The sequence below is a fragment of the Streptomyces sp. NPDC046876 genome (assembly GCF_040645035.1).
In the GTDB taxonomy this organism is placed as follows: Bacteria; Actinomycetota; Actinomycetes; order Streptomycetales; family Streptomycetaceae; genus Streptomyces.
Map to the genome: position 1 here is coordinate 1 of NZ_JBEYXK010000061.1, position 42,976 is coordinate 42,976.

General features: G+C 73.9%; 34 protein-coding genes and 2 pseudogenes. 19 read left to right on the forward strand and 17 right to left on the reverse strand.

Features of this window, described 5'->3' with window-relative positions:
* On the reverse strand, positions 1-1,300 hold a 1,300-nt coding region (locus ABZ924_RS26115; protein ID WP_361914444.1), incomplete at its 3' end, for a helix-turn-helix domain-containing protein.
* Between the two features lie 460 nt (positions 1,301-1,760).
* On the opposite strand from ABZ924_RS26115, the gene ABZ924_RS26120 reads away from it, so the two are divergent.
* The 4 genes from ABZ924_RS26120 to ABZ924_RS26135 all read left to right on the forward strand — a co-directional run bounded on the left by ABZ924_RS26120 (position 1,761) and on the right by ABZ924_RS26135 (position 6,123).
* Positions 1,761-2,909: a hypothetical protein gene (locus tag ABZ924_RS26120; RefSeq protein WP_361914446.1), complete on the forward strand. Its 1,149-nt coding sequence runs from the start codon at positions 1,761-1,763 to the stop codon at positions 2,907-2,909.
* Entirely contained in the window at positions 2,906-4,354 is a 1,449-nt protein-coding gene (locus ABZ924_RS26125) for an NADH-ubiquinone oxidoreductase-F iron-sulfur binding region domain-containing protein (RefSeq protein ID WP_361914449.1), read from the forward strand. The genes ABZ924_RS26120 and ABZ924_RS26125 overlap by 4 nt, the downstream gene beginning before the upstream one ends.
* Before the next feature lie 155 nt (positions 4,355-4,509).
* Complete coding sequence (locus tag ABZ924_RS26130) at positions 4,510-5,568, forward strand: SCO0930 family lipoprotein (protein ID WP_361914537.1); 1,059 nt, start codon at positions 4,510-4,512, stop codon at positions 5,566-5,568.
* Between the two features lie 54 nt (positions 5,569-5,622).
* On the forward strand, positions 5,623-6,123 hold the full coding sequence (locus tag ABZ924_RS26135) for a hypothetical protein (RefSeq protein ID WP_361914452.1): 501 nt from the start codon (positions 5,623-5,625) through the stop codon (positions 6,121-6,123).
* A gap of 218 nt (positions 6,124-6,341) precedes the next feature.
* Here the strand turns inward: ABZ924_RS26135 and ABZ924_RS26140 are convergent, their stop codons facing one another.
* The 4 genes from ABZ924_RS26140 to ABZ924_RS26155 all read right to left on the reverse strand — a co-directional run bounded on the left by ABZ924_RS26140 (position 6,342) and on the right by ABZ924_RS26155 (position 13,114).
* Complete coding sequence (locus ABZ924_RS26140) at positions 6,342-7,487, reverse strand: extracellular solute-binding protein (protein WP_361914455.1); 1,146 nt, start codon at positions 7,485-7,487, stop codon at positions 6,342-6,344.
* Positions 7,488-7,634: 147 nt separating this feature from the next.
* Positions 7,635-10,301, reverse strand: a complete 2,667-nt coding sequence (locus ABZ924_RS26145; RefSeq protein ID WP_361914458.1) for a SpoIIE family protein phosphatase — start codon at positions 10,299-10,301, stop codon at positions 7,635-7,637.
* A gap of 578 nt (positions 10,302-10,879) precedes the next feature.
* Entirely contained in the window at positions 10,880-12,568 is a 1,689-nt protein-coding gene (locus ABZ924_RS26150; protein WP_361914461.1) for an SWIM zinc finger family protein, read from the reverse strand.
* A gap of 267 nt (positions 12,569-12,835) precedes the next feature.
* Complete coding sequence (locus ABZ924_RS26155; RefSeq protein WP_361914465.1) at positions 12,836-13,114, reverse strand: hypothetical protein; 279 nt, start codon at positions 13,112-13,114, stop codon at positions 12,836-12,838.
* 120 nt (positions 13,115-13,234) lie between these two features.
* Here ABZ924_RS26155 and ABZ924_RS26160 point away from each other — a divergent pair.
* Positions 13,235-13,354: pseudogene (locus ABZ924_RS26160) on the forward strand (aldo/keto reductase); the annotation flags it as partial.
* Positions 13,355-13,558: 204 nt separating this feature from the next.
* Here the strand turns inward: ABZ924_RS26160 and ABZ924_RS26165 are convergent.
* Complete coding sequence (locus tag ABZ924_RS26165; protein ID WP_361914468.1) at positions 13,559-14,377, reverse strand: acyl-CoA dehydrogenase; 819 nt, start codon at positions 14,375-14,377, stop codon at positions 13,559-13,561.
* 473 nt (positions 14,378-14,850) lie between these two features.
* Between ABZ924_RS26165 and ABZ924_RS26170 the strand changes: the two genes are divergently transcribed.
* The 3 genes from ABZ924_RS26170 to ABZ924_RS26180 all read left to right on the forward strand — a co-directional run bounded on the left by ABZ924_RS26170 (position 14,851) and on the right by ABZ924_RS26180 (position 19,142).
* Positions 14,851-16,659 (forward strand): CoA transferase, encoded by a 1,809-nt coding sequence (locus ABZ924_RS26170; RefSeq protein WP_361914471.1) that lies wholly within the window; start codon positions 14,851-14,853, stop codon positions 16,657-16,659.
* Positions 16,656-18,350, forward strand: coding sequence for a class I adenylate-forming enzyme family protein (locus tag ABZ924_RS26175; protein ID WP_361914474.1), 1,695 nt, complete (start codon positions 16,656-16,658; stop codon positions 18,348-18,350). The genes ABZ924_RS26170 and ABZ924_RS26175 overlap by 4 nt, the downstream gene beginning before the upstream one ends.
* Before the next feature lie 390 nt (positions 18,351-18,740).
* Positions 18,741-19,142: a DJ-1/PfpI family protein gene (locus ABZ924_RS26180; RefSeq protein WP_361914477.1), complete on the forward strand. Its 402-nt coding sequence runs from the start codon at positions 18,741-18,743 to the stop codon at positions 19,140-19,142.
* Between the two features lie 262 nt (positions 19,143-19,404).
* Here ABZ924_RS26180 and ABZ924_RS26185 read toward each other — a convergent pair whose 3' ends face one another.
* The 6 genes from ABZ924_RS26185 to ABZ924_RS26210 all read right to left on the reverse strand — a co-directional run bounded on the left by ABZ924_RS26185 (position 19,405) and on the right by ABZ924_RS26210 (position 24,986).
* A complete protein-coding gene (locus ABZ924_RS26185; protein WP_361914480.1) occupies positions 19,405-20,244 on the reverse strand; it encodes a zinc ABC transporter substrate-binding protein in 840 nt (279 codons plus the stop codon).
* A complete protein-coding gene (locus tag ABZ924_RS26190) occupies positions 20,202-21,071 on the reverse strand; it encodes a metal ABC transporter permease (protein ID WP_361914483.1) in 870 nt (289 codons plus the stop codon). Before ABZ924_RS26190 ends, ABZ924_RS26185 begins: the two co-directional genes overlap by 43 nt.
* Positions 21,068-21,703, reverse strand: a complete 636-nt coding sequence (locus ABZ924_RS26195; RefSeq protein WP_361914486.1) for an ABC transporter ATP-binding protein — start codon at positions 21,701-21,703, stop codon at positions 21,068-21,070. Before ABZ924_RS26195 ends, ABZ924_RS26190 begins: the two co-directional genes overlap by 4 nt.
* Before the next feature lie 198 nt (positions 21,704-21,901).
* Positions 21,902-22,429 carry a copper chaperone PCu(A)C gene (locus ABZ924_RS26200; protein WP_361914489.1) on the reverse strand — a complete coding sequence of 176 codons (528 nt, stop codon included), beginning with the start codon at positions 22,427-22,429 and terminating at the stop codon, positions 21,902-21,904.
* Positions 22,426-24,735: a heavy metal translocating P-type ATPase gene (locus tag ABZ924_RS26205; RefSeq protein WP_361914492.1), complete on the reverse strand. Its 2,310-nt coding sequence runs from the start codon at positions 24,733-24,735 to the stop codon at positions 22,426-22,428. Before ABZ924_RS26205 ends, ABZ924_RS26200 begins: the two co-directional genes overlap by 4 nt.
* Complete coding sequence (locus ABZ924_RS26210; protein WP_361914495.1) at positions 24,732-24,986, reverse strand: hypothetical protein; 255 nt, start codon at positions 24,984-24,986, stop codon at positions 24,732-24,734. The genes ABZ924_RS26205 and ABZ924_RS26210 overlap by 4 nt, the downstream gene beginning before the upstream one ends.
* A 448-nt stretch (positions 24,987-25,434) precedes the next feature.
* Here ABZ924_RS26210 and panD point away from each other — a divergent pair, with 448 nt between their 5' ends.
* The 3 genes from panD to ABZ924_RS26225 are packed head-to-tail and all read left to right on the forward strand — an operon-like array spanning position 25,435 to position 26,850.
* Positions 25,435-25,857, forward strand: coding sequence for an aspartate 1-decarboxylase (gene panD, locus ABZ924_RS26215; RefSeq protein ID WP_361914498.1), 423 nt, complete (start codon positions 25,435-25,437; stop codon positions 25,855-25,857).
* A gap of 17 nt (positions 25,858-25,874) precedes the next feature.
* Positions 25,875-26,228: a GNAT family N-acetyltransferase gene (locus ABZ924_RS26220; RefSeq protein WP_361914501.1), complete on the forward strand. Its 354-nt coding sequence runs from the start codon at positions 25,875-25,877 to the stop codon at positions 26,226-26,228.
* A 4-nt stretch (positions 26,229-26,232) separates the two neighbouring features.
* On the forward strand, positions 26,233-26,850 hold the full coding sequence (locus tag ABZ924_RS26225) for an aspartate/glutamate racemase family protein (protein WP_361914504.1): 618 nt from the start codon (positions 26,233-26,235) through the stop codon (positions 26,848-26,850).
* 682 nt (positions 26,851-27,532) lie between these two features.
* Here ABZ924_RS26225 and gndA read toward each other — a convergent pair.
* Complete coding sequence (gene gndA / locus ABZ924_RS26230; protein ID WP_361914507.1) at positions 27,533-28,975, reverse strand: NADP-dependent phosphogluconate dehydrogenase; 1,443 nt, start codon at positions 28,973-28,975, stop codon at positions 27,533-27,535.
* A 186-nt stretch (positions 28,976-29,161) separates the two neighbouring features.
* Here gndA and ABZ924_RS26235 point away from each other — a divergent pair, with 186 nt between their 5' ends.
* A complete protein-coding gene (locus ABZ924_RS26235; RefSeq protein WP_361914509.1) occupies positions 29,162-30,475 on the forward strand; it encodes a transglycosylase family protein in 1,314 nt (437 codons plus the stop codon).
* Between the two features lie 90 nt (positions 30,476-30,565).
* Here ABZ924_RS26235 and ABZ924_RS26240 read toward each other — a convergent pair.
* A pseudogene (locus ABZ924_RS26240) lies at positions 30,566-31,393 on the reverse strand (DMT family transporter); the annotation flags it as partial.
* Between the two features lie 259 nt (positions 31,394-31,652).
* Here ABZ924_RS26240 and ABZ924_RS26245 point away from each other — a divergent pair.
* The 3 genes from ABZ924_RS26245 to ABZ924_RS26255 all read left to right on the forward strand — a co-directional run bounded on the left by ABZ924_RS26245 (position 31,653) and on the right by ABZ924_RS26255 (position 34,860).
* A complete protein-coding gene (locus tag ABZ924_RS26245; protein ID WP_361914512.1) occupies positions 31,653-33,134 on the forward strand; it encodes an SDR family NAD(P)-dependent oxidoreductase in 1,482 nt (493 codons plus the stop codon).
* 348 nt (positions 33,135-33,482) lie between these two features.
* The gene (locus ABZ924_RS26250) at positions 33,483-33,659 is read left to right on the forward strand and encodes a hypothetical protein (protein ID WP_361914540.1); all 177 of its coding nucleotides are present in this window, start codon (positions 33,483-33,485) and stop codon (positions 33,657-33,659) included.
* A gap of 214 nt (positions 33,660-33,873) precedes the next feature.
* Positions 33,874-34,860 (forward strand): NAD-dependent epimerase/dehydratase family protein, encoded by a 987-nt coding sequence (locus ABZ924_RS26255; RefSeq protein ID WP_361914515.1) that lies wholly within the window; start codon positions 33,874-33,876, stop codon positions 34,858-34,860.
* Here ABZ924_RS26255 and ABZ924_RS26260 read toward each other — a convergent pair.
* The 3 genes from ABZ924_RS26260 to ABZ924_RS26270 form a co-directional block, all read right to left on the reverse strand.
* On the reverse strand, positions 34,846-36,306 hold the full coding sequence (locus tag ABZ924_RS26260) for a lipase maturation factor family protein (protein WP_361914518.1): 1,461 nt from the start codon (positions 36,304-36,306) through the stop codon (positions 34,846-34,848). The two genes, ABZ924_RS26255 and ABZ924_RS26260, sit on opposite strands and share 15 nt — an antisense overlap.
* A 109-nt stretch (positions 36,307-36,415) precedes the next feature.
* A complete protein-coding gene (locus ABZ924_RS26265) occupies positions 36,416-36,949 on the reverse strand; it encodes a DUF1990 domain-containing protein (RefSeq protein ID WP_361914520.1) in 534 nt (177 codons plus the stop codon).
* Positions 36,946-37,812: a YndJ family protein gene (locus ABZ924_RS26270; protein WP_361914523.1), complete on the reverse strand. Its 867-nt coding sequence runs from the start codon at positions 37,810-37,812 to the stop codon at positions 36,946-36,948. Before ABZ924_RS26270 ends, ABZ924_RS26265 begins: the two co-directional genes overlap by 4 nt.
* Before the next feature lie 221 nt (positions 37,813-38,033).
* Here ABZ924_RS26270 and ABZ924_RS26275 point away from each other — a divergent pair, with 221 nt between their 5' ends.
* From ABZ924_RS26275 to ABZ924_RS26290, 4 genes are all read left to right on the forward strand, one after another.
* On the forward strand, positions 38,034-39,359 hold the full coding sequence (locus ABZ924_RS26275; RefSeq protein WP_361914525.1) for a DUF6777 domain-containing protein: 1,326 nt from the start codon (positions 38,034-38,036) through the stop codon (positions 39,357-39,359).
* Between the two features lie 7 nt (positions 39,360-39,366).
* Positions 39,367-41,430: a SpoIIE family protein phosphatase gene (locus tag ABZ924_RS26280; protein WP_361914528.1), complete on the forward strand. Its 2,064-nt coding sequence runs from the start codon at positions 39,367-39,369 to the stop codon at positions 41,428-41,430.
* Positions 41,431-41,552: 122 nt separating this feature from the next.
* Complete coding sequence (locus ABZ924_RS26285) at positions 41,553-42,413, forward strand: DNA-formamidopyrimidine glycosylase family protein (protein WP_361914531.1); 861 nt, start codon at positions 41,553-41,555, stop codon at positions 42,411-42,413.
* A gap of 18 nt (positions 42,414-42,431) precedes the next feature.
* Entirely contained in the window at positions 42,432-42,836 is a 405-nt protein-coding gene (locus ABZ924_RS26290) for a hypothetical protein (RefSeq protein ID WP_361914534.1), read from the forward strand.
* The last annotated feature ends 140 nt before the right edge of the window (positions 42,837-42,976 follow it).

Sequence of the window (42,976 nt, forward strand, 5' to 3'; positions counted from 1 at the left end):
GGGGGCGGAAGTCGGTCGCGGCGACGCGCGCCTTGCGGCCGACCCGGGCGTACTGGCGCCGGACCTGCGCCATGAGGCGGCGGCTGCGCAGGGCCATTTCGAGCTCGAAGCGCGTGCGGGGGTCGCGCAGGCCGGGGCCGAAGAGCTTCTCGAGCTGCCGCATGCGGTAGCGCACGGTCTGCGGGTGCACGCTGAGCGCCTTGGCGGCCTCGGGGGCGCCGCCGCCCTCCAGCCAGGCCAGCAGGGTCACCTCGAGCCGCTCGCTCTGGCGCGGCGTCAGGTTTGCCAGGGGTCGCAGCCAGCGGGCGGCCAGTGCGTGGGCGAGGGGCTCGTCCTGGAGCAGGAGGAGGGTGGAGAGGTGGTCGTCGACGAAGAGGGGGCGCCCGTCGAGGCCCGGGCGGTTCGGGGTCAGGGCCAGCAGCCGCAGGGCCCAGCGCAGGGAGTGGGCGGTCTCGCCGGGGGCGACGGGGTGGCCCACGGCGGCGAACCGGCCGCGCAGCAGGGCCTCCAGTGAAGTACGGGTGTCCGGGGTGTCCGGGCTCGGGACCAGCAGGCAGGGCTGACCGCCGACCATGCCGGCGAGTCCGTCGTCCAGGACGGCCGCGAGCTGCTGGGTCTCGCCGGGGGTGGCCAGGGCGATGGCGCGCACCTCGGCGGGCAGCGGCCAGCCGGCCGCCCGGGCCAGCTCCGAGAGGGCGATTTCAGCCATGGGCATGTCACATGTCAGGGCGGAGAAGAGCTCCCGCCGGGCCCGCTCGGACGCGCTGCCCGGCCCGTCGGACGGGACCACCGTCAGCGGCGGCGCGGCGCGCCTGCGGTGCGAGGCCTGGCGGGGTATGGGTATGGGGATCCGGCCGGAGCGCGCCACCAGGGCGCTCAACTCCTCGGCCGCGAGCGCGTCGTCGTCCGCGTCCGGATCTCCTTCCCCTCCTTCCCCGTGCCCGTCGTCGCGCTCGTCGCCGCGCCCGTCCTCGTCGGCGTCCGCGGCGAGGTCGATCCCGAGGCCGAGGGCGCCACCCTGCTCGGGGCCGTCGTCCTCGGCGTCGTCGTCACGGCTGCCGGCCCGCCGGTCCTGAAGGCGCGGTGCCGGCTCCCGGTATCCGAGTGCCGTCAGCAGGGCTGCCTCGACCCGCTGTCTGACGACCTCGTCGTCGAGCTCATCGGCCAGGGCGGCGAAGCCGGGGATCCCGTCCCTCAGCTCCTCCACCATCCCTGCGGCCAGCGCGGGCAGTTCCCTGCGCACGACCCGGGTCCATTCGCCGCGGGGGCGGGCCCAGATACGGTTCAGCAGTTCGCACATTGTTACCTCGTTCATGCCGGGGTACGGCCTGCCCCGTGAGGGGAACAGGCCTGTCGAGCCGCCCCCCTTTTTCCCTTTGGCGCCAGTGCCGACGGGGGAGTTGGGCACCTCGTACACCCTCCAGGAGAGTGTCGACCACTTGCGGTCCCGCGGCTTTGCCTCGATTTTGCCGACGGGGAGGTGTGGCGGCGGACAAGGCGTCACCCCCGGTCGCCACCGCACCGTTGGAAGGGAATCTTCCGCGGACGTTCGGTGTGACGATGCCATGCACACGAGAACTTGTCACGATTCGATAAATCCTGTGGAGGCGTTGCGAAGCTCCACGATGCTTCTGCACTCCGGCCCCCGCTCCCGGTCGGCGAGGCACCCATCTCCCGCCCGCCGCGGAGCAGTTCCGTCGACACCCCGGGCGCCGAGAGCGCGGTGGAGTGCCTCGGGCCCGGGCGTATGGGAGAACCCGATGCCCCTGTCCCAGACCCGTGCTTCCCGCTCTCACCGGGCCCGCCGCACCAGACGCCACGCCGGCGTGGCCGCGGCCGCGGCTGCCGGCCGGCGGGCCGTGCGCAGGCCGCCGCTGCTGTCCCCCGCCGGGGGCCTGCACCCGGCGGCCCTGGTTGTCGCCGCCCTCGCCGCCCTGCTCGCCCTCGGGGTCGCGGCCCGGGTGGGCGCCCTGACCCACCTGTGGGACTTCCTCGACTTCGGCGCGGGCGTCCTCTCGCTCGTCTCCCTCACCTCCGCGGTCCTGTGGGGCCTCGCGGCCACCGACCGGGTCCTGCTCACCTCCGGCCACCGGCTCGTCGCCCAGGGCGTGCACCGGGGGCTCGCGGTCGCCGGGCTCGGCTTCCTCGCCCTGCACATCTGGATCAAGATCGCCGAGTCGCACACCGACGTCCTCTCCGTCCTCATCCCCTTCACCGACCGCAACCAGCCCGTACTGATCGGCCTCGGCAGCCTGGCCGGCTACTTCTTCGTCTCCGTCGCGGTGTCGGGCGCGGTCCGCAGCGCGTTCGCCACCAAGGGGCGCTCCCTGTGGTGGCGCGCCCTGCACGTGGGCGCGTACCCGGCCTGGGGGGCGTCCCTGGTGCACGGCCTCAAGTCCGGCCGTTCGGCCAGCGGTTGGGTGACCGTCGCGTACGCCCTGTGCCTGGCCGGGGTCGCGGCCGTCCTCGTCGTCCGCCTGCGGGCCAGGCTGCGCGCCGAGGCCGCCCTCCCCGCCGCGCAGCAGCCGTCCCCGCCGCGGGCGGCCGGGCAGGCCGCGCGGCCGCGGTCGGGGGGCCGGTTCGTCCGGCGGCCCGCGGAGTGGGCCGCCGAGCGGCTGACCGCCCGGCTGGCCCGGCAGACCGGAGCGGCCACCGCGTCCGCCGGCACCGGAAGGCGCCAGGCCGGCCCGCCCGCCGGCCCGGTCGGCGACCCGGTCGGCGCGTCCGCCGCCGCCGGCCGCGCGACCGCGGCGAGCGCGCGGGCGGCGGCTCCGCCGCGGCCGGTGCTGACGCCCGTGCCCGAGCGCCCGCCGTACGGCGCCGGATCCGCCTTCGTCACCAGCCGGCTCGACATGTCCACCGAACGGCCCGGCAGCCGGCCGCTGGGCGGGGCGCGGGGGCGGCAGTGACCGGTGTGACCAACCCGGCCCTCGGCTGCGTGGGCCAGCCCCGGGTGCTGGCCGGGCTCGACGTCCTCCCGCGCCTGGACCGGGTCGACCATCTGACCGTGCACGGGGAGGTGCCCCCGTACCGGCCGGACGACCTGGTCGCCCTCGCCGAGGGCATCGACCTGCGCGGCCGGGGCGGAGCGGGCTTCCCCTTCGCCCGCAAGCTCAAGGCCGTCATGCGGTCCGCCCGCGCGCGCGACGGGCGGACCGCCGTCGTGGTCAACGGCAGCGAGGGCGAGCCCAGTTGCCTGAAGGACACCGCGGTCCTGCTGCACGCCCCGCACCTCGTCCTCGACGGGGCCCTGCTGGCCGCCTCCGCGGTCGGCGCCGAGCAGGTCGTCCTCGGCGTGACCCGGGACGACGTGGAGCAGTCCGTACGCGCCGCCATCGCCGAACGCGGCGCGGACGCCGACCGGGTCCGCGTCGCCCTGCTCCCCGAGCGGTTCGTCACCGGCGAGGGCACCTCCCTCATCAACGGCATCGAGGGCGGGCCCGCGCTCCCCTCCGGCCAGAAGGTGCGCACCAGCGACCGGGGGCTCGGCGGCGTGCCGACCCTGCTGTCCAACACCGAGACCTACGCCCAGCTCGCCATCGCGGCCCGCATGGGCACGGCCGGCTACTGCACGGCCGGCCTCGCGACCGAGCCGGGCACCGTCCTGCTCACGGTCGGCGGCTCGACCGTCGTGGAGGTGCCGACCGGGACCTCACTGGAGTACGTCCTGGAGCTGTGCGGATCCGGCCCCGGCCAGGGCGTCCTCGTGGGCGGCTACCACGGCCGCTGGCTCACCGCGGCCGCGGCGCGCACGGTGACCCTCTCCCGGCAGTCCCTGGCCACCGTCAACGCGGTCCTCGGCGCCGGAGCGGTGCTCCCCCTGCCGGAGGACACCTGCCCGGCCGGCGAAGTGGCCCGGGTGGCCCGCTGGATGGCGGACGAATCCGCCGGCCAGTGCGGCCCCTGCGTCAGGGGGCTGCCCTCGCTGGCCTCCGCCGTGGAGGACCTGGTCGGCGGGGGAGGGCGGGCCGCCTGGGAAGCCGTCGACGCACGCATGCGTGCGGTGCGCGGCCGCGGCGCGTGCAGCCATCCCGACGGCACGTCGTCGTTCGTCGCCTCCGCGCTCGCCGTCTTCCCCGACGAGCTGCGCGACCACGCCCTCGGCAGCGGCTGCGGACGCCGCGTGCTCGGGGCGCTGCCGCTGCCCGAGGACGAGAACCCCGAACGGCTCGTCGTGGACTGGACGCTGTGCAAGGGCCACGGGCTGTGCGTGGACCTGCTCCCGGACGTCGTCCGGCTCGACGCCGACGGCTACCCCGCCCAGGCCGTCATGCCCGTACCCGGACGGCTGCGTCCCAAGGCGCTGCGCGCGATCCGCCGCTGTCCGGCACTCGCGCTGCGCATCCAGGAATGAGCCCGCGGTAATCGCCGGCCGACGACCGGAGTTCAAGGGTTAGCGTCATTTGATAAATCCGCCTCCCTTTCAATTCCGTGACCCCCGCAGGGTTTATGAATAAACCTGCAAGCGAAAACCCCCGGGATCAGCCCGAAGGAGTGACCGTGAACAAGATGCGCCGCGTGACAACTGCCGGATCGGTGGCCGCCGTTCTGCTGCTGGCGGCCGGCTGCAGCGGCGGTGACGACGCCGCCTCCCGCAACGGGAACGCCGTACAGCCGGCGGGCGCCGGAAAGGCCCTCTCGGACGCATACGGGTCGGGTTCGGGATCGGGTTACGGGGCCGGCGGCTACGGGGGCAACCCCGGCGACCTCAGCGGCACCGGCGCCGGCTCCGGCTCGGGCGCCGACCCCTCGGCGGGCTCCGGCAAGGCCGCGGCCGCGGGCCGGCTGGCCGTGCGGGAGATAGCGGGCGTGGGCAGCGTCGTCACCGACAGCGGCGGATCCACCCTCTACCGCTTCGACAAGGACACCGCCCAGCCCCCCAAGTCGAGTTGCGAGGGCGACTGCGCCACCGCCTGGCCGCCGGTGCCCGCCGACGACGCGTCGGCCTCCGCCGGCATCGAGGCGGGCCTCCTCGGCGCGGTCACCCGCTCCGACGGCAGCAAGCAGCTGACGCTGGGCGGCTGGCCCGTGTACCGGTACGCCAAGGACCTCACGGCGGGGGAGGCGAAGGGCGAAGGCGTGGGCGGCACCTGGCACGCCCTCGCCCCGGACGGCAAGAAGGCCGTCGACCAGAAACAGAAGGGGGGCGGCCACGCCGGAATGGGAACGGGAATGGGAATGGGCGGCCAGGACATGAAGGCCGGCGCCGAGCTGTCCGTGGCGTCCGACGAGAAACTCGGAAAAATCCTCGTCGACGGCCAGTGGCGCACCCTCTACCGCTTCGACAAGGACAGCGCATGGCCCATGAAATTGGGCTGCCTCGGCGCCTGCCTGGACACCTGGAAGCCCGCGGCCGCGATCGACAAGACGAAGGTGACGGGAATCAAGCCGGAACTGATCGGCTCGGTGAAGCGGCCCGACGGCAGCGAGCAGCTGACGATCGACTGCTGGCCCGTCTACACCTTCACCGGCGACACCGAGCCCGGCCAGACCAACGGCCACAACAAGCAGGGCCTGTGGTTCGCCGTCACCGACACCGGCAAGAAGGTCCCCCCGACGGCGGGCTGACCCCGGCAGCCGCGCCCCTCGCCATCCGACCCACTTCACCCCTGTGAGGCAGCCGTGCCCGTGCTCCCCACCTCCCGCCACCTCGCCGCCGGTGCCGTACTGCCCGTGCTGCTCCTGGCCGGCGGCTGCGCCGGCCACGGCGCGGCCGCCCCGCACGGCCCCGCCCCGGCTGCGTCCCCGGCCGGGGCGGCGGCCCGCCCCGCCCCGCTCGAGGAGATCGCCGCAGCCCTCGGCTGCACCCCCGAGGTCACCGTCGACGCGGACGAGGTGCGGGAGGGGGCGTGCGGGACGGGCCCGGAGTCGTACCGCATGGCCACCTTCACCACCGAGGCCGGTCGCGCGGCCTGGCTGACGGAGGCCCGGATGTACGGCGGCACCTACCTCGTGGGCCCCACCTGGGTGATCACGGCCGCCACCGCCGAAGCCCTGGCCCCGGCCCACACCCGCCTCGGCGGCACCCTCGAATCCGGCACCGACCACGGCTCCCCGGGCCACACCGGCCACAGCGACCAGACCCCCGCAGCCCAGGACCCCTCCGCGCACCCCGCCCACTGACGCCCGCTTCCCCGGCTGGCCGGAGGAGGTCGCCACCTCCTCGGGCCGGTCGCGCACGGCACACCCGCCACGGCGGTGACGCCGACCTCCGTCGTCGTCCTCGACCACGAGCGGCTCGGCGACCCGGCGGGCCGGACCGGCCGCCGGGCCCGCGACGCCCTGCGCGAACTGCTGCAGCCGTGGGACGCCTGAGGTGTTGCCCCGCCGGTGGTGCGGCCTCAGCCCGGGACGGCCCGGGCCCAGTTCCGGTTGACGGTCTCCCTCGCCTTTTCCAGCTGTGCCTCCGTCGGGAACGTCGGTGTGCCCTCGACCGTGGGCAGGTTCTCCGCGGCCGCCCGGTCGAGGGTGCCGTCCTTCGCCATGGCGTCCATGAGCACGGGGCGTGCGTAGGCACCGAGCCGGATGTTCTGGCCCTCCGGGCTGAAGACGTACTCCTGCCACAGGCGTGCCGCCGCGGGGTGGGGGGCGTTCTTGTTCACCCCGTTGGCGTAGTACTGGGCGAAGCTGCCGTCGAAGGGGATGGCCGTGCGCCAGTCGACGTCCGCGCCCTTCTTGCGGAATTCGTCGGCGTACCCGAGGTTGAGGAAGTCCCAGTCGATGCTGATCGGGGTCCGGCCTTCCTCGATCGTGGAGGGGGTGGATTCGACCGGGATGAAGTTGCCGTTCTTGCGGAGCTCGGCGAAGAAGTCGATGCCGGGCTGGATGTCGTCGAAGGATCCCCCGTTCGCCAGGGCCGCCGCGTACACGCCGGCGAAGGCGGAGCCGGACTTGGTCGGGTCGCCGTTGAGCGCGACCTTGCCCTTGTACTCGGGCTTGCGCAGATCGGCGAAGGTCGCGGGGCAGGTGGTGACGCGCTTGGCGTCACAGCCGATCGAGACGTAGCCGCCGTAGTTGTTGTACCAGCGGGCCCGCGCGTCTTTCTGGTCCTCGGGAATCGAGTCGTACGCCGCGACCTCGTACGGAGCGAGCAGGCCCTGCCGGGCCGCGGCCCGGGCGAACGAGTCCCCCACGTCGATCACGTCGGGGGCGCTGCCTGCGCCCCTGTGCTCCTTCAGGGCGTCGATCTCGTCCTGGCTGGTGCCTTCCGGGGTCTCCACCGTGACCTTGATCCCGTACTTCTTCTCGAAGCCGTCGATCAGTGCGCCGTAATTGGCCCAGTCGCGCGGGAGCGCGATCGTGTTCAGCGATCCTTCCTTCTTCGCCGCTGCGGTCAGGGCTGCCATACCGCCGGCGTCCGCGGCGGAGGTGGCCACCGCCGGTGCTCTGGGCGCGGCGGTCGGCCTGCTCCCGCAGGCGCCGAGGGGGGCCGCCGCGAGGGCCAGGCAGAGGGCCACGACAGCTGTCCGCAGGCGAGGTGCAGGCACGAAGGCTCCATGGCGGGCGGTCGTGTACCGGTCGAGACCAGCGTACGTACGTTCAGCGGCCTCGGCAGGCGTACCGGCCGGTGGCGTACGCAGCCCTGCCCGCAGGTGCAGCAGCTGCCGCAGCGCCGCCGGCGCGTTCTCGGAGTCTCAGAGCGGCTCGTCGTCCCACCCGGCCAAGAGTGCCTCGCCCGGAACCGCCACGGGCGGTGCGGCGCCGTCGTGGAGCGCCTGCTCACTCCAGATGATCTTCCCGCGAGGGGGGTACCGGGTGCCCCAGCGCTGGGCGAACTGCGCGACGAGGAACAGGCCGCGGCCGCCCTCGTCGGTGACCGCCGCCCGGCGCAGGTGCGGGGAGGTGCTGGACCCGTCGGCGACCTCGCAGATCAGGCTGCGGTCGTACAGCAGCCTCACCCGGATGGGCTCGGTCCCGTAGCGGATGGCGTTGGTGATCAGCTCGCTGAGGATGAGCTCCGAGGTGAACGCGATGTCCTCCAGGCCCCAGTCCGCCAGCTTGCGGGCGCAGGCGTTGCGCACGCGCGACACCGCCGCGGGGTCGGGGGGCACGTCCCACTCGGCGATCCGCGCGCGGTCCAGCCGGCGGGTGCGGGCCACCAGCAGCGCGACGTCGTCGCTGGGCCTGGCGGGCAGCAGGGCGTCGATCACCGCGGCGCAGGTTTCCTCGGGGCTGCGGGCGGGCCCGGTCAGGGCGGCGCGCAGCGCTGCCAGACCCGCGTCCGGATCGCGGTCGCGGCCCTCGATCAGCCCGTCGGTGAAGAGCGCCAGCAGGGAGCCCTCGGGCAGGCTCAGCTCCGCGGTCTCCATCGGCAGGCCGGCGCCCAGACCCAGTGGCGGGGAGACCGGCACGGCGGGGAAGGACACGATGCCGTCGGGGTCGACCAGAGCAGGGCCCGGATGACCGGCCGTGGCGGCCGTCACCTGCCCGGAGACGGGGTCGTAGATCGCGCACAGGCAGGTGGCTCCGGTGACCCCCTGCCACGCCTGCTCGTCGGCGTCGATGTGGGCGACCAGCTCGTCCAGGTGGCTCAGCAGCTCGTCCGGAGGCAGGTCGAGGGTGGAGAAGTTGTACACGGCGGTCCGCAGGCGGCCCATGGTGGCGGCGGCGTGCAGACCGTGGCCCACGACGTCGCCGACCACCAGCGCCACCCGGGCGCCGGGCAGCGGGATGACGTCGAACCAGTCACCGCCCACACCGGCCTGGGCGGGCAGATAGCGGTGCGCGACCTCGACGGCGGACTGCTCCGGTACGCCCTGGGGCAGCAGGCTGCGCTGCAGGGCGTCGGCCACGGTGTGCTCGCGGGTGTAGCGGCGGGCATTGTCGACGGCCACCGCCGCCCGAGCGGTCAGCTCCTCGGCGAAGGACGCGTCCTCCTGGTCGAACGGCGGGGAGTCCTGCACGCGCCAGTAGCCGGCCATCCCCAGCACGACCCCCCGGGCCCGCAGGGGCACGGCGATCATGGAGTGGATGCCCCGGTCCAGGATCCGCAGGGCGTTGGCCGGGTCCTGGCTCCGCCAGCCTTGGGTGGCGCGCAGGTCCGCCTCCAGGACCGCATGGCCGCCGACCAGGCCGGCGGCCATGGGGCTGGCGGGAACGAACCGGATGAGTTTGCCGACGGGGTAGAGCGGGTGGTCGCCCTGAAGGCCGACGGCGGCGGCGCGGCGCATCTCGGTGTTCATTTCGGGCGGCTCCTCGCCGCGCAGCACCGGGTCCAGCAGGTCGACCGTGACGACGTCGGCGAACCGCGGGACCGCCACCTCCGCCAGTTCCTCCGCAGTACGCGCCACGTCCAGCGTCGTACCCACCCGCACCCCCGCGTCGTAGAGCAACTGCAGCCGCTCGCGGGCCACCTCGGCCCTGCCGGACAGCGCCCGCAGCTCGGTGGTGTCCCGCAGGGTGACGACGGTCCCGTCCGGTCCGTAAGGGGCGGTGGGCCGGATGTTCACCGCCAGGAGCCGGTCGGCTGCCATGTGCACCTCGTCGGTCGCCGAACGGCCCGATGCGATCCGCGCGGCGATCCCCTCCTCGAGACCGAGGTCCGTGACGGGGAGCCCCTCCGCGGACGCCGGCAGGTCCAGCAGCCGACGCGCTTCGTCATTGGCCAGCAGCAGCCGTCCGCCGTCGCCGACGATCAGCACACCCTCCCGCACCGCGTGCAGGACCGCGTCGTGATGCTCGTACATCCTCGTCATCTCGGCCGGCCCCAGACCGTGCGTCCGACGCAGCAGCCGACGGCTCACCAGAGCGGTACCGCCTGCGGACAGGGCGAGCACCGCGGCCGCGGTCCCGAGGACGACCGGCAGCTGCCTGTTCACCATGCCCTGGACGTTCTGGACCGTGACCGGGGAGGAGACGACGGCGATGACGCGGCCGCCGGCGTCCTTGACGGGCACCACCGAGACCACGGCCTCCCCCAGGGACCCCTTGAACTCCTCGGTGAAGGACTTGCCGGCCGCCGCCTTCGAGAAGGGCCCGACGACGTGCTTCCCGATCTGCCGCTTGTCGCTGTGGGTGACGGTGACCCCGTCGAGCGTGTACACGTTGATGCCGTCGACCCCGGCGATCTTCCGGGCCGCCTCGGCGCTCGGCTGGAGCAGAGCGCTGGGATGGGGGCTGCGCAGGGCGGCGACGATGCCCGGAGACTCCGCGAACGTTCCGGCAGCGGCGAGCGTACGGTGCCGGGCGTCCAGCATGGCGGCGCTGCGGCCCTGCACCACGAGCACCACGACCGCCGCGGCCACGAGGAGGACCACGACGGCCAGCTGCAGGAGGAAGACCTCGCCGGCCACGCTGCGCACGCTCAGCAGGGAGGACAGACGCTGCGGCCGCCGCGCCCCTCCCCCGGGGGGCCGGGCCTGCTCCCGACGCTCCCCGCGGTGTCCCGAGCCGCGGGGCCCATGGGGAGCGGACGAACCCATGGCCGAATCGAGCAGCCGGCGCCGGAGGAGTCCGAGGTAGTTGCTCACCCGTCCATTTTCTGACTTCCCCGGGCCGTCGGCAGCGGACAGCCACTCACCGGCCCCACCTCACGACCACGGCGCCCACCGTGTCGCAGGCCGGCAGCCTTCCCGGAGAGCGTCAGGGCACCGCTCCCCGGGTCCGTCTCGGCCCGCTCGACCGCGAAGCCGCCGATGAGGACCGCCGACCACTGATCGCCTACGGCCATCGATCAAGACCTCGGATCTACTCGCCCAAGGGCTGTCCCGTCAACGATCTCCGAGTCGCCGCGGGAGCCGGCCGCCGATGACCAGAGCCGTTTCTCGTTGGACGACGGCCGCCGACTGCCTCTGTCTTGGCAGACCTTTGGCCCCGACGGAGAGGGTCCTGGTCGGCTGCGGCCGTGGCCCAGGCAGGCGGCGGGCCCGTGGTTGCGGCGTCAGAGACCGTGCTCGTCGAGAGTGGCAATCAACTTCCGCTTGCGCTTCTGGTCGGTGCGCAGGGCGGCCAGGTAGGTGGCGAACTCGGCTTCGGAACCCAGAGCGCGATGACAGGCGCGGGCACTGAGCAGCAGCTCCGCGAGGCGTTCGTACGTGGTGGCGCCGGTCTGCTTGCGCAGCGGCTCGATCCAGCGGAGGTAGACGGACAGGGCGTCGGCCGGTTGCGGATCGCGGATCCGGTCGGCCAGGGCGAGCCACTGCCGTTGGTCGGCGTAGCCGTCGGTGGCCGCCTGCCAGGCAGCCTGGAGGTCGTTGTCGTCCATGAGTGCGTCGACCCACGCGGAGGCGTTGTACCCGCGGCCATTCTCGGGTTGGGCGACAGCCCGCAGTACCTGCAGCGCGTCCGCGCGTTCGGAGCCCTCCCAGGTTCCGGCAGCGCGGGCCGCCGTACGCAGATGCCGGTAGGCGGCCAGCGATGGACGGGCGCGGAGCAGGTTCCGGCGGACCGCGACCACGTCGGCCAGGCGGTCGGCCCGTTCATAGCGCTCGCAGAGGAAGGCGACCAGATCGTCGTCGGGCCCCCATTCCGAGACGGTCTCCTGAAGGCCGCGTTCCGCCCACTCCAGGGCCTCGCCCGTACGGCCCGCCGCTTCGAGCTCCCTGGCGATCACCAGGTGTGTGTGGCCGTTCGCGGCGAGGTCCGCCGCGTGGACCTCCACCAGCGCGTCCACGCTTTCGCCGTCGGCTTTCAGGAGCCGCTCCATGAGGTGCTTCTCCGCCCAGCCCTTCGGGTTGGCCCGCCAGGCGGCCACCACCAGGGTGCGGGCCTGGGCCAGGCCGGCGTCACCGAGCACCTCCCGATAGTCGAAGAGATCGATGTCGGCAGCGTCGTTCACCTCGTCCAGCAGGCACCGCACAAGCCATTCGGCGGTCTCCACCGGGTCGGGTCGGGCAGCGCGGCAAGCCTCCAGATGAGCTTCGGCCAGCCCCCTGGCGACCTCCCCGATGAGGCCGTCCGAGTCGTCGATCTCGCCGTACGTGCGGCCCAGAGCCTGGAGAGCCTCGCGGGCTACCTCCATCGCGTCCGCGGACCGGCCGCTCACCGTCAGTGCTCGGAGTGCGGTGACGGCCTCTGCCGCCTGCTGGCCGTAAGCGTGGGCGTCGGCGTACTCGACGTACCCGTAGCGGGCGAATGCGCGGGTGTCGAGAAGGCTCAGAATGCGCTCCCGGACGATGCCGGTGTCCTCGCCGGCGGTGGCCGCACGCAACTCCAGGCGGCGCTGCAGGTCACGGTCGCCGACGAGTTGCTCCCGTACCAGGGCAAGGAGCTCCTCCCGAGTGCGGGACTCCAGCCAGGCGTTGAGCAACCGGGTCCGCGAGGCGGCGGCCGACCGCAGTTGCGGTACGGACCCGGCCTGCCTCAGGACGGTCAGGCCGACCGCCACGCAGTGCTTGCAGAAGTTGCCGTCCTGGCCGTACGGGCAGTCGCACCAGCCGGTGAGCCCGCTGTCCTCGTCCTCGGTCAGCTGCACCTCGTAGGCGTCGGTTCCGTCGACGGTGGCGGAGATCGCTTCGTCTCCGATCTCCAGCCGTGAGACTGCCGACAGATAGCCGAGCCCCCGCTCGAAGGAGCGTGCCCCTGCCAGTTGGTGCAGGTCTTTCTCGGTGAAACCCAGAGCATGTGTCACGGCATTCATTCAATCGGACGGGAAACCCTCATCACCGTGCTTTGCGCAGAGTTCAGGCCCTCGGACAGGCCGGGTCACGGTGAAGCCTGCGCCCCACTCCAGGGCGGCGCGGTACGGTTCACACGCGTCATGCCCTCATCTCGGGTATCCGCCCGGTTGCGCCGCAAAGGCGTGCGACGCGTCGGCCACGCGTACGTGGCCGACCACCCGTAGCCCCAGGGCCGGCCGGCGGTGGTCGCCCTGCTGCCCCCGCCCAAGGCGTCGTCGTCATTCGTAGGCGGCGGCTGCCTCCTTCAGTGCGCGGGTGACGACCGCTGGGTCGTACGGCGCCTGCGTGCCGGGGCTATAGGTCACCGAGCGCAGGCGGCCGGTGTAGCGGAAGCTGCGGTGGCGTTCGTAGACCGGCCAGAAGACCGGGGACTTGCGGTCCACGTCCACGCTGATGCCCTGCAGAGGCGCCATGCCGATGAGCTGGTGCACGCTGTTCGAGCGCCCGGTCTCCACACCGTCGATCAGGATGCGGAACTCCGAGCGCAGATCCGCCACTGCAGTGGCCGAGAGTGCGACCGTCCGCCGGCCCGCCGGCAGCGGGCCGCCGTCGGTCTCGTGCAGTTCGCCGTACTCGTTGTAGGCGAACTCGGGGCGGTGGACAGGCCGCTGCCGTCGGACGTGCTGGACGAGATCGACAAGATCGTCCCCCCGGGTACCACCCTCTCGGCACGGGACGCGGGGTACGTGCCGCCGGGCCTGCACGACACGACAGCACGACGGCGGGTCGGCCGCTGACCGGCGGTCACGGCAGACGCGGGCTCCAGCGCGTGCAGGACGGTCAGACTCGTGCCGGGGCCGCGGCGGCCGGCCTCGACGCATCCCTGATCGCCCTCGCCGGCCGTCTGTTCCACCTGGACGGCCTGCGCGGGGCCGTGTCCGACCGGCCGTCGTCACTGGTGCGCAACCGGCACTTCCTGGTCTTCCCCGGCCTGCGAACGCTCATCGACGGCCGGACGAAAGGCCTTCCGCTGCCCACCCTGGCCGCCGGGGACGCCCCTTTCGGCCCGGCCGTCGGCGAGGTGGTCGCCACGCCGGAGGACGGGCCGCTGAAGCCCGGCGACACCGTCGTGCACCTGGCCGGCTGGCGCGACCACGCGCTGCTGCCCGTCGCCGAAGCCGTTCCCGCAGGCGACGCCCTGCCCACGCCGGTAGCGCCACCGCCTCGGGGACCAGGGGTCGGGTGGTCCGCAGCGCGAGCAGGGCGTCGAAGACGTGCTGCTGGACGAGCTGGTGGTCGGCGAGCGGCCCGCGGGAGCCGCTGCGCGTGGCGGCCCGCTCGCACATGAGGTCGAAGGCGCGCTGGGCCTGGCCGAGCCAGCGCAGGGAGCGCAGGGTCCGGCCGAGGGTGAGCACCTCGCCCTCTTCGCCGATCAGATGGTCGCCGGGCACGTTGACGCCGCCGAGTTCGATCTCGTATTGGCCCGCCGCCCCGAGGACGGGAAGCTCGCGGACGATCCGGAAGCCGGGGGAGTCGGTGGGGACAAGGATCAGGGAGAGGCCCTCACGGTTGCCCGGTGCACCGCCGGTACGGGCCAACACGGTCACGAGGTCGGCGCTCGCGGCCCCGGAGGTGAACCATTTGCGGCCGGTGATCCGCCAGCTGCCGTCCGCTTCGCGGTCGGCCCGGGTGCGGGTGAGGAAGGGGTCGGTTCCGGGTACGTCGGCTTCGGCCATCGCGTAGCAGATACGGATCCGGCCGGCCACCAGCGGCTCCAGGTACGTCTCCCGGACCCGGCTTTCGGCATGCCGGGCCAGCATGTGACGTCGAGCAGAGGGAGGGAGCCCAAGGCGGCCGGGCCGTGGTCGCTGGCGCCTTCGGCCTCCGCGAGCTGCGCGTACGCGGAGAACGAAAGCCCTCCGCCGCCCAGTTCCGCCGGCAGCGGCAGCGCCCACAGTCCCTCCGCCCGGGCAGGGGCCTGTAGTTCCGCACGGCCAATATGGCGGCCGGCCCGCCCGCGTCGAGGACCGGCTCCTGCGGGATCACCCGGGTACGGATGAAGTGCTCGACCCGCCCCCTCAACTCCGTCACGCCCCATCGAGTTGGGGAACAGCGCCGTTCGTCGTGCGTGAATCCGTCACCGTCTTCCTCCCGGTTCCCGGGAACTCACGGGAACGTCTGTCCGACTGCCTGTTCGTGGAACTGGTCGGGCGCGGATGCTCCCGAGTTCCCGCGTTCCGCGTTTTCCGCACGACCTGGGCGACGGCCACCGCCGCGCCGGGAGAGGACAGGCATGGCGTCACCGGCAATCTCGCAGACGGTCCGGCCACTCGACTCACTGCGCCTCGGCATCTCGGGCCCCCCGCAGATCACGAGCGTCGTCGCACAGCACCTTCGGCTGCTCGGCGCGCAGGATGAAGCCGCCGGGCAGCAGGTAGTGCCCGGTCGGATCACGCTCACCGGTGGTGGGTACGAAACCGCGCACGCGACCGTTACCTGGGGCGATCCCGGAGCCGGTCTCGTCGACGAGTCCACGGTCCAGGCTGCCACCGGCATGATGGCCGTCCACGGTCGGCGCGACGGCAGCCCGCGCGGACTCGCCGCTGACTACGCGGCGACGGCCACCGGCGTCCTGGCCGTGCAGGGGCTGCTCGCCGGACTGGTCGGCCAGTCCCGCGGCATGGCCGCCGCACACGTCACCACCGGCGCGGACCGCGCCGGGCTGCTCGCGGTGTCGCAGTATCTGGCTGCCGCCGGGGCGGACGAGGGAGAGGCCGCGGAACTCGCTCCCGGGGGACCGCCCTTCACCTCCGCCGAAGGAGTGCTCTTCGAGCTGGAGACTCTCGACCCGGGTGCCTGGGCCGCGTTCTGGCGGGCCCTGGAGGCGCCCGCCGATGCGATGCGGGCGGGCTGGCGGCCCTTCCAGTTCCGGTACGCCACCGCCTGCGCACCGTTCCCTCAGGCCCTCCACACCGTCACCCGTACGCATCCCCTCGCCCGGATCCGGCAGGCCGCAGCCCTCTCGGGAGCCGAGGTGTGCGTCCTGCACACCCTCGCCGAACGGCACGCCGAAGCCGACGGCGCGCCGCCGTGGTCCCTCCGGCCGTTCGGGGCCGACCGCCCCCACCCGTCATCCTGGGCAGCCTCGGGCAACCCGGCGCCCCCCGCCGCGGCGCTGCCGCTGGCCGGTCTGACGGTGCTGGAGGCGGGCCGTCGTATCCAGGCTCCACTCGCCGCGCACCTGCTGGGGCTGTTGGGTGCCGAGGTCATCAGGATCGAGCCGCCGGGCGGGGACCCGCTGCGCGGCATGCCCCCGGCCTGCTCCGGAATCTCGGCGCGCTGGCTCGCCCTCAACCGGGGCAAGAAGGCCGTGGAGATCGACATCAAGTCCGAGGCCGACAGGCGCAGACTGCGGGAGATGACCGGCGAGGCGGACGTCTTCCTGCACAACTGGGCGCCGGGCAAGGCCGCCGAGCTCGGCCTCGACTCCGATGACCTGGCACGGGTCAATCCCGCGCTCGTGTACGCATACACCGGCGGCTGGGCCGACCGGATCAGCGGCGCCCCCATGGGAACCGACTTCATGGTCCAGGCCCGGACCGGGGTCGGCGAGGCCGTACGCCCCGAGGGCGAGGTCCCGGCCCCGTCCCTGATGACCCTGCTCGACGTGCTCGGGGGCCTGCACGGCGCCGAAGCAGTCCTCGCCGGGCTGCTGCTGAGGGAGCGCACCGGTCGCGGTGTCCGAGTGGACTCCTCACTGCTCGGCGCGGCCGACACCCTCACCGCTCCCGCCCTGGCGCGCGTGGCCCGCGGAGAGAACCCACGCCTCCCGGCCGGCTTCCGGCACCCGCTGCCCACCGCGGACGGCTGGATCGCCCCCTCCGACGACAGTGCCCCGGCCGCGGCCGCGGCCGCGGCCACCCAGGACCTACGCGACCTGAGCACCTCCGACGCCCTTGCCCGGCTGGGCTCGCACGGCCTGACCGCCACCGCGGTCACGACCGACCTGTCCGACCTGCACCACGACCCGCGCTTCGCCGGCTCGATCAGCCGCGACGCGCACGGTGCCCCCGCCGTTTCCGACCCCTGGAGCTTCGCATGACCGCCAACAGGCTCGTACTGACCGACCTGCTGCCCGCCGAACTCCGCCGCTCGTGGGTGGTCGACGGCACCTGCCCGGACCTCGACCTCTACAGTCTCTTCCGGGCCCGCCAGATCGCGAACCTGCACCACACGGCCGTCCTCGACGCCAAGGGCAAGCTCTGCTACACCGCCCTGGACCGCAAGGTCCGATGTCTGGCCGCCGGCCTCAGAGGCCTGGGCATACGCCCGGGCGACGTGGTCGGCGTCCAACTGCCCAACAACCGCAACGCGGTGATCGCCGACCTGGCCCTGGCCGCCCTCGGCGCCGTCGCCCTCCCCTTCCCCGTCGGCCGCGGAGTCCTGGAAGCCGAGTGCCTGCTGCGCCGGGCGCAAGCCGTCGCCGTCATCGCCTCCGTCGAACACAAGGACTTCCGGCACGCCGCCGACCTCCACGCGCTGTCGCGGTCCATGCCCGCCCTGCACCACGTCGTCGCCGTGGGCCCCGGGACCGCACCGGAGGCAACCGTGGCCTGGTCCGAGCTCATGCGCTCCGACCCCCAGGCGTTCGTACCCGCCCGTCCCGACCCGGACAGCGCCGCCCGCATCCTGGTCTCCTCCGGTTCCGAGGCCGAGCCGAAGATGATCGCCTACTCGCACAACGCGCTCGCCGGCGGCCGCGGGAACTTCCTCGCCTCCCTCATCCCGGACGGCACCCCGCCCCGATGCCTGTTCCTGGTCCCGCTGGCCTCCGCCTTCGGCTCGAACGGCACCGCGGTCACCCTCGCGCGGCACGGCGGAACCCTGGTCCTGCTCGACCAGTTCACGCCCGACGCCGCCCTCGCGGCCCTGCGCGATCACGAGCCCACCCACGTCCTGGGCGTGCCGACCATGATCCGCATGATGCTCGAACGCCTCGACGCGACGGGCGAACGGCTGCCGGCGCCCACCGCCCTCGTCCTCGGCGGCGCGCCCCTCGACGAGACCACGGCGGAGGCCGCGGCCGAGGCGTTCGGCTGCCCGGTCGTCAACCTCTACGGCTCTGCCGACGGCGTCAACTGCCACACCGGGCTCGCCCACACCGTCCCGCCGACGGACGGCACAGGGGTCGTCGCCGGCCATCCCGACCCGCGGGTCGCGGAGATCCGCATCGCCGACCCCGACACCCACGCGGCGCTGCCGGACGGGGCCGTGGGGGAGATCATCTCGCGCGGACCCATGACCCCGCTGTGCTACGTCGCCGCCCCCGATCTGGACGCCCGCTATCGCACGCCTGACGGCTGGGTCCGCACCGGTGACCTCGGCTACCTGGACCCCGACGGCGTCCTGCACGTGGTCGGCCGGCTCAAGGACATCGTCATCCGCGGCGGCGCCAACATCAGCCCCGCCGAGGTCGAGCGCGAGCTCAGCTCCCACCCCCAGGTCCGCGACGTCGTCTGCGTCGGCGTGCCCGACCCGCTGATGGGTGAACGCCTGGCGGCCTGCGTGGTTCCGCGCAGCGGGCAGGCCCCGACCCTCGACGGGCTCAGCGCCCACCTGACCGGGCGCGGTCTGGAGCGGCAGAAGCACCCCGAGCGCCTCCTCGTCGTCGACGCGCTGCCCCTGACCCCGGCCGGCAAGCCCGACCGCGCCGCCCTCCGTGGACGGCTGACCGAGAGCCGGCCGTCCAGCCCGGCAGCCGGGCCCGGACTCCCCCTCGCGCAGGCCGGCTGACGGGCCAGGCGTCGACCCGACCACCCGCCCACCCCGACCAGGAGCACGTGAGGAACCGAAGGGACTTGCTCCGCGTCTCGACCGCGATCGGCGCGACCGGCGCGGTCGCGGGCCTCGCCGGAACCGGACCGGCCGCAGCGGCGACGACCACCACCACGGCCGGGCGGCCCTCCGCCGCCGGCAGCCCGCTGCGCGTCCACATCGTCATGTTCGACGGAGTCGAGGAGCTCGACTTCGCCGCCCCGTACGAGGTCTTCTCGGCCGCCCGGTTCTTCACCGGGCGGCCGGTGGAGGTCTGCTACGTGACCACGTCCCCCCCCCGGATTCGTACGCGCCTCGTACGGCCCGCGGATCGAGGTCGCGCAACCGTGGGCCCCGGACGAGGCCGACGTGATCGTCGTGCCGGGGGGCGGACATGCCCGCCGCGAGGACCCGGGCGTGTGGGCCGAGATCCGGCGCGGCACCCTCCCGCGCGCCCTCCAAGTCGCACCTCGCAAGGGGCTCACCGTCAGCGCCCTGTGCACGGGAGTCATGCTGCTGTCCGCCGCCGGGCTGACCCGGGGACGGCCCTGCACCACCCACCACAAGGCACGCCCCGACCTTGAACAGCAGGGCGGGATACTGAAGAACGCGCGGGTCGTCGACGACGGCGACCTCGTCGCCGCCGGAGGCATCACCTCCGGCCTGGAACTCGCCCTGTGGCTCGTCCGCCGCGAACTCGGGGCGGACGCGGGGACGGGTGTGGAAGCCATGCTGGAGTACGAGGCCCGCGGCACGGTCTGGACCCGGTAGGACCCGGAACCGGGTGCAGGAGACCGCCGGGGCGGGAGGGCATGCACAATGCCCTCCCGCCCCTTCTGCCAGGCGGTCCGGGACGACCCGCGTGGTGTAGTCCGGTCCGGCCGGGGTGACGACGGAGGCGAGCGTGCCCTCCGGATGGGCGCTGCGCGCGGCGGCGATGAGCAGGAACTGGGTTACGGGGCTCCCCGCAAGCCCCGTCACACCGGCTGACCTCCTCATGGCCCGTCAGCCCACCGACGGGCGGCACATGGGGTCAGGAGGTGCTCATGGCCTTCTTCAGCTCGGCCGCCGCGTTGCGGTAGACCGGCAGCAGGTCGAGGTCCTCGCCGGGGTAGTTGACGATCTTGACCTGCTTGGCCCCGGAGTCGGGCAGCACCGTCCCGGTCGACATGTGGGCGTTGTCGAGGACCAGGGCCGGCTTCTTCGCGGAGAGCTCGGCGAGCTGCGCCGGGGTGACGGCCTCGGGGCCGTACGTGCCCACGGTGGTGGCGCCGGCGAGCTTCGCCGCCCAGGTGGTGAAGACCTGGGTGACGACGTTGGGGCTCTTGCCGCCGGGCCAGGCGGCCTGGAGGTCCTTGCTCAGCTTCGTGTACTCGGCGTCGAAGCCGGTCTTCCACGTGGTCGCGGCGTCGGCCGTGCCGAAGAGCCCGCCCAGCTTGTCGACCTCGGCCTTGACCTTGTCGGGGTCGTTGTCGAGGTTGACCTCGACGAGCTTCGCCTTGGAGCCGGCGGCCTCCTTGATCTTCGCCGCGTACGGCTCGAAGGGCGCGTACAGCACGAAGTCGGCCTTGGCCACGGAGGCGAGGTCCGAGGGCTTGGGGTCGTAGTCGGGAGCGTGGTGGACGGACTGCGGGACGATGACCTTGACCTCCTCGGCGCCCGCAGCCTTCGCGAAGGCCCCTTCCCAGGTGGTGGTGACGACGACCACGGGCTTCTTCCCGGCCTTGGGGGCGCCGGAGGCGGCGGGGGACGAGGTGTCGTTGTTCTTGCCGTCACCGGTGCTGTCGCTGTTGTTGCCGCAGCCGGTGACGAGGGCCAGCGCGACCGCGCTCAGTGCGAGGAGGGAAGGGATGCGGACGCGGGTGCGCGCCATGGGCTGGTTCTCCGTTCGGATATGAGATGGACGGCGAGGACGAGCGCTCCCGCCGTCAGGACGAGGACCGGGCCGGGTGGCCAGTCGAGCCACAGGGCCAGGAGGAACCCCGTCAGGTTCACGGTCACGCCGATGCCGACAGCCCAGAGGGTGATCGACTTCAGCGAGCTGCCCAGCCGCCGGGCGGCGAGGGCGGGCAGCAGGGTCAGGGCGTCGACGAGCAGGGCGCCGGTGAGCTTGATGGCCCCGGCGACGGCGATCGCGACCAGGACCAGCAGTGCCGCGGTCAGGGCCCGTACGGCGACGCCGGAGCACTGGGCGAGTTCGCGGTCGTACAGGAGCAGGCCGATCTCGCGCCGCTTCCACCAGAACAGGCCGGGTACGAGCACGGCGAGCACACCCAGCACGACGAGGTCGGGGGTGCCGACGGACAGGATCGAACCCCACAGGAGGGCGAAGGCCCCGGAGGCGTTGACGCCGGAGACGGCGAGCAGCAGCAGGGCCGCGGCGATGGCCAGGCTCATCAGCAGGCCCATCGCGCCGGAAAGCCCGTCCGGGGTGCGGGCGAGGGGTGCCACGCCCGCACCGGCCAGGGCGCAGGCGACGAGCGCGCACAGCATGGGGTCGAGCCCGGTGAGCAGGCCGACGGCGATGCCGAGCAGGGCGACGTGCATCATCGCGAACCGCACCGGCATGATGTCGAGCCCCACGATGACGACCCCGATGACCGGGAGCCCGATCGCGGCGAGCAGCAGGGCCGCCCCGGCTCTCTGTACGGGGACCAGCTGGAGCAGCGCGCCGATGTCGGCGGTGGCGAGGGTGGTCACCGGACCTCCCGCAGCCGGCCCGCGGCCATCTCCAGGACCCGGTTGCAGCGGTCCGCCAGGGCCCGGTCGTGGGTCACGACGACGAGGGTCACCGGCAGCGAGGTCAGGACGTCGGCAGCCTCCGCCTGCCCGTCGAAGTCGAGGGCGGCGGTGGGCTCGTCGGCCAGCAGCACCTCGGCCCCGGCGGCCACGCAGCCAATGGCCCGGGCCAGGTACATGCGCTGCAGCTGCCCGCCGGACAGTGTGTGCAGCGGACGCCCGGTCAACCGGCCCACTCCGAGCGCTTCTGCTGCCTCGGAGGCGTCGTCCGGCGCGGCGCTACTGGCCAGCAACTCCTCACCGAGCAGCGGGAACCGGCCCGCAGCGGGCTTCTGGGGGATCCAGGCGCAGGTCCGCCGCCGCCAAGCCCACTCGGCGGGGGTACGGGTGTCCCGGCCGCCGACCAGGATCGAGCCCACCACCTGGCGATGGAGGCCGAGGACCGCGCGCAGCAGTGTGGTCTTTCCCGAACCGTTGGTTCCGGTCAGCGCCACCCGTTCACCCGCGGCGATCTCCAGATCCACGTCGGCGACGGCCTCCACCCGGCCGTGCCGACAGGTGACTCCCCGCATCCGCACATCCAGCCCGCCCATCACACGCCCTCCGGTCGTTCGCCACACAGCAGTAGTCGGACGCTGCGGGCGAGGAGTTCCCGGGCCCTGGGATCCTTTCGCACCGAGGCCGGGAAGTCCGCGCAGGAGGCGCAGGCCGTACGGCCGGTCAGGAACGGAGGCCGGGCGAGCCCGACTGGCGCGAGCCCCTCGCCGCGCCGAGGGTCCGGCCCGGACTGTTCAGCTGCCGGGCCGGACCGCCAGTGCCACCGCCTCGACGGAGCCGCTGTGCCGGAAGTGCAGCACGAACGGGACGGCGTCGCCCGGCTTCCAGCCCGCCCGCGACCGCACCATCACTTCGAGGTCGAAAGGCGACATGACCAGCGTGCCCCCGGCCGGCAGCCGGACCGGGCCGTTCATCCCCATCGAATGGGTGCCCGTGCCGGCCGTCTCGTGCCTGCTGAGCATCGCGCGTTCCACGGCCGGAGAAGACACGGAGACGAGCTCGTCGTCCGCCCCGCCCGTGTTGGAGATCCGGAAGAACGCCGCGGTGTCCTTCTTGTCCGCGTAGGGAACGAAGACCCGTGCACCGGTCACCTCGATCCGCGGAGGGTTCCCGGCCGCCCCGGACGAGGTCCAGGCGGTCAGCCCGCACAAGGCGGCCAGAGCGGCGATCACCGGTACGGCCGCGGCCAGGTAGGCCTCGCGCAGCCGCCCGCGGACCGGGACCCCGCGCGTTTCGCCGTTCGGTCGGTCGGAAGCGGTCATCGGGCGGAGCCCCCTCGGGAGCGACGCGATCGGGACGGTCCGGCGCGGTCGGGGCTCCAGCCCCTGAGGCGAAGGCTGTTGCCCACGACCAGCACCGAGCCGGCCGACATCGCGGCGGCGGCAACCATCGGGCTCAGCCACCCCACCGCCGCCAGCGGCACGGTGACCAGGTTGTACCCGAAGGCCCACACCAGGTTCGCCCGGATCGTCGCCAGGGCGCGCCGGGCCAGGTGGACCGCGTCGGGCATGGCTTCGATGCCACCGCGCACCAAGGTCACGTCGGCCGCGCCGATGGCGACGTCCGCACCACTGCCCATGGCGATGCCCAGATCCGCCCCCGCGAGCGCAGCGGCGTCGTTCACACCGTCGCCGACGACGGCGACCCGTCGGCCCTCCGCCTGCAACCGCGCGACGAGTTCGGCCTTGGCCTGCGGGGTGCAGCCGGCGTACACCTTCGTGATGCCGAGTTCCCCGGCGACCGCCTGGGCGGGCGCCTCTCGGTCTCCCGTGGCGAGGATCGGCTCCACTCCGAGCCGGCGCATCCGCTCGACGGCCCGGTAGCTTCCCGACCGCAGGCCGTCCCCGAGCGCGAAGAGGCCCTGAAGGGTGCCGTCGACCCGTACGACGACCGGCGTGAGCGCCGCCGATTCCGCCGCGGCCAGGGCCTTTGCCAGTACGTCCGGCAGAGCGCCGTCAGGGGTGCAGACCTCGACCGCGTGCCCTTCCACCCGGCCGACCACACCCGCGCCCGGCGTGGCCCGGAAGTCCAGGACCGGTGGCAGCACTTCGTCCGGCCGGGCGCGCCGCGCATGGGCTGCCAAGGCGCGGCCGAGCGGGTGCTCGGAACCCTGCTCCACCGCTCCGGCCAGCCGGAGCACCGCATCGGCGTCCAAACCATCCGATGCCGTCGTCAGTCGTGCCACGCTCATGACGCCCGTGGTGAGCGTTCCCGTCTTGTCCAGCACTACCGTGTCGATCCGGCGCAGGGACTCCAGCGCCCGCGGCCCGCGCACCAGAATGCCCAGTTGGGCACCCCGCGCGGTGGCGGCCAGCAGCGCGGTAGGTGTTGCGAGGCCCAGCGCACAGGGGCAGGCGACGACGAGCACGGCCACCGCCGCCGTGATCGCGGGCTGTGCGTCGGCCCCGGCACCCAGCCAGAACCCGAGGACCGTGACGGCCACCGTCAGGATGACGGGGACGAAGACCCCCGCCACCGTATCGGCCAGCCGCTGGGCCGAGGCCTTGCCTGCCTGGGCCTCGGTGACCATACGGGTGATGCGGGCGAGTTGGGTGTCCGCGCCGACGGCGGTCGCGCGGACGACGAGCAGCCCTCCCGCGTTGACCGCCGCACCCGTCACCTCACGGCCCGGCCCGACTTCGACGGGATCGCTTTCGCCCGTCACGAGCGAAAGGTCCATGGCGGAACTCCCCGAGACCACCACAGCGTCCGTGGCGACACGCTCCCCCGGGCGGACGATGAACTCCTGTCCCACCCGCAGCCGCTCGACGGGCATGCGCCGCTCCTGCCCGTTCTCGCGGACCGCCACGTCCTTGACGGCCAGGGCGGACAGCGACCGCAGGGCCTCCCCGGTGCCGCGCCGGGCCCGCTCCTCCAGGAAGCGCCCCGCCAGCACGAAGAGCGGTACGCCGACGGCCGCCTCGAGATAGACGTGGGCGACGCCGCTTGCGGCCGACGGCCACAGGGTGAAGGGCATTTGCATGTCCGACTGTCCCGCGCCGCCCAGGAACAGCGCATAGACGGACCAGGCAAACGATGCGGCGACCCCGAGGGAGACCAGGGTGTCCATGGTGGCCGCCGAGTGCCGAAGGCCCCGCGCGGCACGCTGGTGGAACGGCCAGGCACTCCAGACGACGACGGGAGCGGCGAGCACGAAGCACAGCCACTGCCAGTTGCGGAACTGCAGGGCCGGGACCATGGACAGGATGAGCACGGGAACGGAGAGCAGCGCGGTGATCAGCAGCCGTTCCCGCTCGCGGCGACCGTCCCCTTCAGCGGGCGTCGCCTCCTCCTCGCCCTGCTCGCGGGAGGCGGGAGGCGGATCGAGCAGGCGAGCGGTGTACCCGGCCCTCTTCACGGCCGCCACCAGCTCGCCCACCGTGACCTCGGCCGGGTGACGCACGCGGGCCCGCCCGGTCGCCAGATTGACGGCGGCGGTGACCCCGGGAATCCTGCCGAGGCGCTTCTCCACACGGTTCACACAGGCGGCGCAGGTCATGCCGCTGACGATGAGGTCGGTGCCGGTCAGTTCGGTGCCGGTGACGGCGACCGTCTGATCCGCGGTCACCGCGTCCCTCCCGAGTGCGCGCCGCCCGGACCGCCGTGGCCGTGGCCGTGGCCGCCGGGACTCCCGTTCTCCACGGGCACGGTCTCGTCGGCGTGCATGCCGGGCGCGACCGGACCGGCCACCGAGCCGACCCCGTAGGAGACGGCGAACACCAGGACGAGCAGAGCGAGGAAACCGGAGAGGGCCGGCGGCGGAGCGCAGCGCCTCCACGACCGATCTGCGTCGCTGGGATTCTGCTGCTGACGGGCCATCGTCGCTCCATGAACGGGCGCCTGTCCGGCACCCCTCGCCTGTTTCGTGCTCGGGCACGGTGCCCTGCCCGTGCGGTGCTCGGGCAGGCGCTTCCTGGCAGGTAGTCGCAGCCACCCGGGTGGCAGTTCCCGATGCTCCGAACCGTTTTCGCGTAACCGGCAGGGACCGCCCTGCTCCGGGTGGGTTCCGGATCTCGCGGCGGGCGGGGCGGCGCCGTCGTCCGCGACAACGCCGGACTTCCTCGCCGCCCCACTGCTTGAGGCTTCGCAGGGCACGTTCGTGAGCGTCACAGCGCCCTTGTTACCCACGGAAGCGCAGGCCAGAGGCCTCTTGTCAGGGGCAGTCGATTTTCCTTGAGACCTCCGATTCCCACGCCTGCCGGTGTAGAGTGCAGAACGCCCTTGACCAGCAGAAAGCCGGCAGGGAGCCGTCTTATAGGAGCTCGAATTGCTTCGCACCATGTTCAAGTCCAAGATCCACCGGGCCACCGTCACGCAGGCCGACCTGCACTACGTCGGGTCCGTGACCATCGATGCCGATCTGCTCGACGCCGCGGATCTGCTGCCCGGGGAGCTCGTCCACATTGTGGACATCACCAACGGGGCGCGGCTGGAGACGTACGTCATCGAGGGCGAGCGCGGTTCCGGGGTCATCGGGATCAACGGGGCCGCCGCGCACCTCGTGCACCCGGGCGACCTGGTCATCCTCATCAGCTACGCGCAGGTCGAGGACGCCGAGGCCAGGGCGCTCGTGCCGCGCGTCGTGCACGTCGACGCGCAGAACCGCATCATCGAGCTGGGCGCGGACCCGTCCGCCCCGGTGCCGGGCACGGACCAGGAGCGCAGCCCCCACGCGGTGGCTGCCGGCTGAGGGGAGAGTCGGGGACCATGACGCAGAGCGGCACGATCGAGTTCAAGGACGAGCGGGAGGCCGGGCGGCTGCTCGCCGTCGAGGGCGGCCAGGTGGTCGGCCTCATCGCGTACTTCGTGCTCGCCGAGGCGCCCGGGGCGCTGGTGGCCGTGCACACCATCGTCGAGCCCGGGCACGAGGGGCGGGGGATCGCCGGGGACCTCGTGCAGGCCTTCTACGGGATCGCCGCGGCCGAAGGGGTGCCCGTGGTCCCGCTCTGCCCGTACGCGGCGAGCTGGGCGGCCCGGCATCCGGACCGGGCGCCCGAGGCTCCGGCCGAGGTCGTGGCCGCGGCGCGGGCGCAGCTCGACGCCAGCCCCGACCTGTGGTGACGTCGTGGCGGGCCTGACGCTGCTGCACACCTCGCCCGTGCACGTGCCGGTCTTCGACGCGCTGCGGGACCGGGACCACCCCGGCGCCGTACTGCGGCACCTCGTGGCGCCGGAGCTGCTGGACCGGGCCCGCGCGCAGGGCCCGGAGGCGGTGGCTCCGGCCCTGCGGGCCCTGTTGGCCGGCTCCGGTGGGCCGGTCCTGGTGACCTGCTCGACCCTCGGTGCGGTCGCGGAGTCCCTGGCGGGGGAGCTGGGCGTGCCCGTGCTGCGGGTCGACCGGCCGATGGCGGCGGCTGCGGTGCGTACGGGCTCGCGGATCGTGGTGCTGGCGGCGCTGGAGTCGACGCTGGCCCCGACCGTGGCGTTGCTGGCCGAGGAGGCCGGTGGCCGGGCGGTGGGAGTCACCGCCCGGGTGGTCGCCGGGGCCTGGGACCGCTTCGAGGCCGGCGACGGCCCCGGGTACCTGGCGTTGGTCGCGGCGGCCGTGGATGCCGTTTCGGTGGCGGACGCGGACGTCGTCGTGCTGGCCCAGGCCTCCATGGCCGGGGCCGCGGCCCTGACCATCACCCCCGTCCCGGTCCTGGCCAGCCCCTCGCTCGGCCTGACCGCCGCCCTCGGGTAGCCCCAACGAGGCGCTGCGCAGTCGCCGGCTGGGGCTGATTCTGCCGAGGCCGGTGTCGCATACGGAACGGGCTGGTTTTCCGGCCCGGGTTCGGGAGCGGGAGGCGGCCGGATGCATGCCGGACGCGGGCGGGCGGCGTTGCGGCCGCCTGCGTGCCTTCGCCGCGCTCGTTCGAGGCCGAGGGCCGGCATTTCCGGCCTCGCCGGCGTTTGAGGCGCGGGGTCTGGGGCGGAGCCCCAGGAAACCCGGCTCCGCCGGGCGGCGGGCTCCGGCCGGACCGGCGGTTCGACAGGCATGGGGCTGCGCATGCGGGGAAGGTGGGACACATGGTGTCAAACGTGTACGCCGAGGGGACGCAGCCTCCGGTGCCGGAGCCGCCGCCCGTGCCGGGGCCCGGGCCGTTCCCGGATCCGCAGCCCATCCCGCGGCCGGTGCCGCCCGTGCCCGAGCCGTTCCCGGAGCCCGATCCGATTCCGCCTCCGCCCGGCCCGGCGCCGGTTCCGCAGCCTCCGCCGCCCAGCTGAGCTCCAGGCTGAGTCCGGTCCCGTAGCCCGTCCACCGGACGGGCTTCGGGCCGTGCCCGGGCCGGCGCCGGTGCCGCAGGACGCGTTGCCCTGCTGGCTCCGGGCGGTGTCGGCCCGGGGTTCCGCCGCCCGGCTCGGGCCCGGCGGCCGGGCCGGGGTCAGGCCGTGCGGATCTCGGAGCGGTCGCCGCTCCACAGCGTGTGGAACGAGCCCTCCCGGTCCGTGCGGCGGTAGGTGTGGGCGCCGAAGAAGTCCCGCTGCCCCTGCGTCAGGGCCGCCGGCAGCCGCTCCGCGCGCAGCGCGTCGTAGTACGCCAGCGACGCCGCGAACGCCGGAACCGGGATGCCGTGGCCCACCGCCGCGGTCACCACGGACCGCCAGTCGTCCTGGGCCGCGCCGATCTCCGCGGCGAACCCCGCGTCCGCCAGCAGGCTCGCCAGCCCCGGCTGCGCGTCGTACGCCGCCCGGATCCGGTCCAGGAACGCGGCCCGGATGATGCAGCCGCCCCGCCACAGCGAGGCCACCGCGCCGAGGTCCACCTCCCAGCCGTACTCCTGGCTGCCCGCCTGGATCTGGTGGAAGCCCTGCGTGTACGAGACGATCTTCGAGGCGTACAGCGCCTGCTCCACCTGCGCGGCGAACGCATCCGCCGCCTCCGCCGGCAGCGGCGCGGCGGACGGCCCCGCGAGCCCCCGCGCGGCCGTGCGCAGCCCGGCGTGGCCCGAGACCGCGCGGGCGAAGACCGCCTCCGCGATCCCCGACACCGGCACGCCGAGGTCCAGCGCGATCTGCACGGTCCAGCGGCCGGTCCCCTTCTGCTCCGCCGCGTCGGCGACGACGTCGACGTACGGGCGCCCGGTCTCGGCGTCGGTGTGCGCGAGCACCTCCGCCGTGATCTCGATCAGGTACGAGTCGAGCCGGCCCCGGTTCCACGCCCGGAAGGTCTCCGCGATCCTGGCGGGGGAGTAGCCGGCGACCTCGCGCAGCAGGTGGTACGCCTCGGCGATGAGCTGCATGTCGGCGTACTCGATGCCGTTGTGCACCATCTTGACGAAGTGCCCCGCTCCGTCGGGGCCTACGTGCGAGGTGCACGGCGTGCCGTCGGCGGCCTTCGCCGCGATCCGCTCCAGCAGCGGGCCCAGGGAGGCGTACGACTCCACCGAGCCGCCCGGCATGATGCTCGGGCCGAGCAGCGCACCCTCCTCGCCGCCCGAGATGCCGACGCCCACGAAGTGGATGCCCTGCTCGCGCAGTTCGCGCTCGCGCCGCCGGGTGTCCTCGAAGTGCGCGTTGCCACCGTCGATGATGACGTCGCCCGGCTCCAGCAGCGGCGCGAACTCCCGGATCACCGCATCGGTCGGCTCCCCGGCCTTCACCATCACGATCAGGCGGCGCGGCCGCTCCAGCGCGTCCACGAACTCCTTCGCGGACTCGGCGGCGACGAACGCCCCCTCGTGCCCGAACTCCTCCACCAGCGCCCGGGTCTTGGCGGCGGTGCGGTTGTGGACGGCGACGGTGAAGCCGTTGCGGGCGAAGTTCCGGGCGAGGTTGCTGCCCATCACCGCGAGCCCGGTGACGCCGATCTGGGCCGTGCTGCTCATGCGTGCGCTCCTGAGTGCTTCGATGTGCGGGTGCCCCCGACGCTACATCGGCACCGGCGCAGGAAGATCCACCGACCGTCGAAACAATGTCAACTGGCCGGTTGGTGCGCCCCGTTGCGCCCCTTGTCACGTCCTGGTCGCGGCGTTAAGTTGTGCCGTTCCTGATGTCTTCGACGGGGGAGTCCCATGGGTGTACGGGGCCGGCACCGCCGGTACCAGCCGAGCAGCATCAACCGCGCCTCGCTCGCCGTCACCGCCGGCGGCGCCGGCATCGCGCTCCCCCTCGTGGGAGCCTCGGCCGGAACCGCGCACGCCGCATCGGTGGACACCTGGAACGAGGTCGCCGACTGCGAGTCCACCAACAACTGGCACATCAACACCGGCAACGGCTATTACGGCGGGCTCCAGTTCAGCCAGAGCACCTGGCGCGCCTTCGGCGGTACCGTCTACGCCCCGCGTGCCGACCTGGCCACCAAGGAACAGCAGATCGCGGTCGCGGAGAAGGTGCTCAAGGGGCAGGGCCCGCAGGCCTGGCCGTCGTGCGGGAAGCAGGCAGGGCTCAGCCGCGGCGGCCCCGCGCCCGTGCTCACGCCCGGGACCCAGGTCGTCACGGTGCAGGCCCCGGCGGCCAAGGACGCCACGCCCCCGCCCACCGCGCCCCGCCCGACGGACACGACGGTCCTGCCGAACCCGTACGTCGTGGCGCCCGGCGACTCCCTCTCCTCGATCGCCGTGAGCCGGCACGTCGAGGGCGGCTGGCAGGCCCTGTACGAGACCAACCGGGCCACCGTCGGCAGCAACCCGAACCTGATCTTCCCCGGCCAGCGGCTGACGCTGCGCATCACCGCCGCGCCGCCCGCGCAGAACCCCGAGAAGCCGCCGCGCACGGCGGAGCCGGTCAAGCCCGGGCAGCCCGCGGCCGAGAAGCAGGCCGAGAAGCAGGCGGAGAAGCCCGCCGAGAAGCCCGCCCCCAAGGCCGAGGAAAAGCCCGCGCCGAAGCCGGATCCCAAGCCGGATCCCAAGCCCGATCCCAAGCCGGCCCCCGAGCCCGCCGGGAAGCAGGCCTCAGCCCCGCAGCAGCAGACCGCCCCGAGCAGCGGTTTCGTCGCGCCCGTCGATGCCGGGATCGGCACCGCGTACCACGTCGCCGGCTCCTCGTGGTCCAGCGGCTACCACACGGGCGTGGACTTCCCGGTCGCCACCGGGACCTCCGTCAAGGCCGTCGGCCCGGGCACCGTCGTCTCCGCCGGCTGGGCCGGGGCGTACGGCTACCAGGTCGTCATCCGGCACGCCGACGGCCGCTACTCCCAGTACGCCCACCTCTCGGCGCTCACGGTCAAGGACGGGCAGCAGGTCTCGGGCGGGCAGCGGATCGGCCGCTCCGGATCCACCGGCAACACCACCGGACCGCACCTGCACTTCGAGATGCGCAGCGCTCCCGGGTACGGCTCCGACATCGACCCGCTGAAGTACCTCCGCGGCCACGGCGTCAGCATCTGACCCGCGCACGTGCGGCGGCACCACGGTGAGCGCGACCAGGCCCGTCGCGGCCAGGACCGCGCTCGCCAGGGCTGCCGCCGTGCCCGCCGCCCCGTACCGGAAGCCCTCGCCGAAGAACGCGATGCCGACGGCCGCCGCGACCACCGGGTTCACCACGGTCACCGTGGCCAGCGGCGCGGTCAGCCCCGCGCCCCGGTACCCCGCCTGGGAGAGCAGCAGCCCGCCGCACGCCAGGACGGCGATCGCCGCCAGGTCGAGCCACAGGCCTCCCGAGCCCGAGCCGCCGAGCCCGCCGAGCGGGCCCCAGGGCGCCCCGGTGACGTCCTCGGCCACCGACTTGGTGAACACCGAGGCCATCCCGAAGGACACCCCCGCCGCCGCGGCCAGCAGCACACTGCGCAGCACCGCCCGCCGCATCCGGTGCGCGGCCAGGAACAGGGCAGTCACCGCGCCGCCCGTCAGTGCCAGCAGCAGGATCCGCTCCCCGCCCGCGAGCGCCTGGTCGCCGTTCCCGCCGGTCAGGGCCAGCAGCCCGGCCAGCCCCACCGTCGCCAGGAGCGCCCCGCGCCAGGCCGCCGCGCCCGCCCGCCGGCGTACGAACACGGCCGCCATCGGCAGCGCGAAGACGATGGTGAGGGCGCCCAGCGGCTGCACCAGGCTCAGCGGCCCGTACGCCAGGGCCACCACGTGCAGGACCGCACCGAGCCCGTTCAGCGCGACCGCGGCCCACCAGCCGGGCCGGCGCAGCGGTGCGTACGGCCGGTCCGGAGTGGTCCGCGCGACCCGCTCCTGGGCGATGGCGCCGCCCGCGTACGCGACGGCGGACACCAGGCAGAGCAGGACCGACAGCACCAGGGCACTCATGAATTCCACAATGCCCCACCCCGGCGGGCATTTCCTCCCCCTGAAGGAGGTCATCCGTCCTGCTCAGGGAGTACTGCGCAGGCAGTACGCGGCCCCCGGAGCAGTCCTTGCGCAGTACCCCGCGCTCTCCCCCCGCCCCCCTTCCACGCCCCTTCCGCCGTCCTCCCTCCTGCCCCACCGTGACCACCGGTTCGCACTGCGTGAGATCCGCGGCAACGGGTTTGGTTCCGGGCGTGTCGGATCCGTACAGTTGCCGCTTTGGGACCTCCGCAGCAGGCGGACGCGGACGAGTGATCAAGGAACGGCAGCGGCCATGACGGTGACCGAGACCGAAGAGAACCAGGTATACGGGCCGGGCATCGACCCCGAGCGCATGGCCGTCTGCCTCAGCGTGCTGGAAGAGCTCGACCGGCTTGAGGTCGACCACCCCGACGCCGTCACCGTACGCCGCGCCACCGCCGGCATCTACCGCACGGTCAAGCAGCGCCGTCGCCAGGAGCGCCGCGCCGCCAAGACCGCCAACGACAAGGCCGTCACCGAGGCGACCGCGACCGGCTCCGCAGAGCGCATCGACGACGAGACCGAGGGCATCCTGCCCTCCTCGATCACCGAGGCCGGCCGGATCGCCGGGATACTCCAGCGCCCGCGCTCCTGCTACGTCTGCAAGACGCGGTACGTCGAGGTCGACTACTTCTACCACCAGCTCTGCCCGGACTGTGCCGTCGTGAACCGCGCCAAGCGCGAGGCGAGCGCCGACCTCACCGGCAAGCGCGCGCTGCTCACCGGCGGCCGGGCCAAGATCGGCATGTACATCGCGCTGCGGCTGCTGCGCGACGGCGCCCACACCACGATCACCACGCGCTTCCCCAAGGACGCCATCCGCCGCTTCAAGGCGATGGAGGACTCGGCGGACTGGATGCACCGCCTGGAGGTCGTCGGCATCGACCTGCGCGACCCGGCCCAGTCCGTGGCGCTCGCCGAGCAGGTCGCCGCGGCCGGTCCGCTGGACATCCTGATCAACAACGCGACACAGACCGTGCGCCGCCTGCCCACCGCGTACGCCGCGCTGGTCGAGGGCGAGAGCGCCCCGCTGCCGGCCGGCGAGCTGCCCGCCCACCACGTCATCGGCGCCTTCAACTCCGGTGCCGTGGACGGCCTGGCGGCGCTGCCCGTCGGCGTGAGCGGGCTGGAGGCGCAGAAGGTCGCCGACCTCGCCCTGGTCGCGGGCAACGCCAGCCTCGAGCGGCACCTCGCCGGCACCGCCATCGACGCGGGCGGCCTGCTGCCGGACGTCGTCGAGACCAACACCTGGGTGCAGACCATCGACCAGATCTCCCCGGTGGAGCTGCTCGAGACCCAGCTGTGCAACTACACCTCGCCGTTCATCCTGATCAGCGCGCTCCGGCCGGCCATGGCCGAGGCCGCCCGCAAGGCCGCCAGCGGGCGCGCGTACGTCGTCAACGTCTCCGCGATGGAAGGCGTGTTCAGCCGCGGCTACAAGGGCGCGGGGCACCCGAACACCAATGCCGCCAAGGCCGCGATGAACATGGTGACGCGGACCAGCGGCCAGGAGATGTTCGAGACCGACCGCATCCTGATGACCTCGGTCGACACCGGCTGGATCACCGACGAGCGCCCGCACTTCGACAAGCTGCGCCTGGCCGAGGAGGGCTTCCACGCGCCGCTCGACCTGGTCGACGGCGCGGCCCGGGTGTACGACCCGGTCGTCCGGGGCGAGGCCGGCGAGGACCTGTACGGCGTCTTCCTGAAGGACTACGCCCCCGCCAACTGGTAGTCCCTGCGCCCCGAGCCGCCCCGCGTGCCCCGGTCCCTCCTCGGAGGGGCCGGGGCACGCGTGCGTCCGGGCGTCTTCACCCGTTTGCCCCGTCCGGGCCGAGCGCGCCGTCGGTCGGGACAACACTGGCCTACGAACCCCTGAACCTTCGGGGAACTCACGCCGATGGGGTGGATTTTGCCAATCTATCGAGCGGAGGCGCGCTCAAATGTGTAATCTAAGGGGCACGGCAAGGCCCCACCCGGGCCACGCTCCACCATGGCGCCACCGCGTCTTGAAACCCTTTATCCCCAAGTGCCCGGCGCGGTCCGCCCGTCGGAGCAAGCGACACAAAGGAGTGAGTGCGCGGTGACAGACACGACGACGAAGTCCGACGAGCTGCTGCTGGAGCGCACGGGCTGGCGGGGCCGCCCGCACGCCGAAGAGCTCGGCAACCTGGAGGTCTGGGCACGGTCCGCCCCGATCCGGCTCGCCGGATACGAGGAAGACCTGGCGGAGTCCCACATCCTGCCCGGCATCGACTAGCCGCCCCTGCAGTACGCGCACACCGCCCCCGAGCCACACGGCGACGGGGCGCAGCGCTGTGCGGACCACCCGGCCGGACCACCCGCCCCGGACCACCGCCCTGCCCACCCGGCCGGCGCGCCCAGCAGTTCCCGCTCCGCCTACGCCCTCAGCGTCATCGCTGTCGGCGATCACGGCTTCCTCCGCCCCGCCCGCCCCCAGCAGGCTGACCCGCATGAAGAAACTCCTGATGCTGGGCGGTACCGAGTTCGTCGGACGCGCCCTCACCGACGACGCCCTCGCGCGGGGCTGGGACGTCACCGTCTTCCACCGCGGACACCACGCCCCGCCGCCCGGCGTCCGCGCCGTACACGGCGACCGCATCGCACCAGGCGGCCTGGACGCCCTCGCCGACGGCGCCTGGGACCTCGTCGTCGACACCTGGGCCCACGCCCCCACCGCCGTGCGGGACGCCGCCCGGCTGCTGAGCGGCCGCGCCGGGCACTACACCTACGTCTCCAGCCGCTCCGTGTACGCCTACCCGTCCCCGGCCGGCACGGCCGAGGACGCCCCGCTCGTCGAGGGCTCGCCCGACGCCGGCTCCACCGCGTACGCCGAGGACAAGCGCGGCGGCGAGATCGCCGCCGTGGACGCCTTCGGCGACCGGGCCCTGCTGGTGCGCGCCGGCCTGATCGTGGGCCCGTACGAGAACGTCGGCAGGCTGCCCTGGTGGCTGAACCGGGCCGCCCGCGGCGGCCCCATGCTCGCTCCCGGCCCGCGGGACCTGCCGCTGCAGTACATCGACGTGCGCGACCTCGCGCACTGGACCCTGGACGCGGCCGAGGCCGGGCTCGGCGGCCCCTACAACGCCGTCTCCCCGGTCGGCCACGCCACCACGGGCAGCCTCCTCGAAGCCTGCGCGGCCGTCACCGGCGGCGGCGCCGAGCTGCGCTGGACGGACCCGGCGGCCATCGAGGCCGCGGGCCTGGAGCCCTGGATCGAGCTGCCGATGTGGCTCCCGCCGGGCGAGCTGTACGACTTCATGATGACCGCCGACGTCTCCAAGGCGGTCGCGGCCGGACTGACGTGCCGCCCGGTCGAGGAGACCGCGGCCGACACCTGGGCGTGGCTGCGCTCCCTCGGCGGAGTGGCCCCGCACCGCCCGGACCGGCCGATGAAGGGCGTCGACGCCGAGCGGGAGGCCGCGCTACTCGGCCTCTGACCGGGCCCCGGCCCGCCCGGGGTCCGCGGCCCGCGCGAGACGGGTCGGCGGCAGGTACTCGCGCAGCAGCCGCCGGTGCCACCACGCCCCCGTCTCGCGCAGCTCCCGCCAGGTGGTGAACCGGTAGCGGTACAGCCTCGCCCGGACGTAGACGGGCGGGGCGTCGGGGAACGGGTTGCTGCGGATCAGCCGCAGCGTGTCCCGGTCGCCGGCCAGCAGCCGCTCCACGAACGGCCCGAACCAGTCGCGCGCATAGCCGGGGGAGAGCGCCGCGAACCACATCAGCCAGTCCAGGCGCAGGTGGTACGGGGCGAACTGGCGCGGAAGGCGGTGCGGATCACCCGGTTTGCCCTTGAACCCGTACTCCCGCCACGCGCCGTCCTCGCGGGGCACCGGGTCCGCGGTGCCCTCGACGACCACCTCGTCGCGGATCCGGCCGACCGTGCCGAAGGCCCCGTACGTGTTGACCAGGTGCAGCGCGTCGAAGGAGCGGTTCATCACCTGGCGGCGCGAGACCATGTTGCGCATGGGGTGCCGGCTCAGCCACAGCACCAGCGCCGTCACCGCGCACACCAGCACCACGAACCAGACGGGCGCGCCGCGGTGGGCGGCGGCCGGCGGCGGCCCCGCGAGCCCGGTGAAGTCGACGGCCGCCAGCGCCGGCGTGATCGTCAGCCAGTTCAGCCAGGCGAAGTTCCCCGACAGCACCAGCCACAGCTGGGTGGCGATGATGATCCCGGCCGCGTACGAGGCCACCGGCTGCGGGGTGAACAGCAGGACCGGCACGGCCAGTTGCGTGACGTGGTTGGCCGCGCACTCCACCCGGTGCAGGGGTCTGGGCAGATGGTGGAAGAACCAGCTCAGCGGCCCCGGCATCGGCTGCGTCTCGTGGTGGTAGTACAGGCAGGTGAGCTTGCGCCAGCAGGCGTCCCCGCGCATCTTGATCAGCCCCGCGCCGAACTCGACCCGGAAGACGACCCACCGCAGCAGCCACAGCACCAGCACCGGCGGCCCGGTCCGCGCATTGCCGAGGAAGACCGCGAGGAAGCCGATCTCCAGCAGCAGGGACTCCCAGCCGAAGGAGTACCAGGTCTGCCCCACGTTCACGATCGACAGGTACAGCAGCCACAGCACCGCCCACATCCCCATGGCCGCGGCCAGCGGAACGAGGTCCCCCGCGCCCGCCGCGAGCGCGGCGGCGAGGGCCGTGCCCGCCCAGGCGCAGGAGGCGAAGAGCCGGTCCGAGTAGCGCACTTGGAACAGGCTCGGGGCGTGTTTGAACGGCACGTACCGCACGTACCGCGGCACGGGCAGCATCCCGTGCGCCCCGATCAGGGCCCGGAACTGCAGGGCGGCCCCGAGGAAGGCGAAGAGGTAGACGCCGGCGAGGGCCCGCTGGAAGACCAGCCGGGCCAGCCAGTAGCCGGGCGCCGTGAACCAGTCCATCGCCTCCAGTATCCGGCGGCCGGGGCGGCCACGGCCATCGGGCGGCGCCTGCACACCCTCGGCACCCTCGGCACCGGCAGCCCCGGCGGCCCCCGGCGGCGCGGCCGGCTCAGGCGGCCGCGGCCAGCCTGCGCAGGGTCCGGCCCAGGTGGGCCGCGTAGCACCGCTGGAGGAAGGGCACGACCGGCCCGGCCAGCCGGGTGTACCAGCGGGCGGGGCGGCTGAAGGCGGTCACCTCGAACCAGACCGTGCCGTCCGGGTCCCGGTGCACGAGGAAGGACTCCTCCCCGCGCTCGGGGTGGCCGGACACCGTCCCGTAGGCGAATCCGGTCCGGGTGGGCTCGTACGCCGTCCAGACCACCCGGCACGGTGCGTCGATCCGCAGCGGCCCGAAGCCGATGCCGACCACCACCCGGGTCCCGGGCCGCACCGCGCCGTGGCTGCAGCGGACCCGCATCCCCGACGCCCGGTGCGCCTGCAAGGTGGTCACGGCGGCCGCGGCGGCCTCGAACGCGGCCCGGCCGGACCCGATCCGGGTGCGGTGTCGCAGGTGGTTGTAGCCGGCGGGCAGGGGCAGCCGGGCGGTCGCGCCCTGCTCCGGGTAGTTGAACGTCGCCCGGTCGGCGTTGAGCAGTCGGGTCATGGGGCGGCTCCCTCCGGGGACGCGCCGGCGGCGAGCCGGCGCCAGGCCAGTACCGCGCACAGGGCGAAGCCGAGCGCGTTGCCGAGACCGTGGGTCGCGGCCATCCAGGTCAAGGTGGGGTGCACGATCCCGGCGGCCTCGCCCAGCGCCCACCACAGGGCCAGGGCCATGGTGACCGCCAGCACGGCCGCCGACACCCCGAACAGCGCCCGGACGCCGGGCGCGCGGCCGGCGGGCCGGATCTCCCGCCAGGTCACCAGCGCCACCGCCCACATCCCGGCGGTCAGTACCACCGCGCCCGCCAGCTCGGCCCAGTCGTCCACGAAGTAGCCGAGGAGGACCAGCAGCGTCCCGCAGGGCACGCTGTACGCCGCCCGCCGGGACCGGGGGCCCGGTGCGGCCCGGCACACCAGGCCGGCGACCAGGGCCGCGGTGAACCCGGCGAAGTGGAAGTGCGGGACGGTCAGCGCCAGGATGCCGAGGTCGAAGCCGAACAGCCGGTACCCCGCGCGCTCGGCGACCAGCGCGGCCGCGGCGACCGCGGGCGACGCCAGCGCGGTGAGCACGGCGATCTCGGCGGGGCCCGGCCCGCGGCCCCGCCCGGACGGGCTCCGCTCCGGTCTCCGCAGCAGCCGGGCCGGGACCTGCGTCGCGGCGAGGGCCAGCGCGGCCGCCGCGTAGAGGGCGGCGAGCGCCGCGGCGGCCGCGCCGCGCGGCAGCCAGAGGCACACGGCCCCGGGGGCGGCCGCGAGCGGCCAGAACCGGGCCCAGGCGCGGAGCCCCACCGGGTCGATGAGGCGCAGTCCGGCGGGAACGATGCCGAGCATGCCCAGGGTGACGATCAGGTTCACCAGTACCGTCACCGCGGACTCCCCTCCGAGCGTGCCCGTACACGGGCCGGCCGAACGCCTTGAACGCGTTCAACTTCGGTCGTGACCTTACGGGGTTCCTTGAACATGTTCAAGGCTGAATCCCGCCCCGCCCCGCCCGGACTCCGGCCCCGCGCTGCCCGGCGCTCCGGTTGCGGCCCCTGCACGGATACGGCAGACAGGAGGGAACAACCGGGGCGAACAGGGAGAAACACGTGCCCGTACCGACACCTCGTCAGGCGCCGCGCCGTCACACCCCGGCCCGCACCGCGCTCTTCACGCTGCTGGGCCTGCTCGCCGCGGCCTGCGGCGGCGCCGAGGAGAACACCGGCGCGGCAGGCCCCGAGAGCCAGGACGTCCACCTCCAGCCCGTGGCCACGGCGGGTCCCGACCCCTTCACCGCCTCCAGCGCCACCGGCGAGTCCGCCCCCGTCCAGCCGCCGGTGCCCAACGCCACCGGCCGCGGCATCCGCACCGTGGGCGCGGCCACCCCCGGCCTCTACGGCGGCACCCGCCGGCTCGGCAGCTGCGACGTCGAACAGCAGCTGCGCGCCCTGACCGCCGAGGATGCCAAGGCCGCCGCCTTCGCCGGGGCCGCCGGCGTGGAGAAGGCGAAGCTCCCTGAGTTCCTGCGCGGCCTCACCCCGGTCGTACTCCGCGCCGACACCCGGGTGACCAGCCACGGCTTCCGGGACGGGAGCGCCCACGGCTTCCAGGCCGTGCTCCAGGCCGGCACCGCCGTCCTCGTCGACGGGTACGGCATGCCCCGGGTCCGGTGCGCCTGCGGCAATCCGCTGCTCGCGCCGCGCGCCCCCAAGGGCTCCCCGGTGCTCAAGGGCGAGCAGTGGAGCGGCTACCAGGCCAACCAGGTCATCGTCATCGAACCGACCCCCCACCCGGTCGGCAGCCTGCTCCTCGCCAACACCGCCGACAACACCTGGATCGAGCGCACCATCGGCGACGCCGGCGCCCGGGACCGCACCCCGCAGCCGCTGCCCGCGCACGACCCGGCCGACGGCATTCCCACCGGATCCCCCTCGCCCGCGGCCCCGGCCCCCGCCCGGCCGCCCGGCCCCCCGGGCGCCATCCCGGGCTCCGCGGTGCCCGCGACCCCCGCCCCGCCGCCGGGCCAGCCGGTGCCGGACCGGCCGCTGGTGCCGGAGAAGCCCGCCCCGCGCCGTACGCAGCCGCAGGCCGTGCCCCCGCGTCCAGCCCTGCCGAACCCGCCGACGATCGCCCCCGACGTGCCCCCCGCGAAGCCCCCGCAGCAGTTCCGGGCCGACCCGGCCGTCCCCCCGGACCCGCCCAGCCCCGACGGCCCCCTGCCCTGGCCGGACGGCCCTGCGGACCCCGCCGAACCGTACGAGCCGTACCAGCCGAACGAGCCCTTCGCGCCGCAGGAGCCGTACGACGCCTTCGAGCCGAGGGAGTCGTACGACGCGGACGAGCCGTACGAAGCGTTCGAACCGAGCGTGCCGTTCGACCAGGCCGGCGAGCTGTCGGACCCCTGGGACTCCCCCTTCGACCGGGGGAGCGCCTGACCCTCCCGTGTGTCATGGTGGATCGGTGCAGACCACCGTATCGCTGCCGGACGACTGGCCCGCACACCCGGACCGGTCGCTCTCGCTGAACCGCATGGGAAGTTTCGACTGGGACCTGGTCACCGGTCTCATGCACATGGACGCAGCGGCCCTCGACGTGTTCGACATACCGCCCGAGGAGTACGACGGACGCCCCGAATCCCTCTCCCGGCGGGTCCCGGCCGCCGAGTCGACCCGGCTCGACGCCCTCGTCTCCAGCGCCCTGAAGAGCCGCGAGGACAACTACGGCGCGTACTTCCGCATCCGCTGCCGCGACGGGCAGATGCGCTGGACCCACACCCAGGGCCGCGTCCTGCGCGACGGCACCGGCCGCCCCTACCGCATCATCGGCATCGTCCGCGACGCCACCGAGGAGCTCAGCCACTCCACGGAGCGCCTCGGCCTGGACGAGGAGCGCCGCCGCCAGACCTCGGTGGTCGAGAGCACCACCGCCGCCCTCGCCCACGCCCGCACCGTACGGGACGTCATCGACGTCATCGGCGACGCCCACGGCCTGGAGCGGCTCGGCTCGATGGGCATGGTCATGGGCCTGGTCGAGGCCGGCCGGATCCACCTCGTCGCCGAGGGCCCCGAGGGCAGCTTCCTCCCCGGCACCCGCTACACCCGCATCGACGAGGGCTACCCGATGAGCGAGGTCGTCCGCTCGCTCCAGCCCCGCTTCCTCGACAGCGCGCAGGAGTTCGCCGAGAACTACCCGGAGCTCTGGGCGAAGATCTCGTACATGGACATCTCGGCGGCCGCCTACCTGCCGCTGATCGCCCAGGCCCGCCCCATCGGCGCGATCGGCCTGCTCTACAAGGACAAGGACGGCTTCACCCAGGAGGAGCGCAACCTCCTCGTCGCCCTCGGCAGCAGCATCGCGCAGAGCCTGCAGCGCGCCATGCTGCTGGAACAGGAGCACGACCTGGCCGAGGGCCTCCAGCAGGCGATGCTGCCGCGCCGCCTGCCCTCCGTCGACGGCGGCGAGATCGCGGTCCGCTACCGCTCCGCGCGCATGGGCCAGGACATCGGCGGCGACTGGTACGACGTGATCCCCCTGCCGGGCGGCCGGGTCGGGGCCGTCATCGGCGACGTGCAGGGCCACGACACGCACGCGGCCGCGGTCATGGGCCAGCTGCGCATCGTCCTGCGCGCGTACGCGGCCGAGGGGCACGCGCCGGGCACGGTGATGGCCCGGGCCTCGGTGTTCCTGCACGAGCTGGACACCGACCGCTTCGCGACCTGCACCTACGTGGAGGCCGACCTGTCGACGGGCGTCCTCCAGGTCGTCCGGGCCGGGCACATCGACCCGCTGCTGCGCACCCGCGCCGGGGACTGCCGCCGGCTCCCCGTCGAGGGAGGCATGCCGCTCGGGCTCTCGGCGGAGTTCGGCCGGCTGGAGTACCCGGTGACCACCGTGGAGCTGGACCCCGGTGAAACGCTTCTGCTGTGCACCGACGGACTCGTCGAACACCCCGGCGCCGACCTCGACGACGGGGTGCGGCTGCTGACCGCACTGGTCCGCGCGGGCCCCGCCGACCTCCAACAGCTCGCCGACCGGCTGTGCGAGGCGATCGACGAGCGCGGCGGCGACGACGACATGGCGCTGCTCCTGCTGCGCCGACACGTCGAGGAGAGCCCCCAGGGCGGCGGCCGCCTCCAGCAGCACGTGGCCCCGGGCGACCCCGAGGCCCTCGTCGCGGCCCGCCACATGATCGGCGCGGCGGTACGGGCCTGGGGCGCGGGGGAGCGGGCCGACGAGATCGAGCTCGTCGCGGACGAGCTGATCGTCAACGCCCTGATGCACACCGACGGGCCCGCGATCGTGACCCTGCGCGTCCTGACGGCCCCGGACCGCCGGTTCCGCGTCGAGGTGGAGGACCGCTCCAGTGCGCTGCCGCGCCGCCGGGAGGCCGGCGACTCCGGGGTTTCGGGCCGCGGCCTGATGCTGGTGGACCGGCTGGCCGACGCGTGGGGCGTGGAATCGCGGGGCAGCGGCAAGTGCGTGTGGTGCGAGTTCGTGGTGACCTGACCGCGCGGCACCCCACCGGCACGGCCGCCGCGGGCCGCCGCGGGCCGCCCACCCCCGGCCCGACCGGCCGCCGCGGGCCGCGCCCGCTCGCGGATCGCCGCGCGGACGGTCAGGCTGGGGGCATGCCCGAGCTCCCGGAGGTCGAGGCCCTGAGGGAGTTCCTCGACGAACACCTCACCGGGCGGGTGGTCGCGCGCGTCCTCCCGCTCGCCGTCAGCGTGCTCAAGACCTACGACCCGCCGCTCGCCGCCCTCGAAGGGCAGACCGCGGGCCCCACGGCCCGGTACGGCAAGTTCCTCGACCTGCGCATCGGCGTGCTCCACCTCGTCACCCACCTGGCCCGGGCCGGCTGGCTGCGCTGGCACGACACCCTCCCGGACCGCCCTCCGCGGCCCGGCAAGGGCCCGCTCGCCCTGCGCGTGGCCCTGGAGGGCGGCGGCGGCTTCGACCTCACGGAGGCGGGCACGCAGAAACGCCTCGCCGTGTACGTGGTCGAGGACCCCCAGGAGGTGCCGGGCATCGCCCGGCTCGGCCCCGACCCGCTGGCCGAGGGCTTCGACCGGGACGCGTTCGCCGGCCTGCTGGCGGGGGAGCGGCGGCAGATCAAGGGGGTCCTGCGCGACCAGGGCGTGATCGCCGGGATCGGCAACGCGTACAGCGACGAGATCCTGCACGCGGCGAAGGTCTCACCGTTCAAACTGGCCTCCGCCTTCGACGAGGAGCAGGTCACCCGGTTGTACGAGGCCGTACGGGGCACCCTGCGCGAGGCGGTCGAGCGCGCCCACGGCACGGCCGCCGGGCAGCTGAAGGCCGAGAAGAAGAGCGGGCTGCGGGTGCACGGGCGGGACGGGGAGCCGTGCCCGGTGTGCGGGGACACCATCCGCTCGGTGTCGTTCGCGGACTCCTCGCTCCAGTACTGCCCGACCTGCCAGACCGGCGGCAAGCCGCTCGCCGACCGCAGGCTGTCCCGTCTCCTCAAGTGAGCCGTAGACTCCCGCTCCATGTCCCTGGAGCAGCCGACCCCGCCGCCCCGGCGGGAGACCGTCACGGGCGTGCCGCGCGGTGGCCGCCGCCGTCCGCCCGCGCACACCCCGGCCCGCTCCGAGATCTCCGAGCAGACCACCCTGGGCGCCACCTACGTGCGGGCCCTGATGCGCAGCCAGCTGCGGGCCGGGCTGTGGGTGCTGGCCGCGCTCGGGGTGCCGGCCGCGGTCCTGCCGGTCCTGCTGGTGCTGCCGGGGGCGGCCTCGGGGCCGCTGGTGTGGGTGGCGCTCGGGCCGGCGGCGTACCCGCTGCTGTGGCTGACCGCCCGCCGGTACGTGAAGCGGGCCGAGCGCAACGAGGCCGACTTCACCGGCCTGGTGATGGACCCCGCCGAGGCCCCGGCCCCCCAGCGCCGCCTGTAGCCCCACCCGGCTTCGCCGCCAACTCCGACCTCGCTGCCAGCTCCGGCTTCGCCGGCACAATCCAGCCTCGCCGGCGTTTGAGGCGCGGGTCCGGGCGGAGCCCGGGTGGAAGGCTGTGAAGGGGTCATCGGCCGGGCGAC

Bases quoted from the DNA above. Each gene is read 5' to 3' on its own strand.
- ABZ924_RS26165 (WP_361914468.1), bottom strand. From the start codon at position 14,377: ATGCTGGCCCGGCATGCCGAAAGCCGGGTCCGGGAGACGTACCTGGAG.
- ABZ924_RS26290 (WP_361914534.1), top strand. From the start codon at position 42,432: ATGTCCCTGGAGCAGCCGACCCCGCCGCCCCGGCGGGAGACCGTCACG.
- ABZ924_RS26255 (WP_361914515.1), top strand. From the start codon at position 33,874: ATGAAGAAACTCCTGATGCTGGGCGGTACCGAGTTCGTCGGACGCGCC.
- ABZ924_RS26220 (WP_361914501.1), top strand. From the start codon at position 25,875: ATGACGCAGAGCGGCACGATCGAGTTCAAGGACGAGCGGGAGGCCGGG.
- ABZ924_RS26130 (WP_361914537.1), top strand. From the start codon at position 4,510: ATGCGCCGCGTGACAACTGCCGGATCGGTGGCCGCCGTTCTGCTGCTG.
- ABZ924_RS26120 (WP_361914446.1), top strand. From the start codon at position 1,761: ATGCCCCTGTCCCAGACCCGTGCTTCCCGCTCTCACCGGGCCCGCCGC.
- ABZ924_RS26260 (WP_361914518.1), bottom strand. From the start codon at position 36,306: ATGGACTGGTTCACGGCGCCCGGCTACTGGCTGGCCCGGCTGGTCTTC.
- ABZ924_RS26210 (WP_361914495.1), bottom strand. From the start codon at position 24,986: ATGGCCCGTCAGCAGCAGAATCCCAGCGACGCAGATCGGTCGTGGAGG.
- ABZ924_RS26185 (WP_361914480.1), bottom strand. From the start codon at position 20,244: ATGGCGCGCACCCGCGTCCGCATCCCTTCCCTCCTCGCACTGAGCGCG.
- gndA (WP_361914507.1), bottom strand. From the start codon at position 28,975: ATGAGCAGCACGGCCCAGATCGGCGTCACCGGGCTCGCGGTGATGGGC.
- ABZ924_RS26200 (WP_361914489.1), bottom strand. From the start codon at position 22,429: ATGACCGCTTCCGACCGACCGAACGGCGAAACGCGCGGGGTCCCGGTC.
- ABZ924_RS26285 (WP_361914531.1), top strand. From the start codon at position 41,553: ATGCCCGAGCTCCCGGAGGTCGAGGCCCTGAGGGAGTTCCTCGACGAA.
- ABZ924_RS26245 (WP_361914512.1), top strand. From the start codon at position 31,653: ATGACGGTGACCGAGACCGAAGAGAACCAGGTATACGGGCCGGGCATC.
- ABZ924_RS26175 (WP_361914474.1), top strand. From the start codon at position 16,656: ATGACCGCCAACAGGCTCGTACTGACCGACCTGCTGCCCGCCGAACTC.
- ABZ924_RS26265 (WP_361914520.1), bottom strand. From the start codon at position 36,949: ATGACCCGACTGCTCAACGCCGACCGGGCGACGTTCAACTACCCGGAG.
- ABZ924_RS26170 (WP_361914471.1), top strand. From the start codon at position 14,851: ATGGCGTCACCGGCAATCTCGCAGACGGTCCGGCCACTCGACTCACTG.
- ABZ924_RS26235 (WP_361914509.1), top strand. From the start codon at position 29,162: ATGGGTGTACGGGGCCGGCACCGCCGGTACCAGCCGAGCAGCATCAAC.
- ABZ924_RS26195 (WP_361914486.1), bottom strand. From the start codon at position 21,703: ATGGGCGGGCTGGATGTGCGGATGCGGGGAGTCACCTGTCGGCACGGC.